The 55,459-nt window shown below is 72.3% G+C and carries 57 protein-coding genes and 1 tRNA gene (1 of these 58 cut by a window edge); 35 read left to right on the top strand and 23 right to left on the bottom strand.

Going from position 1 to position 55,459, the window contains the following annotated elements; all coding sequences use genetic code 11:
* The 3 genes in view from AC1DP1_RS19100 to AC1DP1_RS19090 are tightly spaced (at most 20 nt apart) and all read left to right on the top strand, a layout consistent with a single transcriptional unit that may run on beyond the window.
* Nucleotides 1-1,999: the 3' portion of a hydantoinase/oxoprolinase family protein gene (locus tag AC1DP1_RS19100; protein WP_477508181.1), read on the top strand. It extends 89 nt beyond the left edge of the window; only the last 1,999 of its 2,088 coding nucleotides appear in the window; the start codon falls outside the window, past its left edge; the stop codon is at nt 1,997-1,999.
* On the top strand, nt 1,996-3,993 hold the full coding sequence (locus AC1DP1_RS19095) for a hydantoinase B/oxoprolinase family protein (RefSeq protein ID WP_477508180.1): 1,998 nt from the start codon (nt 1,996-1,998) through the stop codon (nt 3,991-3,993). The genes AC1DP1_RS19100 and AC1DP1_RS19095 overlap by 4 nt, the downstream gene beginning before the upstream one ends.
* 20 nt (nt 3,994-4,013) lie before the next feature.
* Nucleotides 4,014-4,697, top strand: a complete 684-nt coding sequence (locus tag AC1DP1_RS19090) for an SDR family oxidoreductase (protein ID WP_477508179.1) — start codon at nt 4,014-4,016, stop codon at nt 4,695-4,697.
* 5 nt (nt 4,698-4,702) lie between these two features.
* Here the strand turns inward: AC1DP1_RS19090 and AC1DP1_RS19085 are convergent, their stop codons facing one another.
* A complete protein-coding gene (locus AC1DP1_RS19085; protein WP_477508178.1) occupies nt 4,703-5,170 on the bottom strand; it encodes a hypothetical protein in 468 nt (155 codons plus the stop codon).
* Nucleotides 5,170-5,904: a hypothetical protein gene (locus AC1DP1_RS19080; RefSeq protein WP_477508177.1), complete on the bottom strand. Its 735-nt coding sequence runs from the start codon at nt 5,902-5,904 to the stop codon at nt 5,170-5,172. Before AC1DP1_RS19080 ends, AC1DP1_RS19085 begins: the two co-directional genes overlap by 1 nt.
* Before the next feature lie 254 nt (nt 5,905-6,158).
* Here AC1DP1_RS19080 and AC1DP1_RS19075 point away from each other — a divergent pair, with 254 nt between their 5' ends.
* The 3 genes from AC1DP1_RS19075 to AC1DP1_RS19065 are packed head-to-tail and all read left to right on the top strand — an operon-like array spanning nt 6,159 to nt 8,742.
* Nucleotides 6,159-6,638: a group II truncated hemoglobin gene (locus AC1DP1_RS19075; RefSeq protein WP_477508176.1), complete on the top strand. Its 480-nt coding sequence runs from the start codon at nt 6,159-6,161 to the stop codon at nt 6,636-6,638.
* A 17-nt stretch (nt 6,639-6,655) separates the two neighbouring features.
* Nucleotides 6,656-7,978 (top strand): lanthionine synthetase LanC family protein, encoded by a 1,323-nt coding sequence (locus tag AC1DP1_RS19070; protein ID WP_477508175.1) that lies wholly within the window; start codon nt 6,656-6,658, stop codon nt 7,976-7,978.
* A complete protein-coding gene (locus AC1DP1_RS19065; protein ID WP_477508174.1) occupies nt 7,975-8,742 on the top strand; it encodes a class I SAM-dependent methyltransferase in 768 nt (255 codons plus the stop codon). The genes AC1DP1_RS19070 and AC1DP1_RS19065 overlap by 4 nt, the downstream gene beginning before the upstream one ends.
* Nucleotides 8,743-8,766: 24 nt before the next feature.
* Here AC1DP1_RS19065 and AC1DP1_RS19060 read toward each other — a convergent pair whose 3' ends face one another.
* Nucleotides 8,767-9,411 carry a response regulator gene (locus AC1DP1_RS19060; protein ID WP_477508173.1) on the bottom strand — a complete coding sequence of 215 codons (645 nt, stop codon included), beginning with the start codon at nt 9,409-9,411 and terminating at the stop codon, nt 8,767-8,769.
* On the bottom strand, nt 9,408-10,385 hold the full coding sequence (locus tag AC1DP1_RS19055) for a sensor histidine kinase (protein WP_477508172.1): 978 nt from the start codon (nt 10,383-10,385) through the stop codon (nt 9,408-9,410). Before AC1DP1_RS19055 ends, AC1DP1_RS19060 begins: the two co-directional genes overlap by 4 nt.
* 85 nt (nt 10,386-10,470) lie before the next feature.
* Here AC1DP1_RS19055 and AC1DP1_RS19050 point away from each other — a divergent pair, with 85 nt between their 5' ends.
* The 7 genes from AC1DP1_RS19050 to AC1DP1_RS19020 all read left to right on the top strand — a co-directional run bounded on the left by AC1DP1_RS19050 (nt 10,471) and on the right by AC1DP1_RS19020 (nt 21,494).
* The gene (locus AC1DP1_RS19050; RefSeq protein ID WP_457192078.1) at nt 10,471-11,019 is read left to right on the top strand and encodes an SPFH domain-containing protein; all 549 of its coding nucleotides are present in this window, start codon (nt 10,471-10,473) and stop codon (nt 11,017-11,019) included.
* Entirely contained in the window at nt 11,016-11,501 is a 486-nt protein-coding gene (locus tag AC1DP1_RS19045) for a TrkA C-terminal domain-containing protein (protein WP_457192080.1), read from the top strand. The genes AC1DP1_RS19050 and AC1DP1_RS19045 overlap by 4 nt, the downstream gene beginning before the upstream one ends.
* Nucleotides 11,498-12,790, top strand: coding sequence for an ArsB/NhaD family transporter (locus tag AC1DP1_RS19040; protein ID WP_477508171.1), 1,293 nt, complete (start codon nt 11,498-11,500; stop codon nt 12,788-12,790). Before AC1DP1_RS19045 ends, AC1DP1_RS19040 begins: the two co-directional genes overlap by 4 nt.
* Before the next feature lie 100 nt (nt 12,791-12,890).
* Nucleotides 12,891-13,826 (top strand): carbamate kinase, encoded by a 936-nt coding sequence (locus tag AC1DP1_RS19035; RefSeq protein ID WP_477508170.1) that lies wholly within the window; start codon nt 12,891-12,893, stop codon nt 13,824-13,826.
* A gap of 26 nt (nt 13,827-13,852) precedes the next feature.
* The gene (gene bar / locus AC1DP1_RS19030) at nt 13,853-14,959 is read left to right on the top strand and encodes a barbiturase (protein WP_457192088.1); all 1,107 of its coding nucleotides are present in this window, start codon (nt 13,853-13,855) and stop codon (nt 14,957-14,959) included.
* Nucleotides 14,960-15,024: 65 nt separating this feature from the next.
* Nucleotides 15,025-18,258 (top strand): ATP-dependent helicase, encoded by a 3,234-nt coding sequence (locus AC1DP1_RS19025; RefSeq protein WP_477508169.1) that lies wholly within the window; start codon nt 15,025-15,027, stop codon nt 18,256-18,258.
* Entirely contained in the window at nt 18,255-21,494 is a 3,240-nt protein-coding gene (locus AC1DP1_RS19020) for a UvrD-helicase domain-containing protein (protein WP_477508168.1), read from the top strand. The genes AC1DP1_RS19025 and AC1DP1_RS19020 overlap by 4 nt, the downstream gene beginning before the upstream one ends.
* Nucleotides 21,495-21,644: 150 nt before the next feature.
* Here the strand turns inward: AC1DP1_RS19020 and deoD are convergent, their stop codons facing one another.
* Together deoD and aztD are read right to left on the bottom strand one after the other, a co-directional pair.
* Nucleotides 21,645-22,352 carry a purine-nucleoside phosphorylase gene (gene deoD / locus AC1DP1_RS19015; RefSeq protein ID WP_477508167.1) on the bottom strand — a complete coding sequence of 236 codons (708 nt, stop codon included), beginning with the start codon at nt 22,350-22,352 and terminating at the stop codon, nt 21,645-21,647.
* A gap of 43 nt (nt 22,353-22,395) precedes the next feature.
* The gene (gene aztD, locus AC1DP1_RS19010) at nt 22,396-23,634 is read right to left on the bottom strand and encodes a zinc metallochaperone AztD (protein ID WP_477508166.1); all 1,239 of its coding nucleotides are present in this window, start codon (nt 23,632-23,634) and stop codon (nt 22,396-22,398) included.
* A 62-nt stretch (nt 23,635-23,696) separates the two neighbouring features.
* On the opposite strand from aztD, the gene nudC reads away from it, so the two are divergent.
* Entirely contained in the window at nt 23,697-24,620 is a 924-nt protein-coding gene (gene nudC, locus AC1DP1_RS19005) for an NAD(+) diphosphatase (RefSeq protein WP_477508165.1), read from the top strand.
* Nucleotides 24,621-24,632: 12 nt separating this feature from the next.
* On the opposite strand, the gene AC1DP1_RS19000 is transcribed toward nudC, so the two are convergent.
* Both AC1DP1_RS19000 and AC1DP1_RS18995 read right to left on the bottom strand, forming a co-directional pair.
* A complete protein-coding gene (locus AC1DP1_RS19000) occupies nt 24,633-25,085 on the bottom strand; it encodes a ScoMcrA-related endonuclease (RefSeq protein ID WP_457187863.1) in 453 nt (150 codons plus the stop codon).
* Nucleotides 25,086-25,128: 43 nt separating this feature from the next.
* A complete protein-coding gene (locus AC1DP1_RS18995) occupies nt 25,129-25,371 on the bottom strand; it encodes a mycoredoxin (protein ID WP_300050907.1) in 243 nt (80 codons plus the stop codon).
* Between the two features lie 93 nt (nt 25,372-25,464).
* Between AC1DP1_RS18995 and AC1DP1_RS18990 the strand changes: the two genes are divergently transcribed.
* From AC1DP1_RS18990 to AC1DP1_RS18975, 4 genes are all read left to right on the top strand, one after another.
* On the top strand, nt 25,465-27,504 hold the full coding sequence (locus AC1DP1_RS18990) for an ATP-dependent DNA helicase UvrD2 (protein ID WP_477508164.1): 2,040 nt from the start codon (nt 25,465-25,467) through the stop codon (nt 27,502-27,504).
* A gap of 480 nt (nt 27,505-27,984) precedes the next feature.
* Complete coding sequence (locus AC1DP1_RS18985) at nt 27,985-28,365, top strand: WhiB family transcriptional regulator (protein ID WP_457187858.1); 381 nt, start codon at nt 27,985-27,987, stop codon at nt 28,363-28,365.
* Between the two features lie 47 nt (nt 28,366-28,412).
* Nucleotides 28,413-28,607, top strand: coding sequence for a hypothetical protein (locus AC1DP1_RS18980; protein WP_191195012.1), 195 nt, complete (start codon nt 28,413-28,415; stop codon nt 28,605-28,607).
* A 164-nt stretch (nt 28,608-28,771) separates the two neighbouring features.
* Nucleotides 28,772-28,939 carry a hypothetical protein gene (locus AC1DP1_RS18975; RefSeq protein WP_477508163.1) on the top strand — a complete coding sequence of 56 codons (168 nt, stop codon included), beginning with the start codon at nt 28,772-28,774 and terminating at the stop codon, nt 28,937-28,939.
* A gap of 10 nt (nt 28,940-28,949) precedes the next feature.
* Here the strand turns inward: AC1DP1_RS18975 and AC1DP1_RS18970 are convergent, their stop codons facing one another.
* Nucleotides 28,950-29,477, bottom strand: a complete 528-nt coding sequence (locus AC1DP1_RS18970) for a hypothetical protein (protein WP_477508162.1) — start codon at nt 29,475-29,477, stop codon at nt 28,950-28,952.
* A 134-nt stretch (nt 29,478-29,611) separates the two neighbouring features.
* Nucleotides 29,612-29,770 (bottom strand): DUF5679 domain-containing protein, encoded by a 159-nt coding sequence (locus tag AC1DP1_RS18965; RefSeq protein ID WP_090969683.1) that lies wholly within the window; start codon nt 29,768-29,770, stop codon nt 29,612-29,614.
* A gap of 192 nt (nt 29,771-29,962) precedes the next feature.
* Here AC1DP1_RS18965 and AC1DP1_RS18960 point away from each other — a divergent pair, with 192 nt between their 5' ends.
* From AC1DP1_RS18960 to AC1DP1_RS18950, 3 genes are all read left to right on the top strand, one after another.
* The gene (locus AC1DP1_RS18960; RefSeq protein ID WP_457187852.1) at nt 29,963-30,769 is read left to right on the top strand and encodes an enoyl-CoA hydratase/isomerase family protein; all 807 of its coding nucleotides are present in this window, start codon (nt 29,963-29,965) and stop codon (nt 30,767-30,769) included.
* Nucleotides 30,770-31,036: 267 nt separating this feature from the next.
* A complete protein-coding gene (locus tag AC1DP1_RS18955) occupies nt 31,037-32,131 on the top strand; it encodes a PHP domain-containing protein (RefSeq protein ID WP_477508161.1) in 1,095 nt (364 codons plus the stop codon).
* Nucleotides 32,132-32,192: 61 nt separating this feature from the next.
* Nucleotides 32,193-32,732, top strand: a complete 540-nt coding sequence (locus AC1DP1_RS18950) for a M48 metallopeptidase family protein (protein WP_477508160.1) — start codon at nt 32,193-32,195, stop codon at nt 32,730-32,732.
* On the opposite strand, the gene AC1DP1_RS18945 is transcribed toward AC1DP1_RS18950, so the two are convergent.
* A complete protein-coding gene (locus tag AC1DP1_RS18945; RefSeq protein WP_477508159.1) occupies nt 32,681-33,283 on the bottom strand; it encodes an NUDIX hydrolase in 603 nt (200 codons plus the stop codon). The two genes, AC1DP1_RS18950 and AC1DP1_RS18945, sit on opposite strands and share 52 nt — an antisense overlap.
* Nucleotides 33,280-34,614, bottom strand: coding sequence for a zinc-dependent metalloprotease (locus AC1DP1_RS18940; protein ID WP_477508158.1), 1,335 nt, complete (start codon nt 34,612-34,614; stop codon nt 33,280-33,282). Before AC1DP1_RS18940 ends, AC1DP1_RS18945 begins: the two co-directional genes overlap by 4 nt.
* Before the next feature lie 52 nt (nt 34,615-34,666).
* On the opposite strand from AC1DP1_RS18940, the gene AC1DP1_RS18935 reads away from it, so the two are divergent.
* The 8 genes from AC1DP1_RS18935 (at nt 34,667) to AC1DP1_RS18900 (ending at nt 42,653) form a co-directional block, all read left to right on the top strand.
* On the top strand, nt 34,667-35,104 hold the full coding sequence (locus tag AC1DP1_RS18935; protein ID WP_477508157.1) for a molybdenum cofactor biosynthesis protein MoaE: 438 nt from the start codon (nt 34,667-34,669) through the stop codon (nt 35,102-35,104).
* A gap of 42 nt (nt 35,105-35,146) precedes the next feature.
* Entirely contained in the window at nt 35,147-35,407 is a 261-nt protein-coding gene (locus AC1DP1_RS18930) for a hypothetical protein (protein WP_477508156.1), read from the top strand.
* A 48-nt stretch (nt 35,408-35,455) separates the two neighbouring features.
* On the top strand, nt 35,456-36,508 hold the full coding sequence (locus AC1DP1_RS18925) for a YlbL family protein (RefSeq protein ID WP_457187840.1): 1,053 nt from the start codon (nt 35,456-35,458) through the stop codon (nt 36,506-36,508).
* Nucleotides 36,505-37,128 carry a PPA1309 family protein gene (locus tag AC1DP1_RS18920; RefSeq protein WP_477508155.1) on the top strand — a complete coding sequence of 208 codons (624 nt, stop codon included), beginning with the start codon at nt 36,505-36,507 and terminating at the stop codon, nt 37,126-37,128. Before AC1DP1_RS18925 ends, AC1DP1_RS18920 begins: the two co-directional genes overlap by 4 nt.
* 4 nt (nt 37,129-37,132) lie before the next feature.
* Entirely contained in the window at nt 37,133-40,135 is a 3,003-nt protein-coding gene (locus AC1DP1_RS18915; protein WP_477508154.1) for a UPF0182 family membrane protein, read from the top strand.
* Between the two features lie 48 nt (nt 40,136-40,183).
* A tRNA-Met gene (locus tag AC1DP1_RS18910) sits at nt 40,184-40,257 on the top strand.
* Nucleotides 40,258-40,459: 202 nt separating this feature from the next.
* On the top strand, nt 40,460-41,113 hold the full coding sequence (locus AC1DP1_RS18905) for a hypothetical protein (RefSeq protein ID WP_477508153.1): 654 nt from the start codon (nt 40,460-40,462) through the stop codon (nt 41,111-41,113).
* Nucleotides 41,114-41,228: 115 nt separating this feature from the next.
* Entirely contained in the window at nt 41,229-42,653 is a 1,425-nt protein-coding gene (locus AC1DP1_RS18900) for a PepSY-associated TM helix domain-containing protein (RefSeq protein ID WP_477508152.1), read from the top strand.
* Here AC1DP1_RS18900 and AC1DP1_RS18895 read toward each other — a convergent pair.
* From AC1DP1_RS18895 to AC1DP1_RS18885, 3 genes are read right to left on the bottom strand one after another with little or no spacing between them, the layout of a single operon-like run.
* Complete coding sequence (locus tag AC1DP1_RS18895) at nt 42,640-43,125, bottom strand: hypothetical protein (protein ID WP_477508151.1); 486 nt, start codon at nt 43,123-43,125, stop codon at nt 42,640-42,642. The two genes, AC1DP1_RS18900 and AC1DP1_RS18895, sit on opposite strands and share 14 nt — an antisense overlap.
* The gene (locus tag AC1DP1_RS18890) at nt 43,122-43,475 is read right to left on the bottom strand and encodes a GntR family transcriptional regulator (protein ID WP_477508150.1); all 354 of its coding nucleotides are present in this window, start codon (nt 43,473-43,475) and stop codon (nt 43,122-43,124) included. Before AC1DP1_RS18890 ends, AC1DP1_RS18895 begins: the two co-directional genes overlap by 4 nt.
* A gap of 33 nt (nt 43,476-43,508) precedes the next feature.
* Nucleotides 43,509-44,855, bottom strand: a complete 1,347-nt coding sequence (locus AC1DP1_RS18885; protein WP_477508149.1) for a chloride channel protein — start codon at nt 44,853-44,855, stop codon at nt 43,509-43,511.
* 222 nt (nt 44,856-45,077) lie between these two features.
* Between AC1DP1_RS18885 and AC1DP1_RS18880 the strand changes: the two genes are divergently transcribed.
* The gene (locus AC1DP1_RS18880) at nt 45,078-46,652 is read left to right on the top strand and encodes a M28 family metallopeptidase (RefSeq protein ID WP_477508148.1); all 1,575 of its coding nucleotides are present in this window, start codon (nt 45,078-45,080) and stop codon (nt 46,650-46,652) included.
* A gap of 78 nt (nt 46,653-46,730) precedes the next feature.
* Here the strand turns inward: AC1DP1_RS18880 and AC1DP1_RS18875 are convergent, their stop codons facing one another.
* Nucleotides 46,731-47,624 carry an EamA family transporter gene (locus AC1DP1_RS18875; protein WP_477508147.1) on the bottom strand — a complete coding sequence of 298 codons (894 nt, stop codon included), beginning with the start codon at nt 47,622-47,624 and terminating at the stop codon, nt 46,731-46,733.
* 83 nt (nt 47,625-47,707) lie between these two features.
* Here AC1DP1_RS18875 and AC1DP1_RS18870 point away from each other — a divergent pair, with 83 nt between their 5' ends.
* Entirely contained in the window at nt 47,708-48,571 is an 864-nt protein-coding gene (locus tag AC1DP1_RS18870; RefSeq protein WP_457187811.1) for a LysR family transcriptional regulator, read from the top strand.
* A 6-nt stretch (nt 48,572-48,577) separates the two neighbouring features.
* On the opposite strand, the gene AC1DP1_RS18865 is transcribed toward AC1DP1_RS18870, so the two are convergent.
* Both AC1DP1_RS18865 and AC1DP1_RS18860 read right to left on the bottom strand, forming a co-directional pair.
* The gene (locus AC1DP1_RS18865; RefSeq protein ID WP_457187809.1) at nt 48,578-48,919 is read right to left on the bottom strand and encodes a DUF2200 domain-containing protein; all 342 of its coding nucleotides are present in this window, start codon (nt 48,917-48,919) and stop codon (nt 48,578-48,580) included.
* A 49-nt stretch (nt 48,920-48,968) separates the two neighbouring features.
* Complete coding sequence (locus AC1DP1_RS18860; RefSeq protein WP_477508146.1) at nt 48,969-49,595, bottom strand: hypothetical protein; 627 nt, start codon at nt 49,593-49,595, stop codon at nt 48,969-48,971.
* Between the two features lie 146 nt (nt 49,596-49,741).
* On the opposite strand from AC1DP1_RS18860, the gene AC1DP1_RS18855 reads away from it, so the two are divergent.
* The gene (locus AC1DP1_RS18855; protein WP_477508145.1) at nt 49,742-50,197 is read left to right on the top strand and encodes a DUF4383 domain-containing protein; all 456 of its coding nucleotides are present in this window, start codon (nt 49,742-49,744) and stop codon (nt 50,195-50,197) included.
* A 106-nt stretch (nt 50,198-50,303) separates the two neighbouring features.
* Here AC1DP1_RS18855 and AC1DP1_RS18850 read toward each other — a convergent pair whose 3' ends face one another.
* From AC1DP1_RS18850 to AC1DP1_RS18835, 4 genes are read right to left on the bottom strand one after another with little or no spacing between them, the layout of a single operon-like run.
* Entirely contained in the window at nt 50,304-50,900 is a 597-nt protein-coding gene (locus AC1DP1_RS18850) for a DUF3618 domain-containing protein (protein WP_477508144.1), read from the bottom strand.
* The gene (locus tag AC1DP1_RS18845) at nt 50,876-51,352 is read right to left on the bottom strand and encodes a phage holin family protein (RefSeq protein WP_477508143.1); all 477 of its coding nucleotides are present in this window, start codon (nt 51,350-51,352) and stop codon (nt 50,876-50,878) included. Before AC1DP1_RS18845 ends, AC1DP1_RS18850 begins: the two co-directional genes overlap by 25 nt.
* A 14-nt stretch (nt 51,353-51,366) precedes the next feature.
* Nucleotides 51,367-52,137 (bottom strand): hypothetical protein, encoded by a 771-nt coding sequence (locus AC1DP1_RS18840; RefSeq protein ID WP_477508142.1) that lies wholly within the window; start codon nt 52,135-52,137, stop codon nt 51,367-51,369.
* The gene (locus tag AC1DP1_RS18835) at nt 52,134-52,295 is read right to left on the bottom strand and encodes a hypothetical protein (protein ID WP_477508141.1); all 162 of its coding nucleotides are present in this window, start codon (nt 52,293-52,295) and stop codon (nt 52,134-52,136) included. The genes AC1DP1_RS18840 and AC1DP1_RS18835 overlap by 4 nt, the downstream gene beginning before the upstream one ends.
* Before the next feature lie 94 nt (nt 52,296-52,389).
* Here AC1DP1_RS18835 and AC1DP1_RS18830 point away from each other — a divergent pair, with 94 nt between their 5' ends.
* Entirely contained in the window at nt 52,390-53,493 is a 1,104-nt protein-coding gene (locus tag AC1DP1_RS18830; RefSeq protein ID WP_477508140.1) for a fatty acid desaturase family protein, read from the top strand.
* 50 nt (nt 53,494-53,543) lie between these two features.
* The gene (locus tag AC1DP1_RS18825; RefSeq protein ID WP_477508139.1) at nt 53,544-54,656 is read left to right on the top strand and encodes a carboxylate-amine ligase; all 1,113 of its coding nucleotides are present in this window, start codon (nt 53,544-53,546) and stop codon (nt 54,654-54,656) included.
* Between the two features lie 32 nt (nt 54,657-54,688).
* Here the strand turns inward: AC1DP1_RS18825 and AC1DP1_RS18820 are convergent, their stop codons facing one another.
* Nucleotides 54,689-55,015 carry a PepSY domain-containing protein gene (locus tag AC1DP1_RS18820; RefSeq protein WP_477508138.1) on the bottom strand — a complete coding sequence of 109 codons (327 nt, stop codon included), beginning with the start codon at nt 55,013-55,015 and terminating at the stop codon, nt 54,689-54,691.
* A gap of 125 nt (nt 55,016-55,140) precedes the next feature.
* Between AC1DP1_RS18820 and AC1DP1_RS18815 the strand changes: the two genes are divergently transcribed.
* Nucleotides 55,141-55,459, top strand: a 319-nt coding sequence (locus AC1DP1_RS18815; RefSeq protein WP_477508137.1) for a response regulator, incomplete at its 3' end; no start/stop codon positions are given.

The following is a 55,459-nucleotide window of genomic DNA, read 5'->3' as shown; positions in this document are numbered from 1 at the left end:
CACCACGAAGACCCCCAGCACGCCGGGCAACCCGGCAGACGGCTTCATCGCCGGCATCGAGAAGATCCTCGACATCGTCGGTGCCGGGGGAAGCGACATCACGGCCGTCTCGCACGGCACGACGGTGGCGACCAACAAGCTGCTCGAGGGCAAGGTCGAGGCGCTCGGCTTCATCACCACCGAGGGCTACGAGTTCATGCTCGAGATCGCCCGCCAGTCGGTGCCCGACGGCTACGGGAACTCCTACTTCTGGGTCAAGCCCGACCGCATCGTCCCGGCGGACCGCGTGCGCACGGTGGGTGGTCGTCTCGACTTCACCGGTGCGGAGATCCGTCCCTTCGACGAGGAGGCGGCCGTCGCGGCGGCCCGCTGGTTCAAGGACCAGGGCATCACCACCATCGGCGTCTGCCTGATCCACGCCTACGCCAACGACGCCCACGAGCTGCGGATGCGCGACATCCTGCGCCGCGAGCACCCCGACGCGATCGTCTCCATCTCGAGCGAGGTGCTGCGCGAGTACCGCGAGTACGAGCGCTCGATGACCACGCTCGTCGACGCGGCCGTGAAGCCCAACGTCAGCCGCTACGTCACCAACATCTCCGACCGGCTGCTCGGGTTCACCGGCAACGAGATCCCGTTCTACGTGATGAAGTCCAACGGCGGCGTGCTGTCGGCCGACGAGGTCGTCCACCAACCGATCACCACGGTGCTGTCCGGCCCCGCGGCCGGCGCGCTGGGCGCCGCGCTGATCGCGAAGGTCGCCGGCTTCCCGAAGATCCTCACCTGCGACGGAGGCGGTACGTCGACCGACGTGTCCGTCGTCCTCGACGGCGAGCCGACCCTCACCACCGAGGGCACCGTCGGCGCCTACCCGAGCAAGATCCCGATGATCGACGTCGTGACCGTCGGCGCCGGTGGCGGCTCGATCGCCTGGCTGTCGCCCGAGGGCACTCTCAAGGTCGGCCCGCACTCGGCCGGCGCCGACCCGGGCCCGCTCTGCTACGCCAAGGGCGGCACCCAGCCGACCATCACCGACGCCCACGTCACCCTCGGCCGGATCCCTCCCCACCTGCTCGGCGGCGAGATCCCGCTCGACGTGGAGGCCGCCCGGAAGGGCATCGCCGACCTCGCCGAGCAGCTCGGCCTCGACTTCGAGCGCTGCGCCACCGGCATCCTGGAGATCTCGGCCTGGAACCAGGCCAACGCCCTGCGGCAGGTCAGCGTCAAGCGCGGCCTCGACGTCCGCGACTTCATGCTGACGACCTTCGGTGGCTCCGGGTCGCTGCTGGCCTGCCGGCTCGTGGACATCCTCGACCTCGCCGGCGTCGTCGTACCCCCCAACCCGGGCAACGTGAGCGCCTTCGGCCTGCTGACGGTCGACGTGAAGAACGACTACGTCCAGACCCACGTCGCCAAGGAGTCGGTGCTCGACCACGCGGCCGTCCAGTCGATCCTCGACGACCTCACCGACCGGGCCCGGGAGGCGCTCGCCAAGGAGGGCTTCACGGCCGACCAGCACCGCTTCCAGCGCACCATCGACGTGCGCTACGTCGGGCAGGCCTTCGAGGTGCGGGTGGCCGCGCCGGAGGGCAAGGTCGACGAGGCGTACGTCGAGCAGGTGGCCGAGACGTTCCACAGCGAGCACCACCAGCTCTACGGCTACGACTTCCGCGGCGACCGCGACCAGCAGGTCGAGTGGGTCAACCTGCGCGTGACCGGCATCGGCCCGATCACCCGCCCCGAGATCCCCACCCTCGACAAGGCCGAGGGCGACGTCCTCGAGCGCGCCGTCCGCAGCCGGCGCGAGGTCTGCTTCGACGCCGAGCAGGGCTACATCGACACCCCGGTCGTCTGGCGCGCCGACCTCGGCGCCGGCGACACCTTCAGCGGGCCGGCCATCGTCGAGGAGTTCGGCTCGACCATCCCCGTCCACCCCGGCTTCGAGGTCGTGGTCGACGACTGGGCCAACCTCGTGATCCGGAAGGAGTCGGCTCGATGACCGACGTCAGCACCCGCGCAGTGGACCCGGCCTACGTCACCGCGAAGCCGGTGAACCCGGCCGGCCTGCCGACCGCCTACGAGCACGGCGGCCGCCTGACGGCCGAGGGGTCGAGCGTCGACCCGATCCTGGTCGAGATCGTCCAGGGCACGCTCGCCAGCGTCGAGATGGAGGTGGAGACCGCGATCGGTCGCACCAGCCGCTCGCCGATGATCCGCGACGCCCACGACTTCCGCGCGGGCATCCACGACCGCCAGCTGCGCAAGCTGACCGGCCGCTCCTACAGCGCGCTCGTGCACCCGATCGTGCGCGACTACCCGATCGAGGAGATGCGCGAGGGCGACGTCTTCTTCCACAACGACGTCTACGAGTCCGAGGGCGGCATCGGCCACCTGCCCGACCTGTGCGTCACCGTGCCGGTCTTCCACGAGGGCGAGGTCGTCGCGTTTGTGCAGGCCTTCGGCCACCACGACGACATCGGCGGTGCCGTCCCGGGCTCGATGCCCAGCAACGCGACCACCGTCTACGAGGAGGGGCTGGCCGTCCCGCCGATCAAGCTGTGGGACGCCGGCGTGCCCAACAAGTCGGCGCTGCGGATCATGACCCGCAACTCGCGGATGCCCGACAGCCTCGCCGCCGACCTCGACGCCGAGTGCTCCGCCTGCCTGATGGGCGCGCGCCGGCTCGGCGAGCTGTTCGAGCGCTACGGCCGCGACGCGATCGAGACGTCGTTCGACGCGATCCTCGACACGACGACCGAGACCTACCGCCGAGAGATCCTCTCCAAGATCCCCGACGGCACCTACGTCTGGGAGGACTACGCCGAGCACGACGGCGTCGACGAGCCGCAGCTGCACACCCAGCGGATCACCCTGACCAAGGTCAGCGACGCCCCCGCCGACCCGGAGAACGGCCGGCCCGCCGGGCCGCGGCTGATCATCGACTTCACCGGCACCAGCGCCCAGGCGAAGGGCCCGATCAACCACTGCGGCGACTACGTCGGCGGCAACTTCCTCAAGAAGTGGCTCGCGCCGATCCTGCGCAACCTCGCGGACACCCCCGAGCGGATGGCCGAGCTCGACGTCAACGAGGGCATCGTGCCGCTGATCGAGATGCGCTTCCCCGAGAAGGGCACGCTGCTCACGCCGATCCACCCCGGCCCGACCAACGCCCGCACCTTCGTGATCCTGCGGCTGCTCGGCGTGCTCGCCGGCGTCGTGGCCAAGGCCGTCGACGGCAAGATGCCCGCCGACCAGGAGACGATCCGCTACACCGGCGTCTACGGCAAGGACCTCGACGGCAACGACTACCTCATGCGCGAGGTGCTCGGCGGCGGCTCCGGCGGTCGCTACTACGCCGACGGCGAGGACACCATCCACGTCGTGCCCGACTCCCGCAACCTGCCGACCGAGTTCACCGAGTCGCGCTTCCCGTTCATCGTCGAGCGCCTCGGCCTGGCCCAGGACTCCGGCGGCGCGGGGGAGTTCCGCGGCGGCCTCGGCTACGAGAAGCACATCCGGATGCTCAAGGACGCGCACTTCATGTCCATCGCCGACCGCTCGATCCTGGCCTGCTGGGGCGTGCGCGGCGGCAAGGCCGGCATGCCGTTCCAGGTCGTCATCGACCCGGGCGGCCCCGACGAGCGCGAGGTCGACGCCCTCGCCGACGCCGAGGAGATCAAGGCCGGCCAGCTCGTCCGGATCCGGACGACGGGTGGCGGCGGCTGGGGCGACCCGCTCGCCCGCGACCCGGAGTCCGTCGTCCGTGACGTGGTCTGGCGCAAGGTGTCGGCCGAGGCCGCGCTGCGCGACTACGGCGTGGTGCTGACCGGCTCCGCCGACGACGGGAGCCTGGGCTTCGACGACGCGGCCACCTCTGCCGAGCGCGCGGGTCGGGCCGCCTGGAGCAAGGACGACGACGCGTTCTTCGACCGTGGGCCGGGCTACGCCTCGCTGGCCGACGGCGCGGCCTTCGCCGAGGTCGACCGGGTCTGACGGGGCTGACGGGGCTGATGGTGGCGCGCGTCGCGGTCCTCGGCGGGCACGGCAAGACCGGGCGTGCGGTGTGCTCGGCGCTGGCCGACCGCGGCATCGACGCCCGCCCCCTGGGGCGTGCCGAATGGCCGGACCTCGCGTCGGCGGTGGCCGGCTGCGAGGCGGCGTACGTCATCGCGCCCAACCTGCACCCCGACGAGCCGGCCTACGTCGCCTCCGCGCTGGCCGCGCTGGCCGGCGCCGGGGTCGAGCGGGTGGTCTACCACTCGGTCGCCTCGCCCTACGCGCCCGCGATGCCGCACCACGTCGGCAAGGCGGTCAGCGAGGACCTGGTCCGGCGCAGCGGGCTCGGGTGGACGATCCTCCAGCCCGGCGCCTACCTGCAGAACCTCGACCTCACCGGTCCGGTCGACCTGCCCTACTCACCCGACGTGCGGTTCGGCTTCCTCGACCTCGCCGACCTCGGTCGCGCCGCGGCCGTCGTCCTGACCGAGCCCGGCCACGGGGGAGCGACCTACGAGCTCGCGACCCGCGTCGCGACCGTCCGTGAGCTCGGCGACGAGGCGGGTGTCCCGGTGCGTCGGGTCGACGACCCCGGCGCCCACCCCTGGCTGTCGGCGATGTTCGCCTACTACGACGACCACGGGCTGCCCGTGGGCACGCACGTGCTGGACATGCTGCTCGGACGAGCCTGGGCTGGGTGACCCGCCTACGTTTCGCGCTGGGCGAGCAGCCGCCGGTACTTCGTGTAACCGTCTCCGACGATCACGAAGAGCGCGGCCACGCCGAAGAGCTGGGCAGCGACGCCGTCGGCGAACCCGACCACGGCATCGGTGGTCTCGGGTCCCACCGTCGATCGAGCTCCGAAGTCCGTGGCGACCATCACAGTGACGATCATGGCGAGGCAGAGGATCAGCCAGCCCACGACAATCACCCGCATCGTCGCTGTCACGTCGTCGAAGTCGACGTCGCTGACACCGACGCGCACGAGGTGCGTCGCCATGGCCGCGCCGGCGAGACTGGTGGCGGCGCCGGTCAGGACGGAGAAGTAGGCCGACGATGGAACGTCCTCGCCCGACACGGCGAGCAGCACGAACACGACGTTCAGCGCGGCCGCCGCCCAGTAGGCGACGAGCCACCGGCGGCCGTACGACGTACCTCGTTGCCCTCGAGCCATCATGTGCCCGTCAACGGCCACCCGGTGTCCTGCGGGCTCGCAGACTCGACCTCGCAGTAGTCCGGGTATCCCATCCATGGCCAGTAGCCACTCTTGAGTCGCGTCACCCTTCCCTCGGGATCGGTGTCGAACGCGAGGTGCCGACTCGTGGCATCGGGCGCAGCGCCCGGGTTCTCGGTGTCGTCCACGATCGCCAGCGGACCACCCGAGTTCGAAAGGGCACCCTCCACGATCCCGATGGAATCCCCGTAGGCAGCGTCGAGCTCCTCCGTCGTGCTACCCACGCGGATGCCTTCGGGTGTCGTGACGTCGGGGTTGTCGATGACGAAACCCATCACCCCGTCGTACGGATCGGCCACGAGCGCGATGCCGAGGTCCTCGTTGGTGGCCAACGTGCACTCACCGGTCTGGGGCTTGGGCGAGAGCGCCTCACCCAGCCACGCCTCGACGTCCATGATGCTGAGCGACAGGGCGTCGCGCGACCCGAGGTCGAGCTCCCCGAGGCCGTCCTGAGTCAGCACGATCGCGTCGTCGGCTCCGGGGGAGTCCGGGGAGTCCGGGGAGTCCGGGGAGTCCGGGGAGTCCGGGGAGTCCGGGGAGTCCGGGGAGTCCGGGGAGTCCGGGGAGTCCGGCGACGTGTCGACCGGTGCCACGGGATCGGTGTCGCCACCCTGACCGCCACAGGCCGCGAGGGCGAGCGCCATCACACCGCCCGCGAGACCATGCCGAGTCATGTGGATCCTCCCGGACCGACGGTACGCCTCGGCGAGTCGGGACGTCCACGGCACTCCGTGTGTCCGCGCACGTGCGCCGGACGTTGCCCTTCGATCCGGGTGCCAGCGGCCATGACCGTCGCACGTGCGGGCGAGGGGTCCGCGGCCTGCCGAGGCAGAAGAGGGGGTCTGTGCGTGTTGTAGGAATCCACCGGGCCACGTGACCGCGCGCAATTGCAGGTGCGGCCGCGCGTCCCGTGCGGTGGAATGCCTGCATGGGTGGAGTGGACGAGCCGGGGCTGCCGACGCTGTACGAGTGGGCGGGCGGCCTCGACCCGCTGCGCCGGATGATCGACTCCTTCTACGACCGCGTCGAGGCAGACGACGCCCTGGCCGGCTTCTTCCCCGGAGGGGTCTCGCAACGGCACCGGGAGCACGTCACCGACTGGTGGGCCGAGGTGCTCGGCGGCCCGACGACCTACACCGATCGGCACGGCGGCTACGAGTCGATGCTCCGCCACCACGTGGGGCTCGACATCACCCCGGCACAGCGGCACCGCTTCGCCGCCACGATGAGCCTTGCCGCCGACGACGCGGACCTCCCGGCCGACCCGGAGTTCCGCGCGGCGATCATCGGCTACCTCGAGTGGGGCACCCGGCTGGCGATGGAGAACTCCCGGCCGGGAGCGCAGGTGGTCGAGCAGGCGCCCACGCCGCGGTGGGGCTGGGGCGTCGCGCCGCCCTACCGGGGATGAACGGGGAGGAGCGCCGGATGACCTCGCACGACACGTACGCCGACCTCGGTGAGGCGGCCTGGCGGTGGGTGCTGGACCAGGTGCGGTGGGACGACGGGCCCTGGATCCCCGAGACCGTGCCGCACGACGGCGGCCCGCCCGAGGAGCGCGACGGCATGCACAGCGGCATCGGCGGGCTCGCCCACGTGCTGGCGGAGGTGCGCGAGGCGCGTGCGTGGACCCACGAGGAGCAACGGCTCGCCGACGGGATCGCGACCCGGATCAGGGGCAACCTGGCGACGACGACGGCGTACTCCTACTTCGACGGCCTGGTCAGCGACCTCGGCGTGCTCAGCGCGCTGGGGGCCGAGGGGCACGGGGAGGCGATCGCCCGGCTGGCCGAGCTCGCCACCGACGACGGCTGGGAGCAGCCGTGGATGGCGCCCCCGCGGTTCCCCCCGCACACCCGCATCAACGACGTCACCCTGGGCACGGCCGGCAACCTCCTCGGCGCCGTGTGGGCGCACCGGCACGGCACCCCGGGCGCGGCCGAGCTGGCCCACCGCACGGCCGACCTCCTGCTGGCGGAGGCGGAGCCGACCGAGGCCGGGACCAACTGGCCCTTCGTGCCGTGGCGCTACACGGAGCAGGTGCGGGCCGAGCGCGGTGACCGGCAGATGCCCAACTGGTCGCACGGGCTGGCCGGGATCGCCGCCTCCCTCGCCGTCGCCGGCGTCGAGCTCGACCGGCCGGACCTGGTGGACGCGGCGCGCAGCGGTGCGGAGCACCTCGTCACCCTCGGTGACACGAGCGACGGCGGATTCGTGGCACCCCACGTGATCCCGCCGGAACCCGACATGGACGAGGTGACCTACAGCTGGTGCCACGGCCCGACCGGCACCTCGCTGCTGTTCACAGCGCTGGAGCACGCCGGAGTCGCTGCGGTCGCGGGGGAGACGCCGGCGCAGTGGCACCGCCGCTGCCTGCGCGCGATCCGCACCTCGGGCATCCCCGAGCGCCGCCACCCGGGCTTCTGGGACAACGACGGCCGCTGCTGCGGCACCGCCGGGGTGGGCGAGGTGTTCCTCGACGCCTGGCAGCGGCTCGGGGTCGACGACGACCTCGTCTTCGCGCAGGTGCTGGGCGACGCCCTCGTGGACCGCGCGGTCGTGGAGGGGGACCGCGCCTGCTGGCGCTTCACCGAGCACCGCAACGACGACCCCCTGCTCCCGCCCGGCATCGGCTGGATGCAGGGTGCGGCCGGCATCGCGGCGTACCTCCTGCGGCTCGCCCGCGTCCTGCGCGAGGGACGTACGACGCCCGCGGTCGCGCGCCTCGACACCTGGTGGAACCTGCCGTGAGTGGTCGCGCTCTCTCCTTCGGCTCCGTCGCAGAGGCGTACGAGCTCTATCGCCCGGACTACCCGGTGGAGGTGGTCGACACCGTGCTTGACTACGCCGGGCGTCGCGTCGCGTCTGCACTGGAGATAGGTGCAGGTACGGGGAAGGCCACCCGCGCGTTCGCCGCGCGCCACATCGCGGTGACGGCGACCGAGCCCGACGCTGCGATGCTCGCCGTGCTCGGAAGGCACGTCCCGGACTCGGTGCGCACCGTGTGCGCGACGTTCGAGGACCTGCCGATGACCACGCGGTACGACCTCGTCTACGCGGCGGCCGCCCTGCACTGGACCCGGCCCGAGGGCCGCTGGGAGCGCGTCGCCTCGCTGCTCGTGCCGGGCGGGGTGTTCGCCTCGTTCGGGGGACCGGTGCGCCTGGCCGATCCGGCCCTGGAGGAGGCTTTGTGCAGCGCACGCGAGCCGTACCTCCCCGACGACGAGGTGCCCTCACCGGACGGCACCCCCGCGGACAGTCCCCTGCAGTGGCCCGGATCCGAGCTGGAGGCGTCCGAGTGGTTCGACGACGTCCGTCAGGTCCTCGTCGAGCGCCGGAGCACAGTTCCTGCGGTCGACTTCGTGGGCCTGTTGTCGACGGTGTCGGCCTACCTCGAGCTCGACCCCGACGTCCGCGACACCGTGCTGCGGCGGATCCACGGCGTGCTGCCCGACCGGGTCGCGGTCGCGGCGGACATCACCCTCCACCTCGCGCGTCGGGTCAGCGACGCCTGACCGCCGCACGTGCGGCAGGTCGGGCTACGGCTCGATCAGGCCGGCCCGGATCGCGTAGCGCGTCAGCTCGACCCGGTCGCGCATCCCGAGCTTGCCGAGGATGTTGGCGCGGTGCCCCTCGACGGTCTTGAGCGCGATGTGGAGGTCCTTGGCGATCTCGCGCGACGAGCGGCCCTCGGCGATCAGCTTGATCACCTGGTCCTCCCGCGCGGTGAGCACCGACGTCGGCACCCGCTCGCCGCGACGCATCCGGTCGAGGTAGTCGCGCACGAGCGTGCTCTCGGCGCCGGGGTAGAGGAAGGTCTCGCCGCGCATCGCCGCCCGGCAGGCGCCGACGAGGTCCTCGTCGGCGACGGACTTGAGGACGTACCCGCTCGCACCGGCCTTGAGGGCGCCGAAGAAGTACTGCTCGTTGTCGTGCATCGACAGCATGAGGATCTTGGGAGGGTTGCGGCGCTGCGCGATCTCGGCGGCCGCCTGCAGCCCGGTCATCCGGGGCATCGCGATGTCGAGCACGACGAGGTCGACCTCGGTGTCGCGCACCCGCTCGACGGCCTCGGCGCCGTCGGCCGCCTCGGCGACGACCGACAGGTCGGGCTCCTGCTCGAGGATGAGGCGTACGCCGCGGCGCACGAGCGTGTGGTCGTCCGCCAGCAGGATCCGGATCACGCGCTCGCCTCCGTGGTCGTGTCGACGGGCACCTTGAGCCGCACCGTGGTGCCGTGGCGCGGCTGGCTGATCACCGACAGCTCGGCGCGGACCAGTGCGGCGCGCTCACGCATCCCCATCAGCCCCGACCCCTCGGTGAGGCCGGTGAAGCCGCGGCCGTCGTCGCGCACCTCCAGCACGACGTGGGCGCCGAGGCGTTGCATCGAGATCTCGACGGAGCGGGCGTCGGCGTGCCGGGCGGCGTTGGTGAGCGCCTCCTGGGCCACCCGGTAGACCACCACCTCGGCCTCCGGGCTCAGCGCCGGCAGGCCGGGTGCGAAGGAGCGGCGCACCGACGCGGAGCTGTGGTCGGCGAACTCGGTCGCCAGCGCGGCCAGGGCGCTCGCCAGGCCGAGGTCCTCCAGGACTCCCGGCCGCAGCCGCCGCGCCACCCGGCGTACGTCGTCGAGGCCGGCGCGGGCGCTCTCGCGGACCGCCGCCAGCTCGGGCACCAGCGCGGGCGGCGACTGCGACTCCAGCTGCTTGAGGCCCAGCAGGACGACCGTCAGGCTCTGCCCGACCTCGTCGTGCAGCTCCTGGGCGATGCGGTGCCGCTCGGCCTCCTGTGCGGCAAGCGCCCGTGCGTCCCCGGTACGGCGCTCCTCGGCGAGGCGGGCGAGGAGCCCGTTGACGCTGCGCGCGATGCCGAGGACCGGGCCGGACCCCTCCTCGGGGAGCTCGGTCGGCTCCAGGTGCTCGATGCCCTCGAGCCGTGCGATGAGGCGGTGCAGCGGCGCGAGCGCCCAGCGGATGAGGAGAGCGTTGGTCAGGATCATCACCACCAGCCCGGCGCCGATCACGACGAACTCAGACGGCACGGCGTCGGCCGAGACGCGGGCGGGGGAGAGGAGCAGCAGCAGCGCCGCGACCACGAGCACGACGCCGTTGATCAGACAGATCGTCCAGAACAGCGGGAGGTGGCCGGGCAGACGCATGTCACCAACCCTCCCATCCCCAGCCGTTCCAGATGGGGTCAGGCACCCATGGTCGCGACCACCCGGTCCGCGAAGACTTCGTGGCATGCCGCCACCGGACGAGAACACCGCCGTCGACCCGACCGGCGCGGCGTGGGTGGTCTGGCTGGTGATCGTCGGGCCGGGCCTGCTGTTCGCCACGCTGACGTGCGTACGCCGTGTGGCTCCCGGCGAGCTCGTGCTCGTGGTCCGGCAGGGCGAGGTCGTGCGCGTCCGGCGCAACGGCTTCGTCGCCCGCTGGCCGGGCCTCGAGCGGTTCGAGACCGTGACGACCGACCCGCGGGTGGTGCCGCTGGTGATCCGCTCGCGGACCAGCGACGGCGTCGACGTCGTCGCCCTCGCCGACCTGACGGTGCAGGTGCGCGACGTCGAGCCGGGCACGGCGTACGTCCCGCCGGCGCAGGCCGCGCGGCTCGCCGAGGACACCGTCGCCCGCGCCGTCGAGCAGCTCGAGGTGGAGTCGCTCGTCGACGACCTCGAGGCCCTCGAGACGCGGTGGCCCGGCCAGCTCACCCGGCTGCTGCCGGTCGGCACCGCGGCCACCGCCCTGGCGGTCACCGAGGTCGAGGCCCGGCTCACCGGCGGCGCAGCATGAGCGACACCCCCTACCTCCTCGAGGTGGCGGTGTCCGTCGCCCTCATCGCCTCCGCGATCGGCTTCGCCGTCGGGCTCGCGATCGGGCGCGGACGCCAGCCGCGCTGGCAGGAGAAGGGCAGCTTCGTGCACAAGGTGTCGATCGGCTTCGCCACCCTCGACCGGCTCGACGCGGTCCTGCTGCGCTTCGAGGTCGAGCCCGCCTCGCGGCTGTCCGGCGTCGAGGTCGGCGAGCTGCGGCTGCCGCCCGGGTCGGGGGTCGCCATCCTCGCGCGCGGGAAGGAGGTGCTCGTCCCCGACGCCCGCACCGGCCTGCGCACCGGCGACCAGGTCCTCGTCGTCGCCGCCCTCGGCCAGGTCGCCCAGGTGGAGGAGCGGCTGCGGTCGGTCAGCCGCTACGGCCGGCTCGCCAGCTGGGCCGAGGACACGGACGACCCGGCGCGCTCGGCCCGCTCCTTCGGCGTGCCCAGGCGGGTCGCGTGATCCTGACCTCCGCCGCCCTGGCGGTCTTCATCGTCGCGTACGCCCTCATCGCGACCGAGCGCGTCCACCGCGTCGCTGCCGCCCTCGGCGGCGTGGCCGGCATGGTCGTCATCGGCCTCGTCGACGCCCAGACGGCCTTCTTCGAGGAGCACACGGGCGTCGACTGGAACGTCATCTTCCTGCTCTTCGGGATGATGATCATCGTCGGCGTGCTCAAGCAGACCGGGCTGTTCGAGTTCCTGGCGCTGTGGGCGGCGCAGCGCTCCGGTGGGGAGCCCTACAAGCTGCTCGTGCTGCTGGTGCTGATCACGGCCGCCGTCTCGCCGATCCTCGACAACGTGACGTGCGTGCTGCTCGTCGCGCCGGTCACGCTGTCGGTCTGCCGGAGGCTCGGCCTGCCGCCCGCGCCGTACCTCATCTCGCTGATCCTGGCCTCCAACATCGGCGGCATGTCCACCCTCATCGGCGACCCGCCCAACATCATCATCGGCAGCCGGGCCGGGCTGAGCTTCGTCGACTTCCTCGTGCACTCGCTGCCGCTGACGATCATCCTGCTGGCGCTGTTCGTCGTGATGGCGCGCTGGCTCTTCCGCAAGGACCTCGACCACGAGGTCGACGTCCACGGGCTCGACGACCTGCGCCCGGCCGAGGCGATCACCAACCTCCGGATGCTGCGCCGGTGCCTGGTGGTGCTGTTCCTGGTGATGATCGCGTTCGGCCTGCACACCGTGCTCCACCTCGACCCGTCGGTCGTGGCGATGATGGGCGCCGGCGCCATGGTGCTGGTCTCGCGGACCGAGCCCGAGGAGTTCCTCGAGGAGGTCGAGTGGGACACCCTCGCCTTCTTCATGGCGCTGTTCGTGCTGGTCGGCGCGCTGGTGCAGGTCGGCGTCATCGGCGCGATCGGCGAGTGGGCGGCGGAGGCGATGGGCGACCGCGAGCTGCTCGGCGCGACGGCTCTGCTCTTCGGCTCGGGCGTCATCGGCGCCTTCGTCGACAACATCCCCTACACGACCGCCACGGTGCCGATCGTCGAGGACATGGTCGCGACGACGGCGACGTCCGGTGCGGACAGCCCGCTGTGGTGGGCCTTCGTCTTCGGTGCAGACCTCGGCGGCAACGCCACCGCGGTCGCGGCCGGCGCCAACGTCGTCGTGCTGGGCATCGCGGCCAAGGCGGGGGAGCCGATCAGCTTCTGGGGCTTCACCAAGTACGGCGTCGTGGTGACCGTCGCGACGCTGCTGGTCGCCTGGGTCTACGTCTACCTCCGCTACTTCGCCTGGGCGTGAGGAGCGGCCACCGCTGATTGTCAACATCTGCTCAGCAACCCGCGCGCACCTGACATCTGTTGCCGGTGGTGAGGGTGCGCCAGATCACTACGGTTGCCGCATGAGGGTCCTGCTCGCACTCGGTGGCAACGCGATGACGAACGCCGACGGCCGGGCGCGCCCCGAGGACCAGATCGAGGCGGCCCAGGTCGCGATGGCCGCGGTCGCCGGTCTGCTCGAGCACGACCACGACGTGGTCATCACCCACGGCAACGGCCCCCAGGTCGGCAACCTGCTCGTCAAGAACGAGCTCGCCGCGAGCGTCGTGCCCCCGGTCCCGCTGGACTGGTGCGGCGCGCAGACGCAGGCCACGCTCGGCTTCGTGCTGATGGACGCGCTCGACCACGAGCTCGCCGCGCGGGGGATCGACCGACGCAGCGCCGCCCTCGTCACCCGCACGTTGGTGGACGCCGCCGACGAGGGCTTCACCCGTCCGACCAAGCCGATCGGGCGCCACCTGCCCGAGGCCGAGGCCCGGGTGCTCGTCGACCACGGCGAGACGTGGGAGGACCGTGGCGAGAAGGGGTGGCGCCGCGTCGTCGCCTCGCCCGAGCCGCAGGAGATCCTCGACGCCCCGGCCGCGGTCGCCCTCATCGAGGCCGGCTACGTCGTCGTCGCCAACGGTGGCGGCGGCATCCCGCACGTACGCCGTCCCGACGGCTCGCTCGCCGGCGTCGAGGCCGTCATCGACAAGGACCTCGGCGCAGCCCTGCTCGCCCGCACCACCGATGCCGACGTGCTCGTCATCGCCACCGACGTGCCCAACGCGGTGATCCGCTGGGGCGAGCCCGACGCCGAGCCCCTGGGCCGGATCACCGTCGAGCAGCTGCGCGCCCACGCCGCCGACGGCCACTTCGCGTCCGGCTCGATGGGGCCCAAGGTCGACGCGGTCTGCCGCTTCGTCGAGACCACCGGCGGCACCGGCGTCATCACCAGCCTCGACCAGATCACCGCGGCGGTCGCCGGCGACGCCGGCACCGTCGTCGTACCCCGATAACTCCCACCGAGAAGGAAGCAGCTGACATGCCCAGCGCCATCGAAGTCCGCAAGGTCCCCATCCACTCCGTGGCCGACGCCTCCGAGCTGACGAAGCTCGTCGACGACGGCGTCATCGCCGCCGACCGGGTCTTCGCGATCATCGGCAAGACCGAGGGCAACGGCGGCGTCAACGACTACACCCGGATCATCGCCGACCGCGCGTTCCGCGAGGCGCTGGTCGCCAAGGGCGCCGACCCGGAGCAGGTCAAGGGCATCCCGATCGTCTGGTCCGGCGGCACCGACGGTGTGATCAGCCCGCACGCCACGATCTTCGCCACGACCGACGTCCCCGAGGACGACCCGTCGCGCGAGGAGATGCGGCTGACCGCGGGCTTCGCGATGAGCGAGGCGATCCTGCCCGAGGAGATCGGCTACACCGCGATGATCGAGAAGGTCGCGGCAGGCGTGAAGGTCGCCATGGAGCGTGCCGGGATCACCGACCCCGCCGACGTGCACTACGTGCAGACCAAGACCCCGCTGCTGACCATCCACACCATCCGCGACGCCAAGGCGCGCGGCAAGAAGGTGTGGACCGAGCACACCCACGAGTCGATGGACCTCTCCAACGGCGTCACCGGCCTCGGCATCGCCGTCGCCCTCGGCGAGATCGAGATGCCCACCGACGCCGACGTGATGCACAGCCGCGAGCTCTACTCCTCGGTCGCCTCCTGCTCCTCGGGCGTCGAGCTCGACCAGGCGCAGATCGTCGTCGTCGGCAACGCCAAGGGCGTCGGCGGCCGCTACCGCATCGGTCACTCGGTGATGAAGGACGCCCTGGACGCCGATGGCATCTGGGACGCGATCCGGACCGCCGGCCTCGACCTGCCCGAGCGCCCGCGCACCAGCGACCTCGACGGCAAGCTGGTCAACGTCTTCCTCAAGTGCGAGGCCAGCCAGGACGGCATGGTCCGCGGGCGCCGCAACGCGATGCTCGACGACTCCGACGTGCACTGGCACCGCCAGATCAAGGCGTGCGTCGGCGGCGTCACCGCCGCCGTCACCGGCGACCCGGCGGTCTTCGTGTCGGTCTCCGCCGCCCACCAGGGCCCCGAGGGTGGCGGCCCGGTCGCCGCGATCGTCGACCTGGGCTGAGGTTTCGTCCACACCCTCCGCGGGGCCGGCAGGACACTGTCGGTCCCGCGTGATGGGGTGTACTCGTGAGCGACCCGACCACCCGCTACCGGCTCGTCCGGCCCGACCGCGAGGTCGTGGTGCCCGAGCTCGACGAGCACCAGCAGCGCGTGGTCGACCACGAGGGTGGCCCGCTCCTCGTCCTCGCCGGTCCCGGCACCGGCAAGACCACGACCCTCGTCGAGGCGATCGTCGACCGGATCGAGCACCGGGGCGCCACGCCCGACTCCGTCCTCGCCCTCACCTTCTCCCGCAAGGCCGCCGAGCAGCTGCGTGACCGGGTCACCGCTCGCGTGGCGCGCACGACRTCGGCCGCCGCGTGCTCGACGTTCCACTCCTTCGCCTACGCACTGGTCCGCAAGTACGCCCCGGCCGAGCTCTACGAGGGAGCCATCCGGCTGCTCTCGGCTCCCGAGGCCGACGTGGTGCTGCGCGAGCTGCTCCGCGACAACCCCGAGTCGGTCGTGTGGCCCGAGCAGCTGCGCCGGGCGGCCGGCACCCGCGGCTTCGTGCGCGAGGTGCAGGCGGTGCTCGCCCGGGCGCGCGAGAAGGGGCTCGACCCCGCCGGCCTGCGCGCGCTCGGCATCGAGCACGACCTGCCCGAGCTGATCGCGGCCGGGCTGTTCCTCGAGCAGTACCTGACGGTGCTCGACAACCTCGGCGCCACCGACTACGCCGACCTGATCCGGCGCGCGGTCATCGAGGCCGAGGCGCACCGCGACGAGCTCCGGGCACGCTACGCCCACGTCTTCGTGGACGAGTACCAGGACACCGACCCGGGCCAGGTCGCACTGCTGCGCGCCATCGCCGGTGACGGTCGCAACCTCACCGTGGTGGGGGATCCGCACCAGTCGATCTACGGGTTCCGCGGCGCCGACGTGCGCGGCATCCTCGACTTCCCGGGCAGCTTCCCGACCTCGAGCGGCTCGCCCGCCCCGGTCGTCGTGCTCCGGCGCACCCGCCGGTTCGGGCCGCGCATCCTGCTCGGCGCCGGCCGCGTCGCCGGCCGGCTGACCCTCACCGGCAGCATCTCCGCCGAGGCGCGCGAGGCCTTCCTGTCACCCGAGGCCGTGCCGGGGCCGCAGGGCGACGGCCGGGTCGAGGTCGTCACCTACGACACCGAGCGGGCCGAGGCCGAGCGGCTGGCCGACCTGCTGCGCCGGGCGCACCTCGAGGACGGCATCGCCTGGGACCGGATGGCGGTGCTGGTCCGCTCCGGCCGCACCAGCATCCCCCCGCTGAGGCGGGCGCTGGCCGGTGCCGGCGTGCCCGTCGAGGTGGCGTCCGACGACCTGCCACTCGTCCACGACCCGGCCGTGCTGCCGCTCCTCGGCGCGCTGCGCGCGGTGGTCAACCTCGACAACGACGACCCCGACTCGCCCGACTTCCTCGACCCCGGGCGCATCGAGTCGCTCCTCCTCTCGCCGCTCGGCGGGCTCGACGCCTCCGACCTCCGCGCGCTCGTCCGCCGGCTCCGCACCCGCGAGAAGGAGCTGGCAGACGCCACGGCCCGGCGCACGAGCCGCGAGCTCCTGCGGCTCGCCGTGGTCGAGGAGGGCTTCCTCGAGGGCCTCGACGGTCACGACGTCGAGCGCGCCGCTGCCCTGGCCGCGCTGCTGCACGCGGGGGCCCGGATGCTCGCCGACAGGTCGAGCGTCGAGGACGTGCTGTGGCACTTCTGGTCGGAGACGTCCTGGCCACAGCGGTTGCGTCGCCAGGTCGACCTCGGCGGAGCGGGTGCCCGCCGGGCGCACCGCGACCTCGACGCGATCGTCGCGCTCTTCGAGCTCGCCTCACGCGTGGTCGACCAGCGTGAGCACATCGGCGTCAAGGCGTTCTTCGCCAACCTGGTCGAGCAGCAGCTGCCCGCCGACACGCTCGCGGAGCAGGGCGCCCGCGGCAAGGCGGTCCGGCTGCTCACCGCCCACCGCTCCAAGGGCCTCGAGTGGGACCTCGTCGTCGTCGCCCACGTCCAGCAGGAGGGCTGGCCCGACCTGCGCCGCCGCACCACGCTGCTCGGCGCCGACCGGATCGGCGTCGACGCGTCCGGCCACCCCGACCTCGTCCCGCCGGTCACCGCACGCGCGCTCCTGATGGAGGAGCGCCGCCTGTTCTACGTCGCGTGCACCCGGGCCCGCCGACGACTGGTGGTGAGCGCAGTGAAGTCGCCCGACGACGACGGCGAGCAGCCCTCGCGCTTCCTGGAGGAGCTCGGCGTGACCATCGAGCACCATGACGGCCGCCCGGCGCGTCCGTTGTCGCTCGGCGGGCTCGTGGCCGAGCTGCGTCGCCACGCCGCCGACCCCTCCGTGTCGCCTGCGCTCCGCGAGGCCGCCGCCCGCCGCCTGGCGGCGCTCGCGGCCGAGGAGGTCGACGGTCGCCAGCTCGTGCCGACCGCCGACCCGTCGACCTGGTGGGGCACCCGCAGCGCGACCCGCTCGATCGAGCCGATCCGCGACCCCGAGCGGCCGGTCCCGGTCTCCGCCAGCATGCTCGACTCGATCCTGCTCTGCCCCGCGCAGTGGTTCTTCGAGCGCGAGGCCGGGGGCGTCTCGGCCGTGCACCAGTCCGCCAACCTCGGCCAGATCCTGCACGCCCTCGCCGAGCGCGTGGCCGTCGGCGAGCTGCCGGCCGAGGTCGACCCGATGATGGCCGAGGTCGAGGCGGTCTGGGACCGGCTCGCCTTCCGCACGCCGTGGTCGCGCCAGCGCGAGCTGGCCCGGATCCGCAAGGCCGTGGGCCGCTTCGTCCAGTGGCACCTCGACAACCCCCGCGAGGTCGTCGGCGCCGAGCAGCGCTTCCAGAGCGTCGTCGACGTCGACGGCCGCCCCGTCATGCTCACCGGCTTCGCCGACCGGCTCGAGATCGACGACTCCGGCCGGGTGGTCGTCGTCGACTTCAAGAGCGCCAGGGCCGCGCCGTCCGGGCCGTCCGTCGCGGGCAACCTCCAGCTCGCGCTCTACCAGTACGCCGTCGACGCGGGCGCCCTCGACGAAGCGGCCGGTCGCGCCATGGCGTCCGGCGGCGCCGAGCTCGTGCAGCTCGGCATCGACGACGACTCCCCGAGCGCCAAGGTCCAGGGCCAGCCGGCCCACGACCCGGACGGTGCCGAGCGCACGGTCCTCCGCCAGGGGCTCGCCCGCGCGGCCGCCCTCGTGCGAGCCGAGAACTTCCCCGCGACGGCCGGCCCGCACTGCCGCGACTGCCCGTTCGTCGCCATCTGCCCGGCCAAGGGCGCAGGGAGCGTGACCGTCCAGTGAGCGAGCAGACGCAGACCGAGCTGGCGTTCACGCCGATCCGTCTCGACACCGCCGAGGACCTCCGGGTCCTGATGAAGGCCGAGCACGCCGCGAGCGACGAGCAGTGGGCCGCGATCACCGCACCGCTGCGACCGACCGTCGTCGTCGCCGGCGCCGGCAGCGGCAAGACCACCCTCATGGCGCAGCGCGTGGTGTGGCTGGTCGCGACCGGCAAGGTCCGTCCCGAGGAGGTGCTCGGCCTGACCTTCACCACCAAGGCCGCCGCCGAGCTGCGCCAGCGCGTCACCGCCGCCCTCGGCGCCGCCGGGCTCCTCGACCGCTCGGTCGTCGTCGAGGGGGAGGACGTCCTCGAGCCGACCGTCGCGACCTACCACGCCTACGCCGCCAACCTCCTCACCGACCACGGCCTCCGCATCGGTCACGAGCCCGACACCCGGGTCGTCTCCGACGCCTCGCGCTACCAGCTCGGCGCCCGCGTCATCGAGCGGTTCACGGGCCACATCGAGCTGCTGACCGACCATCCCGCGACCGCCATCCAGAACCTCCTCGCCCTCGACGGCGCGATGAGCGAGCACCTCGTCGACGAGGACGACGTACGCCGCACGGACGAGGAGGCCCGCCGTGGCTTCGAGCGGGCGATCGCGGAGGAGCAGGCGGGCAAGGCCCGCAAGACCTACCTCGAGCCGCCCGCCAAGGCGGTCAACGCCATCGACCGGCGGGCCGAGCTGCTCCAGCTGGTCCGCGGCTACCGCACCCTCAAGGCCGACCTCGGCCTGATGGACTTCGGCGACCAGATCGCCCTCGCGGCACGACTGGTCGACGACCAGCCCGAGGTGGGCGAGATCGAGCGTGCGCGGTTCAAGGTGGTGCTGCTCGACGAGTACCAGGACACCTCCGTCGCGCAGGCCACGATGCTGGCCCGGCTGTTCTCCGGCCCCGACGACGACCACGGGCTCGGCCACCCGGTCATGGCCGTCGGCGACCCCAACCAGGCGATCTACGGCTGGCGCGGCGCCTCGGTGTCCAACATCCTCAACTTCGCCGACACCTTCCCCGCCACCGACGGCGAGCCCGGCCGGCTCCCGCTGACCGTCAACCGTCGCTCCGACCGGAGGATCCTCGAGGTCGCCAACCGGCTCGCCGCACCGCTGCTCGAGGCCTACGGCGACAAGGTCGCCCGGCTGCGCGCGTCCGCGATCGCGGGGGAGGGACTCGTCGAGACCCACGTCCACGAACGAGCGCTCGACGAGCTCGACTGGCTGGCCGGCGCCGTCAAGCAGGCCCACGGCACCGGGAAGGCCTGGTCCGACATCGGCGTGCTCAGCCGTGACAACGCCCAGGCAGAGGAGGTCTACGACACCCTCACCTCTGCGGGCATCCCGGTCGAGGTCGTCGGCCTCTCGGGCCTGGTCCGGCTCCCGGAGGTCGCGGAAGTCGTGGCGACGCTGACCCTGCTGCACGACGTCACCGCCAACACGTCGATGCTGACCCTGCTCACCGGGCCTCGCTGGGCGATCGGCCCGCGCGACCTGCGGCTGCTCGCCCTGCGGGCCGCGGAGATCGCCGGCGTCCGCGGTCGCAAGGAGGCCGCGACGGTCGCCGACCAGCTGCTCCAGATCGCCGACGGCATCGACGCCTCCGAGCTGCCCGCGCTCAGCGACGCCGTCGAGGCGCCCGGCGAGGCGTCGTACTCGTCCGAGGCGCTCGACCGGTTCGCGCTGCTCGCCACCGAGCTGCGCCGGCTGCGCGCCCACGTCGGCGACCCACTGCTCGACGTGGTGCGCCGGATCATCGACACGACCGGCGTCGACGTCGAGCTCGCCTCGGCCACCTCGCCAGCGGCCTCCGCGCGTCGCGACAACCTCGACCTGTTCGTGAAGGCCGTGGCCGAGTTCYAGTCCGTCGACGGCGACGTGACGTTGCCGGCGCTGCTGGCCTACCTCACCGCGGAGGACGACCAGGGCAACGGCCTCGACGTCGCCACCCCGACCGCGGCCGACTCGGTCAAGCTGCTGACGGTCCACCGCGCCAAGGGCCTCGAGTGGTCGTCGGTCTTCTGCGTCGGGGTGGGGGAGACCCGTTTCCCGAGCAACCGTTCCCGCACCCTCTGGACGTCCTCTCCAGCCGTGCTCCCCGCGCCGCTGCGGGGCGACCGCGCTGACCAGCCGCAGCTCGCCGGGCACGACAAGGCCGCGCTCGACGCCTACCGCGCGGCGACCAAGGCCCACGACGCCGAGGAGGAGCTGCGCCTGGGCTACGTCGCCTACACCCGCGCGGCCCACCACCTCGCCGTCACGTCCTACGTCTGGGGCCAGCGCGCGACGCCCTTCGGGCCCTCCGACTACCAGCGCGTGGTCCGCGACCAGCTCGAGGAGTGGGGCGAGCGCGTCGAGCACTGGATCGAGAAGCCCGCCCCCAAGTCGCCCAACCCCAACGACGACGTCGACCCGTCCCGCCCCTGGCCGGTGCCGGGCCCGGGGGAGGAGGCGGCCCGCCGGATCGCGGCCGCCGAGCTGGTCCGCACGATCGATCGCACCGCTCCCGACGAGGGCCTCGACATGGTCGAGGCCGCCCGGGTCGCCGAGTGGGACGACGACCTCGTCCAGCTGATCAGGGAGGCACGTGCGGAGCGGTCGACGTCGATCGACCTCCCGCTGCCGAGCAGCCTGTCCGCCACCTCGATGGTGCGGCTGCGCGACGACCCCGAGACGTTCGCCCGCGAGCTCGCCCGGCCGATGCCGCGACCGCCGGCGCCCGCGGCGCGGTTCGGCACCGCCTTCCACGCGTGGGTCGAGGACCGGTTCGGCCAGCAGGCCCTCATCGAGCCCGACGAGCTGCCCGGCCGCGCAGACGCCGGCATCGACGACGAGGCCGACCTCGGCGAGGTGGTCAAGCGCTTCGAGGACGGTCCCTTCGGCGACCGCGCCCCCCACGCCGTCGAGGCGCCGTTCGCCCTCGTCCTCGCAGGCCAGGTCGTCCGCGGCCGGATCGACGCGGTCTACGCCGAGCCGTCCGACTCGGCCGCCGACTTCCTCGTCGTCGACTGGAAGACCAACCGCAACGAGACCGCCGACCCCCTCCAGCTCGCCCTCTACCGCCTCGCCTGGTCCGAGCTCACGGGCACGCCCCTCGAGCGCGTTCGGGCGGTGTTCCACTACGTCCGCTCCGGTCGCACCATCGAGCCGACCGACCTCCCCGACCGGGGCGCCCTCGAGAAGCTGCTCGCTGAGGTCTGACCCGCCCGAGCGGTGCCCAGGGCGGGTTTCGCGCGCCGAGAACCATCCTCACCCACCGCCGCCCGGCGCGTCGTACGCCGACACGCGAACCAGCGGTGTCCCACCCACATTCCAGCCCGGAGGAAGGTGGCTCACGCACCGCCCAGGACGTCACCCAAGCGCGGCGTTCAGTGCGATCTCGACCATCTCGCCGAAGGTCTGCTCGCGCTCCTGGGAGGTGGTCTCCTCGCCGGTGACGATGTGGTCGGAGACGGTGCAGATCGCGAGCGCGCGGCGGCCGTGCTTGGCGGCGAGGGTGTAGAGCGCGCTGGCCTCCATCTCGACGGCGAGCACGCCGTACGTCACCATCTCGCCGAGCAGCTCGGGACGGGCCGGGTAGAAGGAGTCGCTCGAGAAGATCAGGCCGACGTGGAAGGGCGAGCCGTCGCGTGCCTCGGCTGCCTCGACCGCGCCGCGCAGCAGGCCGAAGTCCGCGACGGGGGCGTAGTCGATGCCGTGGAAGGCGATCCGGTTCATGGAGGAGTCGGTGCACGCGCCGGAGGCGATGATGACGTCGCGCACCCCGACGCGGTCGGTGACCGCGCCGCACGAGCCGACGCGCACGATGGACTGGACGTCGTAGTCGGTGAAGAGCTCGTTGACGTAGATGGCCATCGACGGCTGGCCCATTCCGGATCCCTGCACGGAGACCGGGTGGCCGTTCCAGCTGCCGGTGAAGCCGTACATCCCGCGCACCTCGCTGTAGCAGCGCGCGTCGTCGAGGAACGTCTCGGCGATCCACTTGGCCCGCAGGGGGTCGCCGGGCAGCAGGACGGTGGGGGCGATGTCGCCGGGCTGGGCGCCGATGTGGGTGCTCACGGCGCCCAGCCTAGGGAGTCCCGGGGACAGGGGCGGTGGCGACTCAGCCGGCGTTGGCGACGATCTCGTTCGGCGTGTGCGGCAGGTCGAGGCTCGACACGACCCGGCCGCGGTCGAGGTCGACGACGTGCACGCGGTCGTGGTCCGGGTCGGTGACGTACGCCGTCGCGCCGACGACGTGCAGCGCCGGACGGGGCTGCTGCCAGTCGAGGGGCTCGCGCCAGCGTCCGACGACGTCGATCGCGTCCACCCGGTCGCCGGTCTCGGGGTCGAGGACGTGGATCGCACCGTCGGTCCCCAGGACGAGCGCCTCACCCTCCGGCCCGCGACCGAGCGAGCGGAAGCTGTAGCTCGTGCCGAGGTCCACCAGGCGCAGGGAGGCGTCGCGGGCGTCGACGAGTGCGACCCGCGTCGGGCGCTCCAGCTCGGCGTCGGGGTCGGTCTTGTAGTCGCCGAGCAGCACCGGGGAGACCTCCGAGCCCGCCTGGTTGCCGATGCGCCCGTACGCGTCCGGGCTGGCCACCTTGGTCATCTGGCGACCGTCCACCACGACCGCCCCGTCCTCGCACCCGAAGACGGCGACGTCCTCGGCGAAGGCCTCGCCGTGCACGCCGGGGCACTCGTCGGTCTCGGTGAGCACCGCGCCGGACGGGCTGACCAGCCGGACGCCCGATCGCGACTCCTCGTCGCCGACGGTCAGCAGCAGGTTGCGGTCCACGAGGCGTACGGCGACGCCGTGGTGGGCCTCGTCGGCGGCGGCCGTCGACACCTGCGGTGCCCCGTCCGCCAGGTCGTCGGGGTCGAGCACGGTGACCGTGCCGGTGCCGTCGTCGAAGAGCGTGGTGATGCCGTCGTGGGCCACGACGTGCCCGGCCTCGGCCGCCTCGAGCAGCACGCCGGTCAGGCCGGGGTCGCCTGTGTAGTGGTGCGCGTGGTCGCCGTGCTCGTGCCCCCACGACCCGAGGTCGAGGACGTGCCAGCCCAGGTTGCCGCTGACGAGCGCGTGGCGGCCGTCGCCGGCGGGCGAGACGCGGACGAAGCCCTCCATCGCCTCGTCGGYGACGACCTCACCGCTGGCGACGTCGACGACCATCACGCCGCCGTCGTGGGTGAGGGCCAGGCGCGGCGTCGCGGCCGCGACCTCGGTGCCCGCCGGCTCCCCCGCGGAGTCGGTGGCAGGTTCGGTGTCGGTCGAGCCGCCGGGCTCGCTGGCGGTGCCGCAGGCGGAGGCTCCCGTCACGACGAGGGTGGCGAGCAGGACAGGGAGACGAGTCGGCTTCATGAGAACGATTCTCAACACAGATGAGAACCATTGTCAAAGAGGTACGGCGCTAGCCTGACGCTGTGAGCCCCGAACGCCTTCTCCCGCACGTCGCCCTCTCCGCCCACGCGCACAACCGGATGGGGCTCCGGCGGACCGACGACGCCTGGCTCGCCGAGCAGATGGCCGACCCCGCCACCCGCGTCCTCGTCGTGGCGGGCAACCGGGTCCGCCCGGTCGACGGTGCCGTCAGGTGGGTCGGTCCGGAGGAGGCGCCCGAGGGCACTCTTGTGCTGCTCGGTGACAGCGACGGCGTGGTGCACCTGGCCGTCATCGTGGCACCGGGCGAGGCGCCCGGCGAGGCCGAGGAGTGGGTGCCGCTCCGCTCGGTGCTGACCCTGCTCGCAGAGGGCAGCCCGCAGCATGCGCCGCTCGTCATGCACGCCATCGGTCTGGCCGAGTGGCACCACGCCACGCGGTTCTGCCCACGCTGCGGCGGCCCCCTCGCCAGCCGGTCGGCCGGGCACGAGCTGCGGTGCACGCAGTGCGACCGTGCCCAGTTCCCGCGCACCGACCCGGCCGTGATCATGGCCATCACCCACGGCGAGGGGGAGGACGAGGCGATCCTGCTCGGTCGCAACACCGCCTGGCCGGCCGGTCGCTGGTCCACCCTCGCGGGATTCTGCGAGCCGGGGGAGACCCTCGAGGACGCCGTGCGCCGCGAGGTGATGGAAGAGGTCGGCGTGCAGGTCGGCGAGGTCGCCTACTTCGGCAGCCAACCCTGGCCGCTGCCGGCAAGCCTGATGCTCGGCTTCACCGGACGCGCCGTGACCACCGACATCGACGTCGACGGCGCGGAGATCGAGGAGGCGCGGTGGTGGACACGCGCCGCCTTCGAGGCCGCCGGCCGGTCGGGCGAGCTCGTGGTGCCCCGCGGCATCTCGATCTCGTCCTCGCTCATCGAGAGCTGGTTCGGCCGCCCGCTCGACGGCCCCGGTTGGGACTGAGGTCGACGCCGCTCAGGCGCAGTTGTCGCAGATGCCCGTGGCGGGCAGCGCGAGGAAGCAGGTCGGGCACAGCTTGTCGACCCGGTCGCTGGCCGCGACACGCGGGCGCGACGTCGTCGCACGCGTCGTGGTCGCTCGCGGCGTACGAGGCGTGGTCGAGCGCGTGCCCGGCACCCGCTGGGGAGCCGGCGGGGAGTCGTCGCGGATGTCGAAGCCGAGCCGCACGAGGTGCTTGCTCGCTCCGGCACCGCCACCGGGGATGTCGGCGGGGGTGAGGGTGCGCCCGGTCGCGAGACCGTGCGCGATGCCGGCGATCGCCGCGGCGTCGTACTCCTTGCCGTGGTGCATCAGCACGTGCGTCGACACTCCGCCGCGCACGAGCATGTAGTTGGCCCCACCCGCGGCGTCCCAGGTCTCCATCGCGGTGAGGACGTGGTCGCGGTCGATCGAGTTCAGCAGTGACACGACGTCAGGCTAACCCCGGCGTGGTGCGAGCTCCACGCCAGCGTCACGAGATCGCGGCCAGCTTCTCCTTGACCTGCGCCACCGACGGGTTCGTCAGCGTGCTGCCGTCGGAGAAGAGCAGGGTGGGCACGGTCTGGTTGCCGCCGTTGGCCTGCTCGACGGTGAGCGCGGCCTCGGGCTGCTGCTCGATGTCGACCATCGAGAACTCGATGCCCTCGCGGTCGAGCTGGCTCTTGAGGCGGTGGCAGTAACCGCACCACGGGGTGCTGAACATCGTGAAGGTCATGGATCGAGTGTCCCCTCCGGCGTCTAGGGTTGAGGAGGAGGGTGGTCGCCACCCTCCACCAGCCCCAACCACGACGTCGCAGGAGTTGTTCCGTTGCTCGAAGCGCTCGACCCCGAGCAGCGACAGGTCGCCGAGGCGCTGCGCGGACCGGTGCGGGTCCTGGCCGGCGCCGGCACCGGCAAGACCCGCGCGGTCACCCACCGGATCGCCCACGGCGTCAGCCAGGGCGTCTACGCGCCCACCGAGGTGCTGGCGCTGTCGTTCACGACCCGCGCGGCGGGTGAGATGCGGGAGCGGCTGCGCGCCCTCGGGGCGCCGGGGGTGCAGGCGCGGACCTTCCACTCCGCCGCGCTGCGCCAGCTGCGGTTCTTCTGGCCGCGGGTCCACCAGCGCGAGCTGCCCGAGCTCGTCCAGTCCAAGCTGGCGATGCTCGCACTCGCCGCGCGACGACAGCGGCTCGGCGTCGACCAGGCCACGCTGCGTGACCTCGCCAGCGAGATCGAGTGGGCCAAGGTCTCCAACGTCGGCCCCGACAGCTACGCCGCGATCGCCCGCGCCCGCGGCCGTGCGGTGTCCAACCTCGACCCCGAGGTCGTGGCCCGCGCCTTCGACGCCTACGAGGAGGTCAAGCGCGGCCAGGGCCGGATGGACATGGAGGACGTGCTGCTGTTCGGCGCCGGGCTCCTCGCCGACAACGAGGCGGTGGCCGCCCAGGTCCGCCGCCAGTACAAGTGGTTCGTCGTCGACGAGTTCCAGGACGTCTCACCGCTCCAGCACGCCCTGCTCGACCTGTGGCTCGGCGGGCGCGACGAGCTGTGCGTCGTGGGTGACCCCGCCCAGACGATCTACTCCTTCGCCGGTGCCGACGCGCGCTACCTGCGTGAGTTCACCCAGCGCTTCCCCTCCGCCACGAGCGTCGACCTGGTCCGCAACTACCGCTCGACCCCCGAGGTCGTCGCCGCGGCCAACCAGCTGCTCGCCGGCACGCCCAGCAAGGGTGTCGACCTCGTCGCCCAGCGTCCCGCCGGCGCTCGCATCACGTGGCGCGAGGCCACCGACGAGGTTGCCGAGGCCGAGGCCGTCGCCGACCGGGTGACCGCCCTGCGCGCCTCCGGCACCCCGGCCAGCCGGATGGCCGTGCTGCTGCGCATCAACGCCCAGTCCGAGCGCTTCGAGGAGGCCCTCGCGGCTCGCGGGATCCCCTACGTCGTACGCGGCGCCGCGCGGTTCTTCGACCGTCCCGAGGTGCGGCAGGCGATCACCCTCGTCCGGGGCGCGGCCCGCTCGGGCGAGGCGTCCGGCCCGGTGTCCGAGGCTGTGGTGGCCGTGCTCTCGCAGATGGGCCACTCCACCGAGCCGCCCGAGGGCAGGGGAGAGGTCCGCAACCGGTGGGAGTCCCTGCAGGCGCTCGTCGACCTGTCGGCCGACTTCGGCCGCGAGCGTCCCGAGGCGGGCGTCGGCGACTTCGTCGACGACCTCGACCGTCGCGCCAGCGAGCAGCACGCGCCGGTGGCGGACGCCGTCACCCTCGCGACGATCCACTCCGCCAAGGGCCTGGAGTGGGACGCCGTCTTCGTGGCCGGCATGCACGAGAAGATGATGCCGATCTCGCAGGCGCAGACGCCCGCCGAGATCGAGGAGGAACGCCGCCTCCTCTACGTCGCGATGACCCGCGCCCGCGACGAGCTCACCGTGTCGTGGGCCACCGCCCGGGAACCGGGCGGCCGCTCGACGCGCGGCAGCTCGCCGTTCCTCGCGCCCCTGCTCGACGGCGTGCCCGGCGTGTCCGCGCAGCGGCGCGAGCGCACCAAGCGCAACCGCGCCGCGATGCACTGCCGCGAGTGCGGCAAGGCGCTGTCGACGGCGTCGGAGAAGAAGATCGGCCGCTGCGCCGACTGCCCCGCTTCTTACGACGAGGCGCTCTTCGAGCGGCTCCGGGAGTGGCGCCTGGCGCGATCCGCGGAGGACAGCGTGCCGGCGTTCGTGGTGTTCACCGACGCGACCCTGCAGCTGATCGCGGAGCACGTCCCCACTGACGAGACGGGCCTGCGCAAGATCAGCGGCGTCGGCCCGAGCAAGATCGCCAAGTACGGCGACGAGGTGCTCGCGCTGGTCGCCGCAGCCGGCGACTGACGGTGCGCACGGGCGCCGAAGGGCGCTCGGGAAAAGAAATCTCGGTAATACCCATTAAATGGTTTGCCCCTGACGATGTGAGGGGTCTAACGTTCCTTTTCACAACAACCCGCGCATGGGATCGCTGACAACGATCCGCGCCCGACGCCCCGAAGGAGGTGGCCCCCATGGAGAACTACACGAAGACCATGACGGCTTGGACGCCGTCCTTCGGCATGCCCGCTGCAGGCCACCGCTGCGCCACTGATGTGCGCGTCCTCGGTGTCGATGTTGCAGCTGCGCTCCAGGGGACCGCTGTGTCCATCGAGCGCGTCAAGGGCGTCTTCCCGGGTCTTCCCGCCTGGAGTCCACCGACGAGTTGAGACAACTCGCATCGGCAGCCTCCAGGCCGCGGAACCCGAAACCCGGGATCCGCGGCCTTTCTGTTTGTCCCAGTGAGTCACACACCGCGATCAGGTCAACGAGAAGGAGGTGAACAACATGACCATCAGCGTTCTCGACCGCAACCGAGCTGCCGACAAGACCGAGGTGGAGCCCCAGGCCCCGCTCGGAGCCCTGCACGACGCAGCTGCCGGAGTGAATGAGGAGCTGCTGCCCTGCCGCGTCAACGACGCAGAGCTGTGGTTTGCCGAGTCCCCCGCGGACGTGGAGCAGGCCAAGGCCCTCTGCATCGACTGCCCCGTGCAGGCGCTGTGCCTCGACGGAGCCCTCGAGCGGCGTGAGCCGTGGGGCGTCTGGGGAGGCGAGCTCTTCCTCCAGGGCGTGGTGATCCCGCGCAAGCGGCCGCGAGGCCGGCCCCGCAAGTCCGAGCAGGTCGCCGCTCAGGCCGGCCAGAACCAGAAGGACGGGGCCGCCGCGTAGGCGCCACCGCTCCACCACCTCCGGAGAAGTACAGGAACACATCAGCCATGAAGACCTACCGAAATGGACGAAACGACATGAATCTCATGCATGAAGAACTCGCACGCGCGCAAATGACCGCGCGCCTGGGAGAGGCGCACGAACTGCGGCGAGGCCACCAGCTGGCCCTGGCCCGTCGTATGAGCCGCAAGGCCGAGCAGGCCGCGCAGCAGGCGCGTCTCGCCCTCGCTCGCGCGATCTGACGTGTTCCGAGGCCGACCTGGCCTCGGGACGGCTCTCGCCCTGATCGCGGGTGAGCACACACAGCGAGCCGGTACGTCGTCACCGTGACGACGTACCGGCTCGCTGCCATTTCCCGGAGGTCCGGCCCCCTCGCGGCCGCGTCGCTCGGGGGTAGCCTCGAGGCGTGAGCGACCTCGTGACGTGCGACTTCTGCGGCACCCAGGCACCCGAGGGGGAGACCCTCACGTGGACGACCTCGGTCGAGAACGGCCGGCGGCGCGCCTACTGCGACACCTGCTCGCGCACCCACCTGAGGGCGATGGAGAGCAAGCTCGACAGCGAGTGGTGGTGACCCGACCCGGTCAGCCGGCGTCGAACCCCGCGTCGAACCAGGCGCACCCGCAGTAGGGGTGGCGCTGCCAGCGTCGCGCGGCCGGCACCGGGTCGTGGTCGACGCGCCACGACGTGAGCCACGTGTGCGGCAGCTCGCTCCGCGACCATGAGGCGAGGTCGCGGGCGACCGCTCCGGCGGCGAGCGCGAGCAACGGCCTCGGGACCGCTCCCGGTGCAGCGCGATCGCCCTCGTCGAGCACCGCGGCGGCCACGCACCGTGCGCACGGTCCGACGCCGGGCGCGATCCACGGGCCGACGTCGACGGCGTAGGGCTGCACGCCCACCAGCACGTGGGGCAGCGAGTCGACGCACCACGCGTCGACCGTGGCCGAGACCAGGCGTGCGGGGGTCACCGCGATCCCGACGGGGGCGCTGCGGTCGAGGACGACCCCGGCCGCTGTGAGCGCGGCGACGACGGTCCCGGTCCAGGCGTCAGGGCAGTCGAGCTGCGCGCGTGTGCCGCCGGCGTACGACGGGGGGACGGGGCGGGTGGGCACCCTCCGACGGTGCCACGACGGCGACGGGCGCGGGCCGTCGTCCACAGGGCGCACCACCACCAGAAGCAGCAGCAGACGCAGCAGCGGCGCCACCCGAGGGGTGACGCCGCTGCCATGAGCTCAAGAGCTGAGGCTCACGCCTTGCCGAGGATGCGGTTCAAGTTGGTGCCGCAGACCGGGCAGACGCCCTTGGCCATCTTGGTGCCCTTGTCGTTGACCTTGATCTCGCCCTCCGCCTCGCGCTTCTCCTTGCACTTGACGCAGTAGAACTCACCGCTCCAGGTCTCCGCCATGACGGCCTCCTTGCTTGTTTTTCTTGGTCGTCGCGACGGGGAAGTCTCTCGGGGAAGCCCGCCGGGGAGAGCCGACGGTTGCCAGCACTCCGCCGACGACCCTACGCCACGCGTGAGCCACGCTCACGCACCACACGCGCTGAGCGTGAATCCGGGTCATTTCACGCTCAGCGGGATCAGTACCCTCGGGCCATGCCAGAGACCTCTGCAGACCTCGCCCACCTCCGCCTCGAGCGCCCCTCCGAGGGGGTCGTCCTGCTGACCCTCGACAACCCCGGGATGCGCAACGCGATGAGCGACGAGATGACCTCGTCGTGGGTCGCGGCCATCGATCAGGTAGCCGCCGACCCGTCCGTGCGCGCGGTCGTGGTGACGGGGGAGGGGAGCGCCTTCTGCTCCGGTGGCAACACCTCGTGGATCGCCAGCGAGCCCGACGCGAGCGTGGACCGGCTGCGGTCCCGCATGCTGCCGTTCTACCGGGCCTGGCTGTCGATCCGGCGCCTCGAGGTGCCCACCATCGCTGCCGTCAACGGAGCCGCCATCGGGGCCGGCCTGTGCCTCGCCCTCGCCTGCGACATCCGCTACGCCGCGGACGGCGCCAAGCTCGGCGTGCCCTTCAACAAGCTCGGCATGCACGCCGGCATGGCCGGCACCTGGCTGCTGCCCGACGTGGTCGGCCCCGCCCACGCTCGCGACCTGCTCCTCACCGGCCGCGTCGTGGAGGCCGAGGAGGCGCTGCGGCTCGGGCTGGTCTCGCGCGTCATCGACAAGGGGTCCTTCCTCGACGAGGTGCTCGAGACGGCGGCCGGCATCGCGGCGACCGCCCCGATCGCGGCGCGCCTGACCAAGATCGCGCTCGCCGACGGTGGCCACGCCGACTTCGAGGCCGCGCTCCAGTGGGAGGCGCTCGCCCAGCCGATGACGCTCGCGACCGCCGACCTGCAGGAGGGCATCGCGGCCGCGAAGGAGAAGCGGTCCCCGGAGTTCCGCGGGCGCTGACCGGCGCGAGGCCCCCGGCGGGGGAACGAAGAAGGGGCCCCGCAGCCCTCCGACGCCTGCCTTCCCCAGCTGGCGTCGAGGAGCCGTGGGGCCCTTCTGGGCGCAAACCTAGGGCCGGCCACCCGCGCGGTCAACGGGTGGGTGTCCACCCCTGTGGACAGGCCTGTGGAGACGGTGTGCACCGCGGTCCCTCGGGCGTGGACGAAGCCGTCGCGCGTGGGGAGGACCCTGTGCGCGACACGCCCGGCGCGAGCGCCGTACTGTGCGGTGACCAGCGGTTTCACCCGCGACGGGGCTGTGGAGGAGAAGAAGTTGGGCGAGGAGTCGACGGCGGGCACCCACCGCGGTCCCGTGGCGACCCTGCGACGCATCGCGTTCCTGATGGAGCGCCAGCGCGAGGAGACCCGCCGGATCGAGGCCTTCCGCAAGGCGGCGCGCACGATCCTGCCGCTGCCCGAGGACGAGGTACGCCGACGCGCGGCCGACGGGACGCTCACCGAGCTGACCGGCATCGGCCCCAGCACCGCTGCCGCCATCACCGACGCGTGCAACGGGGTCGTCCCTGAGCGCCTCGTCAAGCTCGAGGCGACCGCCGGGCCCCTGGCGCGTGGCGGGGAGGAGCTGCGGGCCAGGCTGCGGGGCGACCTGCACTCCCACTCCGACTGGTCCGACGGCGGCTCGCCGCTGGAGGAGATGGCGATGACGGCCATGGAGCTGGGCCACGACTACCTCGTGCTCACCGACCACAGCCCACGGCTGCGGGTGGCCAACGGGCTGAGCGCCGAGCGGCTGACGCGCCAGCTCGGGGTCGTGGACGCCGTCAACGAGCACCTCGGCGGGTCGTTCACCTTGCTGAAGGGGATCGAGGTGGACATCCTCGACGACGGGTCGCTCGACCAGACCCCGGAGATGCTGGGCCGGCTCGACGTCCGCGTCGCCTCGGTGCACTCCAAGCTCAAGATGGACGCCGCACCGATGACGAAGCGGATGGTCGCCGCGGTCCGCAACCCGCACACCAACGTCCTCGGCCACTGCACCGGCCGCCTGGTGACCGGCAACCGGGGCGTGCGTCCGCAGAGCCAGTTCGACGCGAAGGCGGTGTTCACCGCCTGCGCGGAGGAGGGCGTGGCCGTGGAGATCAACTCGCGGCCCGAGCGCCGCGACCCGCCCACCAGGCTGCTCGAGCTCGCCCGCGACCTCGGGTGCCTGTTCTCCATCGACTCCGACGCCCACGCGCCCGGCCAGCTCGACATGCTCGACTACGGCGCCGCCCGCGCCACCGAGGCCGGGATCGACCCCGACCGGATCGTCACCACCTGGGAGCGCGACCGGCTGCTCGAGTGGGCCGCGGCCCGGCTCTGAGCGTGGTTCCGCCCCCGCGAGTCCACCCCCGAGTGTGGGTGCCGGGGGCTAGGTTCGGCACATGAGCACCCCGGCCAGCCCGCCCGACGTGGAGGTGCGCCGCTCGCGCCGCCGCCGCCGGACGGTCTCGGCCTACCGCGACGGCGACCGCATCGTCGTGCTCATCCCGGCCGCCATGAGCAAGCGCGACGAGGCGACGTGGGTCGCCGACATGGTCGCGCGGATCGAGCGGCAGGAGAAGCGCCGGCTGCGCTCCGACGACGACCTCGTGGCTCGCGCCGCCAAGCTCAACGACCTCTACCTCGGGGGCCTCGCGGTCCCTGCCTCGGTGCGCTGGGTGACCAACCAGAACGCCCGCTGGGGCTCGTGCACCCCCGGCGACCGCACCATCCGGCTCAGCGACCGGCTGCAGAAGGTCCCCGGCTGGGTCGTGGACTACGTGCTCGTCCACGAGCTGGCCCACCTGCTCGAGTCGGGCCACACGCCGGCGTTCTGGGCGTGGGTCGACCGCTACCCCCGTGCGGACAAGGCCAAGGGCTACCTCGAGGGCTACTCCGCGGCCGCCCGGCTCGAGCCGCCCCCGGGCGTCGACGAGGACTGAGCCGAGGACTGACGCACCCGCGCGACTGCGGCCTCGATGAGGACGTACATGTCGTCGAACGTCGCCGGCAACGCGTCGACCGGCCACCAGCGCACGTCGAGCGACTCCTCGCTCGTGGCGTGGGCGGCGTCCGGCTCGGCGGTGGCCAGGAACCGCACGTCGAGGTGGTGGACGGTGCCGCGGTCGGAGCAGAACTCGACCGCGTGCTCGTCGAGCGACAGCGGCGCCTCGTCGAAGTCGAACGACGTCAGCCCGGACTCCTCCACCAGCTCGCGCCGGGCGCCGCCGGCCAGCGAGGCGTCGCCGGGCTCGAGGTGGCCGCCGAAGGCCAGCCACGCGTCGGCCTTGCGGTGGTGGTTGAGGAGCACCGCGCCTGCGTCGGGGGAGACGACGATCGCGCCGGCGGTGAGGTGGTCGGGGAAGCATGCCTTGGCCAGGCCGTCGGGGTGCGCGGCCAGGTGCGCGAGGTAGCGGTCGCGGAGGGCGCCCTGCTCAGGCGTCGGCGCGACCCAGCGCGACAGCGTGGCGACGGCGCTCGCGTGGAGCGTCACTCGGCGGGGCGGGTGCCGCTGTCGCCGCCGTCGAGCAGGTCGCGCAGGCCGGCGTCGAACTCCTCCTCGGACAGCTCGCCGGGCGTCACCGAGTCCTCCCGGAAGCCCAGGGGGTCGTCGAGGTCGGCGGCGGTGGGCAGCAGGTGTGGCGACATCCAGACCCCGTCGCGAGCCTCGGCACCCTGGCGCGTGCGGAGCGAGCCCCAGAGGACCGACGCGTCCCGGAGTCGGCGGGGCCGCAGCTCGAGGCCGACGAGGGTGGCGAAGGTCTGCTCGGCCGGTCCGCCCGCGGCGCGCCGGCGGCGTACGGTCTCCTGCAGCTTGGCCGCGGCGGGCATCCGCTCGGCCGTGGCCTGGCTGACGACCTCGTCGACCCAGCCCTCCACGAGCGCGAGGGTCACCTCGAGCTTCTCCAGCGCGGCCTTCTGCGCGACCGACGGCTCGGGGTCGAAGAGCCCGCCCGCGAGGGCGTCCTGCATGGCCTCGGGGTTGGTCATGTCGACCTCGCGCAGCTTGGTCTCCATCCCGGAGGTGTCGAAGTCCATGCCTGCGCCGTACTCCGAGACCGCCCCGATGAGGTGGTCGCGCAGCCAGGGCACGCCGGCGAACAGCCGCTGGTGGGCTGCCTCGCGGAGCGCGAGGTAGAGCAGCACGTCGTCGGCGGAGACGTCGGGCAGCTCGTCGGCGAACGCCGCGACGTTGGTGGGGAGCAGGGCGGCCTTGCCGATCGGGCCGAGGGGCAGGCCGATGTCGGAGGCGCTGAGCACGTCACCGGCGAGCGCGCCCAGGCCGCTGCCGACCTGGGAGGCGACCATCGCGCCGCTCGCCTTGCCGAGCATCGCCATGAGGGGGCCGGCGAGCTGCTTCATCTCCTCGGGCATCGCCTGGCCCAGGGCCTGGGTGGCGGAGCCGGCGATCGGCTCCACGAGCACCTTCCAGACCGGGATCGTCTCGACGATCCACTCGGCCCGCGACCACGCGGCGGTGGTGGTCACGCCCGAGGGGAACTCGGTAGTGGTGTCGAGCCAGTGGTCGGCGAGGCGCACGGCGTCGGCGACCGCGCCCGACTGCGCGGGGCTGACGGTCGGGTCGGGCTCCTGGGCCGCGGCCCGGCGGGCCAGGTCGGTGACCGTCTCCCAGTTGACCGGGCCGTCGTGCGGCGCGAAGAAGGACTGCATCTGCGCCATCAGCGAGTTGAGGTCGGGCAGCCCGCCTCCCGGGCCGAACCCGCCCATCTGGGAGAAGATCTGCTCGAAGGGCGTGCCCTTGAAGGGGTTGTTGTCGTCGGGACCCTGACCGGACGATCCGGGACCACCGGGGGTGTCACTCATGACGTCCACGGTACCCACCGCGCCCAGCAGCGGCACCCCTAGACTCGGCCGGGTGAGCCACCCCTCGTCCGATGCCGTGCGCCTCGTCGCCATCCGCGACACCCCGCTCGACGTGACCGAGGTCCTCGACGCGCTCGGCGACGACGGTGCCGGCGGCCTGACGCTGTTCGTGGGCCAGGTCCGCGACCACGACGGCGGGAAGGGCGTCACGGCGCTCGACTACTCCGCGCACCCGACCGCTCTGGCCCGGCTCGAGGACGTCTGCCGGCAGGTGGCCGCCGACCACGACGTCCGGGGCGTCGCGGCCGTGCACCGGGTGGGCGAGCTGCGGATCGGGGACCTCGCGGTCGTCGTCGCCACGACCGCGGCCCACCGCGGCGACGCCTTCGCGGCCTCGCGCGACCTCATCGACACGTTGAAGGCCGAGGTGCCGATCTGGAAGCACCAGGTCTTCGACGACAAGACAGAGGAGTGGGTCGGCACGCCGTAGGGCCTCCCGGTCCGGACCCTTCGCGGCCCCTACCCTCGACCTGTGGAGATCCTGCTGTGGCTCGTGCCGTCGGCCGCCGTGGCCGTCGCGGCGATGGCGTGGGTGTCGTGGGCCGGGCGGGACGGCCGCGGCGAGGTCGACCGCGACGTCGCCGTCGAGCGCCTCGGCCGGGCCCTCACCAAGGAGCCGCCGGCGGGCACACGTCGTACGTCGGCACGGGTGCGCGACCGCAGCACCGGCATCGCCGTGCGGCCCAGCCACGGGGCCGGCCCGGGCGACGGCGCCACCCGACGCGCCTCCTGAGCGACGCGCGTTGCCGCGGAGTTGCCGCCGTTTGAGAGAGTTGCGCCCATGACTCAGCGGACCAGGGCGGGATTGCTCGCGCTGTGCCTGCTGGCAGTGCTCTGGGCGACGGCTGCGTTCGTGCCCCTGCCATACGTCACCTACTACCCAGGACCGACCGTCGACATACTCGCCAAGAACGCCGGCAACGAGATCGTCGAGGTCGCCGGCCACAAGGCCTACTACGACGACGGCGAGCTGCGGATGACGACCGTCTACGTCAGCACGCCGCAGGAGGACGTGAGCCTCCCCGAGCTCCTGCGCGCCTACTTCGACCCCGACGCCGCGGTCTGGCCGCGCTCCTCGATCTATGCCCCCGAGGAGACCGACGAGTCGAGCGACCGCCAGTCCGAGGCCGCGATGGTGTCCTCCCAGGACACCGCGGTCGCAGCGGCGCTGACCCAGCTCGGCGAGAAGGTCGACCCGCTCGTGGAGGTCCTCGACGTGACCCCGGGCCTGCCGGCCGACGGCAAGCTCGAGGTGCGCGACGTGCTGCTGCGGGTGGGTGGCACCAAGGTCACCGGCCCCGAGGACGTCGTCGACGCCGTCGACGCCGCGTCGCCCGGGGAGCCGGTCGCGTTCGTCGTACGCCGTGGGAAGAAGGAGGTGGCCGTCGACGTGACCCCTGAGAAGGTCGACGGTGACCTCCGCATCGGCATCACGCCGGGCGTCGGCTTCGACTTCCCCTTCCAGGTCAGCGTCGACATCGCCGACAACATCGGCGGGCCCAGCGCCGGGCTGATGATGTCGCTGGCCATCTACGACACCCTCACCCCGGGCTCGCTGACCGGTGGCGCCGACATCGCCGGCACCGGCACCATCACGCCGGCCGGCAAGGTCGGACCGATCGGCGGCATCCAGCAGAAGATCGCCGCCGCCCGCGACGCCGGCGCGGAGCTGTTCCTCGTCCCGGCCGACAACTGCGACGCCATCGGGGGAGTGGATCCCGGCGACATGCGCCTGGCGAAGGCCACCACGATGGACGGTGCCGTGAAGACCCTGGACGACTGGGTCGCCGACCCCGACGCCGTCCTCCCCAGCTGCGAGGAGACCGCCTCATGACGAGCCCCACCGACCCGACCCCCGACGCCGTCCCCGACCCCGGCGCTCCCGACGCGCTCCCCGAGGACCCGGCCCTGGCGGCGGCGGTCCTCGAGATCGAGGCGCACGTCGCCCAGGAGGGGTGGGACCAGCCGGCCCGGCTGTACGCCCTCGTCGACACCGCGACGCTCGTGGCCCAGGAGCCGGCGCTCGCTGCGGCGATGGCGATCGACGGCCCGGGCGCCGACGGGTCGTTCACGCCCATCGAGCAGGACGGGCTGCCGCCCGGCCAGGTGCTCGAGGACGCGCTGCACACCATTGCCTGGCCCGAGAGCGTCGCCGGGTGCGCCGCCGTCATCGAGCGGCTCGTGCTCCCGCCCGCCATCGACGACGAGATCCCCGACGAGCCCACCGCGGCGGAGCTGTTCGCACGCGAGCACCCCGATCGCCAGGAGGTGCGGATGGTCGCCGGCGTGACCCGCGCCGGTGCGTCGTACTGCGCCCTGCGCCTGCGCGCTCACGACGACGAGCAGTCGGTGGTCAACGGCACCGAGCTGGTCCCCGGTCTCCTCGACCTCCTCCACGCGACGTTGCACGACCCGTCCCACGACACCCAGCCCCGCCCCGACGAGAACCCCTGAGGCCATGAGCAATCCCTTCGACCGACCCAGCGGACCCACCGGACCCGACGGCCCCCAGCGGCCCGGGGGCAACGGAGGATCGGGCGGCGCGCGTCCGGCGACCGCGTCACGCCGCCCCGGCGCGCTCGTCATCACGGCCATCGTGCTCGTCCTCGGCTTCATGCTGCTCAGCGCCTTCGCGTCCTTCTGGACCGAGCGGTTGTGGTTCGGTTCCGTCGGCTACCAGGAGGTCTTCACGACGCTCCTGCTCACCCGCATCGGGCTGTTCTTCGTCTTCGCCGGGCTGATGGCCGCCGTCGTCGCGGTGGCGATGGCGATGGCCTACCGCTACCGGCCCGTCCTGTGGCCCGGTATGCCGGGGATGCCCGACGACGGGATGGACCGCTACCGCCAGCTCCTCGCGCCGCGCATGGGCTGGGTCATCGGTGTGGCTGCCGCCGTGATGGGCCTCTTCGCCGGTGCGTCGGCGTCGGGTCAGTGGCGCAGCTACTCCCTGTGGCGGCACAGCAAGGAGTTCGGCACGAGCGACCCCTACTTCAACAAGGACGTCGGCTTCTACGTCTTCGACCTGCCGTTCTGGCACTACATCGTCGACTTCGTGATGGCCCTCGCCGTCGTCGGCCTCATTGCCTCGCTGCTGATGAACTACCTCTTCGGCGGCATCCGGCTCTCCGCCCGTCCCGGCGAGCGGCTCACCAGCGCCGCGCAGATCCAGGTCTCCGCGCTGCTGGCGCTCTTCGTGCTGGCCAAGGCCGTGGACTACTGGCTCGACCGCTTCGACCTGGTCACCAACTCCGGCTCGATCTTCACCGGCATGGGCTACACCGACGACAAGGCCGTGCTGCCCGCCAAGGAGATCCTCGCCGGCATCGCGATCGTCTGCGCCCTGCTGTTCCTCGCCAACATCTGGCGTCGCACCTGGCTGCTGCCGTCGGTCGGCGTCGCCCTGTTCGCGCTCTCCGCGATCATCCTCGGCCTCATCGTCCCGACGCTCGTCCAGGCGATCCGGGTCAACCCCAACGTGCCGGACCGCGAGGGCCCCTACATCAAGGCCAACATCGACGCGACCCGCGCGGCCTACCAGCTCGACCAGATCGATGTCCGCGACGTGGGCGGCACGGCCGTCACCGGTGACGACGAGCTCGAGGTGCTCGACGACACGACGGACGGCATCCCCCTGGTCGACCCGCAGATCGTGAGCGAGATCTTCGAGCAGCAGCAGCAGGTCCGGGCGTACTACTCGGTGCCCAACGTGCTGGACGTGGACCGCTACGAGTTCGACGGCAAGGACCGTGCCGTGGTGCTGGGCGTGCGCGAGCTCGACCAGAGCGGCCTCGCCGAGGGCGACCAGAACTGGTCGAACCTCCACACCGCCTACACCCACGGCAACGGTGTGATCGCGGCCTACGCCAACCAGCGACCCGAGGACGACTCGGTCCAGCAGACCGGTATCCAGTGGGCCGAGGGCCAGGAGGCCGACGAGGACGCGCTGACCCGCCTCGCGGGCGAGGACGGCTACGAGACGCGCGTCTACTTCGGCGAGCAGAGCCCCAGCTACAGCATCGTCGGCCAACGTCCTGGCGGGGCGCCGGTCGAGTTCGACCTGCCGCGCGGCGACCGCAGCGAGGACGAGGTCGCGACGACGTACGACGGCAAGGCCGGCGTCCCGATCGGCAACATCTTCAGCCAGCTGCTCTACGCGGTGCGCTTCAGCGAGCCCAACCTGCTGCTGTCGAGCCGCGTGCACGAGAACTCGAAGATCCTCTACGACCGCAACCCGCGCCAGATGGTCGAGAAGGTCGCCCCGTGGCTGACCGTCGACTCCGACCCCTACCCGGCCGTGGTTGACGGGCGGATCCAGTGGATCCTCGACGGCTACACGGTCACCGACAAGTACCCGCTCTCCCAGCGCGAGTCGCTGGAGGAGATGACCGAYGACTCCCTGCAGGAGAACACCGGCTTCCAGACGCTGCCGACCGACGAGATCAACTACCTCCGCAACTCGGTGAAGGCCACGGTCGACGCCTACGACGGCACGGTGACGCTCTACGAGTGGGACGAGGAGGACCCGATCCTCCAGGCGTGGGAGGAGGTCTTCCCCGACGTCGTCCAGCCGAAGGAGGACATCCCCGACGCGCTGACCGAGCACCTGCGCTACCCCGAGGACTTCTTCAAGGCCCAGCGCTTCCAGTTCCAGCGCTACCACGAGACCTCGGCGTCGGCGTGGTTCGAGGGCTCGAGCCGCTGGGAGGTCCCGAGCGACCCGCAGCGCACCACCCGCCTGCAGCCGCCGTACCGCCTCTTCACCGACACCGGCGACGGCGAGACGTGGTCGCTGACGTCCGTCTACGTGCCGCGGCGCAAGGAGAACAACCTCGCGGCCTACATGGCGGTCAACAGCGACGCGACCAGCTCCGACTACGGCAAGGTCTCGGTGCTGCAGCTGCCCAACGAGCCGTCGGGTGGTCCGCTGCAGATCGCCAACACGTTCGCCACCAACGAGGACGTCAGCCAGGCGCTCCTGCCCTACACGACCGGCGACGCCGACCGCGTGCCCGGCAACCTGCTGACGCTGCCGATCGGCGACACGTTCATGTACGTGCAACCGGTCTACACGCGCCGGGCCGGCGAGTCGAACTTCCCGATCCTGCGCTTCGTGCTGGTCTCCTACGAGGGCAACGTCGGCATCGGCGAGACCCTGCGCGGAGCAATTGCCGACTCGCTGATCTTCGCCGACGACGGCGGACGGGACCAGAACCAGTCCCCGCAACCCACGGACGAGCCCAGCCCGACCGACGGGCCCAGCGCCGAGCCGTCGCAGTCGCCGGGCTCGCAGCCGACACAGCAGCCTGGGGAAGAGGCCACTGTCGCGGAGCTGCTGCAGCAGGCAAAGGACAAGTTCGCCCAGGCTGACGAGGCCCAGCGCCAGGGGGACACGGTGCGGTGGGCCCGGCTGATGGAGCAGGGACGCCGGCTCGTCGACCAAGCCGTGCGCCAGATCGGCTGACCCCGATTTGGGCGCGGCCGCCCACCCCTGTAATGTTCTGTTCACCGACGCGGGGTGGAGCAGCTCGGTAGCTCGCTGGGCTCATAACCCAGAGGTCGCAGGTTCAAATCCTGCCCCCGCTACAAAGTAGGAACAGCAGTCAGAGGCGGTTTCCGGAGAGATCCGGGAAGCCGCCTCTGATTGCATTTGGCCCGCGACGGGAGCTCGCCGACAGTCCATGTGTGCACCTGCCTCCGAGGATCTGCGGCGTGATGGACGCTTCGGCACCGTCCTGACGGGCTTCGTGCTCGCCGGTGAGCCGGCAGGTCGTGGGAGACTCCCGGAATGGAGACCGCGGCACCCTGGCTGCGCTGGACCCGCGCCGGGACGGTCGCGACGGTCGCGACCCTCCTGGCTGTCGGGGCACACGTCCAGGCGGGAGGTCCCGCCCCCTCGCTTCCGGTGCTGGCGTTCCTCGTCCTAGGCCTCACCGCGGCCAGCGCGACGTTCCTGGCCGGGCCGGCGTCCACCTTGCGCGTCGTGCTGCTGACGGCTGGCGGTCAGCTCGTCGCGCACCACGTCCTCACCGCAGTGTCTGCGCCCGCAGTGGCCGGCTCGGCCACCGGAGGCATGGCGGGCATGGCGGGCATGGCGGGCATGGCGGGACATCATGCCGGCCACGTGCTCGAGCGCGGAGCGCCCGGCGCGGTGCCGGGAGTCGCCCCGCTGTTCCCGCCTCTGCTGCCCGCTGATGCACGGATGATGGCCGCCCACCTCGCCGCGGCTGTCGTCGTCGGCCTGTGGCTCGCCGCAGGGGAGCGGGCTCTGTGGACCCTGCTCACGCACATCTGGCGCTCGCTCCGCCTCCCCGTCTCGACGGCACCGTCGACGCCGGTGCCCGGCCGCGCCCCGGCCCCGCAGCTGGCAGGGACCACGCTGGCCCGCATCGCGGCCGGCAGCGTCGTCCGACGCGGGCCACCGGCCCTCCTCGCCATCTGACAAGTCCCACCCGCCACCCGGCTGGAGCGATGCCCCGCGCGCCGCCCCCGGGGCATCGGCGCGTTCCGTCCTGCCCGGCCCCACCGAGGGTGACCCGGGCTCATCGAGGAGACCCATGACCCAGCTCGACGCCCGTCCACCGACCGACCCCGACGACCCCCGGCCCGCCCGCCGTACGACACCACGAACAGGGTCCCGGCCGGGTTCCGGCGGATGGTTCCGCGCGGTGTGGCGATGGCACTTCTTCGCCAGCATCGTCATCGTCCCGGTGCTGCTGGTGCTGGCCACCACCGGCCTCATCTACCTCTTCCGGTTCCAGCTCGAACCGCTGCTCCACCCCGACCTGCTGAAGGTCGAACAACCCGCCGGGATGGACTTCCAGCAGCCGTACAGCGCCCAGCTCGACGCGGCGCAGCGCGCCTACCCCGACGCCACCCTCACCTCGGTGGCCGAACCCCGCTCCGCCGAGCGGCCGACCGTCATCAACGCCGAGATGCCCGACGGGACGGTCCGTGAGATCTACGTCAACCCGTGGGGCGCCGAGGTGCTGGGCTCGATGAACCCGGACACCACCCTCAGCGGCTACGCCGTTCGGCTGCACGCAGACCTGATGTCCGGCGTCTGGGGCGACCGGCTCATGGAGCTCGGTGCGTGCTGGGCACTGGTCAGCGCCCTCATGGGCTACTACCTGTTCTGGCGCGGACGACGCGCCCGCGCCCGGAAGCCCACGTCCCTGCGCTCCTGGCACGCCCGCATCGGCGCAGTGGCCGGCGTCGGCCTGCTCACCCTCCTCGTCTCCGGCCTCCCGTGGACCGGCTTCTGGGGAGCGCAGGTCCAGGAGCTCGCCACCAAGCAGGGCACCTCGATGTGGAGCCTCGACCACGGCGCCGAGTCAGACCCCGCATCCACGCTGGACGAGTCCCTCCCGCACAGCCACGCCGTGCCCTGGGGCGCCGGCAAGACCGAGGTCCCGCGCTCCGACGCAGAAGGGCACGAAGGAGCGGTCGCCAACGTCGACACCGCCATCGACGTCGCCGCCGGCGAAGGACTCAGGCACCCGATGACGGTCGCGCTCCCCGACGGCGAGGATGGCGTGTACTCCGCCATCGGCTATGCCTTCGATGCCCCGTCGGACGAGCGGACCGTGCACGTCGACCGGTTCGGCGGACAGGTCGTCTCCACCTACGGGTACGACGACTACCCGCTCCTGGCGAAGGTCGTCTCCCAGGGAATCGGGTGGCACGAAGGCCGCTCGCTCGGCCTCGTCTCGTTCTGGGCAGCTGCCGCCATGTGCGCCCTCGTCATTGCTTCCTGCGTCACCGGGCCACTGATGTGGTGGCGACGGCGTCGCCGTGGCGCCGGCCTGGGAGCCCCGCGCGGACGGATGCCGATCGCGGCGTCTCCGTGGCTGCTGGTGGGGCTGATCGCCCTCGGCGTCCTCCTGCCCTTCTTCGGCGTCACCCTGCTCGTCGTGCTCCTGCTCGACCAGCTCGTCGTACGTCGTGTCCCGTTCCTCGGCAGGTGGTTCAGCGCTCAGTAGCGGGACCGCGGGAGGCGGTGCCGGCGATGCGGAGGGCAGCCAACGCCGTGTGCGGGTCGGGAACCGTGACGGTGACCGTGCGGCCGTTGACCAGGTGGAGGCGCAGGGCCGGGCCTGTCCGCACGGTGCAGACGGTCCGTCCGGGGGTCCACCAGAAGCCGTAGCTCACGGCCCACCACGGAACGTCGACGACCGAGGCGTTCGCGATGGCGGCGAGGGGGTACTTCGCCCGTGGCCAGCCGAGGACCCCCCAGTGGATGCTGACGCCATGGGGGCCGCAGGAGGCGCGGACGGCGGAGGCGGTCACCACCTCGCCCAGGAGCCCCACGAGCGCGATCACGGTGAAGGCGACGACGGTCTCGGGCACCGATCCGCTGCTGGCGGCCAGGCCGATCAGGGGGACCAGCAGGAGTCCGCTGACGATCACGCTCGGCCAGTTGGTCGCGCGTCCGGTGTAGGCAGTCGTGCTCATGACAGCTCCTTGACGAGGGTGATGACGTCGGACGAGTCCAGTCCGTAGCGCCTGGCGAGGTCGATGGCTTCCTGGACGGCATGCCGGACCGGGGCGAGGTCGCCTGTCTCGGCGGTGGCTGCGATGCGCGCCCCGCGGCCGCGGCGGAACTCGAGGATCCCGGCCTCGCGGAGCTGACGGTAGGCAGCCAGCACGGTGTTGCGGTCCACGGACAGCGCTTCTGCCAGCTCGGCCGCGGGGGGCAGCTGCTCGCCGACCGACAGCTCCCCGCCGTGCAGGCCGCGGACGACGCAGGCGGCCACCTGGTCCTGCAGCCGCTGCGTCGAGGAATGGTCCAACGTCCAGTGCATGGTGCTAATCGTACTAGCACTATTCAGGACTGGCTACCCCATGCCCGGCGCAGGGACCTGCTCGGGCCCTCCTGCCTCCGCACGGGGAGCAGGAAGCATGGTGGTCACCAGGAAGGCGGCGACCACGGCCACCACGACCTGCGGGGTCACCGAGACGCCGTCGGCGCCGAGCAGCAGCGTCGCCAGCAGCGTCGAGGTGAGGGGCAGTCGCAGCATGGCGGTGCACATCGCGCCGATCCCCATGCCGATCGCCGGCGCCAGGGCCATCCCGGGCAGCTCGGAGACGGCGATGCCGACGACGGCACCGATGAACATCGCTGGGAAGACAGGCCCGCCACGGAAGGCACTCAACGACAGTCCGTAGGCCAGGGTCTTGCAGGCAGCTAGGAGGACCAGGACCCCGGTCGAGTACGCGGTGGCGTGCTCGACCAGCGCGGGCATGGCGTCCTGACCGGAGAACAGGACCTGCGTGAAGCTGTGGTCGGAGACGAGCTGGTAGACCATCGCGGTCGCGCCGATGGCCAGGCCGAGCACCGTCGTCACCAGCACCCGGTTGAGGTGCACCAGCGGTCGCAGCGACAGGCCGATCCAGCGGATGAGCCAGCCGAGCAGCGCGCAGGCGACGCCGATCGGCAGCGCCCACAGCATGGTGGCGACGGTCGGGTCCGTGGCCGGCGGCACGGACGTCAGTGCCAGTGAGAAGCTCCCGAGCCCGGTCCAGCTGTTCATGCCGACGAAGACCAGTGCGCCGACGCCGGACGCCAGCAGCCCCGGAAGTGCCACCAGGGTCAGCGTCGCGCCGCCGATGCCGGCCGCCTCCATGATCAGGAACGCGGCGAGCAGCGGTGACCCGAGCAGCGTGCTGATCGCGGCGAAGCTGCCGGCCGACGCCATGATCGTGAGCGCCATCGGGGGCGCGTCCTTCTTCGTGAGGTGCACGGTCAGCGCCGCGAGCCCGCCACCGATGGCGATCAGCGGTGCCTCCGGTCCGAGGACGGCGCCGAGGCTCAAGGTGGTGAAGGCGGCCAGGATGACGCCGGGGAGCTCCTTGGGTGTGGGCGGACCTCCACCTGCGTGGAAGCCGAAGGCGGGGGAGTGTCCGCCCGTGCCGGGCAGGTACCGGATGGTCAGCCCGGTCAGCAACCCACACACGGCCAACCAGGGCACCGGCCACCAGGCGGGCGCCCCGCCGTCGAGCACCGCGTCGGGCAGGTCGACGAACACGAGCTCCTGGACCTGGGCGACGAGCGCCAGGAAGCCGTAGGCGACGGCGGAGATGGGCACGCCCAGGGCCGCCGACAGCAGCAGGGCCGACAGGTACGGTCGCGAACGAACGACCGCCGCCGGGTCCATGGTTGCTGTGTCACCCTCGGTGGCCATCGCCTCACTCCCTGCTGCTCGTGCTCGGGCGTCGTCAGCAGCCCGACGAGCAGGCTCGAGGCACAGGGCCCAAGGCTGGGGAAGAGCCCGCCGACCACGTACGTGGTGTGCCAGTAGGTCACGAACCCGGGCACGGCGGCCTCCTCCGCAACGGGTGACTCGACGCACCCCCGTTCGTCCTAGGGTCCGAAAATCCTTTCCCCCCGCGCGTAGGAGCTCCCCATGCCCAGACGGTTCCACCTGGCCGTGTCCGCGGCCGCGACAGCAGCCCTGATCGGTGCCATGACCAGCCCACCGGCGCACGCCGATCCGAACAACAACACGGTCCGCAAGCTCACGAAGGCCGTGACGGTGGACGGGGTGGTCGACCACCTGGAGGCGCTCCAGGACATTGCCGACGAGAACGGAGACCGGGCCGCGGGCCGCCCCGGCTACAAGGCGTCCGTCGACTACGTCGTCGAGCAGCTCGAGGCCGCGGGCTATGACCCGACGGTCCAGGAGTTCCCGTTCACCTACGCCGAGGAGTTCTCCGAGCTCGCGCGTATCACGCCGAGCCCCCGCGTGTTCGTGCAGGGGAGCGAGTTCCTGCGCAACGCCTTCGACTCCGGGACCCCCGAGGGGACCGCGACCGGCACCCTCTTCGTCATCCCCGCCGCCGACGCGACCGACGGCTGCGAGGCCGGTGACTACGCCGGCATGGCGGCCGGCCAGATCGCGCTGATCCAGCGCGGAGGGTGCGGGTTCGCCATCAAGGCGCTCGCCGCCCAGAACGCGGGTGCGGCCGGCGCCATCATCTACAACAACACCGCCGGCATGATCAACATGATCGGCGACGCCACCGGGTTGACGATCCCGGTGGTCTTCGCCAGCCAGGTGGCCGGGGAGAACCTCGTGACCACGCCCGGCGCGACCGTGAGGGTGAAGGTGGACTTCACGTCCGAGCAGCGCACGGCGTACAACGTGCTGGCCGAGACCAGTGCCGGCAACGACGACAACACCGTCATGGCCGGCGCCCACCTCGACAGCGTCCAGGACGGTGCGGGCATCAACGACAACGGATCCGGCAGCGCCGCACTCCTCGAGACCGCCATCCAGATGGCCAAGGTCAAGCCCACCAACACGGTGCGGTTCGCCTGGTGGGGTGCTGAGGAGGAAGGCCTTCTCGGCTCGGAGTACTACGTCGGCCAGCTGACCGACGCGCAGGCCGAGGACATCGCCCTCTACCTCAACTTCGACATGGTCGCCTCGCCCAACTACATGTTCGGCGTCTACGACGGGGACAACTCCGGCGGGACCGCGGCACCCGGCTTCATCCCGGAGGGCAGCGCCCAGATCGAGGACGTCTTCGAGAAGTTCTACGCCGACCGCGGGGAGCCTTCGCAGGACAGCGAGTTCTCCGGTCGATCCGACTACGGGCCGTTCATCGCGGTGGGCATCCCTGCCGGCGGCCTGTTCACCGGCGCGGAGGTGGCCAAGACGGCGGCCGAGGCGACGCTGTACGGCGGCGTGGCGGGCGCGTCGTACGACCCGTGCTACCACCAGCCGTGCGACAACCTGACCGGAGCCGGGCAGAACGCGGCCCTCTACGACCAGCTGCGCGCGGACTACACCCTCATCGGCAACATCAACGTGCACGCGCTGGACGTCAACTCCGACGCCATCGCCACCGCGGTGCTGACGTTCGCCTACGACACGTCGACGGTCAACGACGTGCCGGGACACCCGGGTCGGGGCCAGGTCAAGACCAGTGCGTCCGAGCGGACCCTCGCCACGATCAGGGACCAGCGCACCCGCTGACGAACGACGACAGACAGTGAGGGCGGGCCGCCCCGGGCGGCCCGCCCTCGCCAAGCCCGGGCARCATCGCCCGGGCGGTCACGCCGAGACCAGGCCCGACCCGTCCACCGGGGCGGGCGCGTCGGCCCGGGCCCCGGTGCGCTCGGCGCCGATGCCGGCCGCCACGACGAGCAGGATGCCGACGACCGCGATGCCGTTGGGCACCTGGCTCAGCACGAGGAAGCCGATCACCAGGGCGAAGGCGGGCTCGAGGGCCATCAGCGTCCCGAAAGCGCCGGTGGTGAGCCGTCGCAGTGCGAGCAGCTCCAGGGCGAACGGCACGACGGGCAGCAGGATCGCCAGGCCCAGGCCGTACAGCAGGAGCTGGGGCGTGAGCTGTCCGACGACACCCGGACCGGCGACCAGGGTGGCGACGAGTGCAGCGACGGGCATCGAGATCGCCAGGCCGCCCAGCCCGCTCACGGCGTCGCCGACGCGCTGGGTCAGCAGGATGTACGCCGCCCAGCACACGGCGGCGCCCAGCGCACAGGCTACCCCGACCGGATCGGCCGCGCCGGTCCACGGCTGGGTCAGGAGGAGCACGCCGACGGCAGCCAGCGCCGCCCACGACCGACCCACGCCGCGGCTGCGCCACACGGCGATCGTCAGGGGCCCGAGGAACTCGAGCGCGCTGGCGGTGCCGAGGGGGAGGCGCGCGACAGCCGCCATGAAGAGCAGGGTGACCCCTGCCGTGACCACGCCGAGCGCAGCACCCGACCACAGCGCCTCGCGCGAGTAGAGCGACAGCCGGGGGCGGACGATGACCAGCAGGAGGATCCCCGCCCAGAAGAGCCGGATCCAGGCCGCGCCGGACGCACCCAGGTCGTCGATGAACCCGACGGAGGCGGCCAGGCCGAGCTGCACACAGAGCATCGACGCCACAGCCATGGAGGCGCCTGCGCGAGCCCGGGAGGGGAGGGTGGTGGAAGCCATGTCCCCAGTAGACGGCGCTCGGATCGTTCGTGTCCACGTGACTTTGCTGGACGGTCCGTTCGCCTAGGCGACACAATGGCGGCATGGACGTCCGCCGCCTCCGCATGCTGCTCGAGCTCTCCCGCCTCGGGTCGATGCACGAGGTCGCCGACGCGCTCGGGACGACGACGTCGAGCGTGTCGCAGGGGATCGCCGCGCTGGCCCGCGACGTGGGCAGCCCGCTGCTCGAGCCAGACGGCCGGCGGGTGCGGCTGACGCCGGCCGGGCGGCGGCTGGCCGACCACGCCGTCACGATCCTCGCCGCGGTGGAGGCCGCGCGCCTCGACCTCGACCCGACCGCGGAGCCGGCCGGTGTGGTGCGTGTCGCCGGGTTCGCCTCCGCGATCCGGCGGTCGCTGCTGCCGGCGATCGACGACCTGCGCTCGACCCACCCCCGCATCGAGGTGCGCATCCACGAGTACGAGCCGCTCGAGTCGCTCGACCTGCTGGCCCGCGACGACGTCGACCTCGCTCTCGTCTACGACTACGACCTCGCCCCGGCGGAGTGGCGCGACGACCACGTGGTCTCGCCGCTGTGGGACCTGGAGTGGGGGATCGGGGTGCCGACGGCCGACCGGCACCTGGAGCTCGCCGACCTCGCCGACCGCGACTGGATCGTGAACTCGCGCCACACCGCCGACGAGGACGCGTTGCGCACGCTGGCCTCGCGGGCCGGCTTCGTGCCGCACGTCGTGCACCGGATCGACTCGCTCGAGCTCGTCGACGACCTCGTGGTGGCCGGACGCGGGGTCGCCCTCCTGCCGCGGGGGCGGTCGTCGCGGCGCGGCGTGAGCGTCGTACGCCTGCGGGACCCGGAGGTGCGCCTGCGCGCCTACGCGGTGACCCGGCGCGGGCGGGGAGGCTGGCCGCCGCTGCAGGCGGTCACCGACCGGCTGGTCACCGGCTGAGCACGCTCAGCCCCGGAGCACCTTCGCCATGGGGCGACCCTTGGCGAGCTCGTCGACCAGCTTGTCGAGGTAGCGGATCTGCCGCATGAGCGGGTCCTCCACCTCCTGCACCTTGACGCCGCACACCGAGCCGGTGATCTGGTCGGAGCGCGGGTTGAGGTGCGCCGCGGCGAAGAACTCCTCGAACGTGGTGCCGTCGTCGAGGTGGGCCTGGAGCTGCGCGTCGTCGAAGCCGGTCAGCCACTCGATGACCTCGTCGACCTCCTCGCGGGTGCGCCCCTTGCGCTCCGCCTTGGCGACGTAGTGGGGATAGACCGAGGCCACGCTCGTGGTGAAGATCCGGTGCACGTTCCGAGGATAGGACGGACCGCCGACATCCGTCCCGGCGTGCGCCGGCTCAGCCCTTGTCGGTGTCGGCCGCCCGGCGCAGCGTCGCGGACTCGCTGGCCACGGCCGTGACCGTGGCCGGGTCCATCAGCGGCTCGGTGCCCGGCTGGTGCAGGTCGGTCTCGGTGGTGTCGGGGTTGATCCCCTCTCCAGCGGCGGGGATGCCCGACGGCGTGGTGATGTCGTCGGTGCCCGCTGCGTCGAGCTGCTCCACCTCGGCCTCGCTGAGCCCGAGGGCCGGAGCGAGGACGGCAGCCTGCTTGGACGGCGCCTTCTTCGCGGCGGCCTTCCTGGCGGGCGCCTTCCGGGCCGCAGTCTTCTTGGCGGGCGCCTTCTTTGCCGCCGGCCTCGTCGCGGCTGGCTTCGTCACAGTCGCGGTCGGGGCAGTGGACGGAGCGTCCGTGGTGGACCGCTGCGCGCCCAGCACCGGGTCGACCTCGGTGGGGACGGGACGGTCGGTGGGCCACGGCGCCGACGGTGCCGGACCCGCACCCGACACCTGCTCGATGACCCGCGCGACGACGCGGGCCGTCGTGCGCACCCCGGTCGTCGCGATGCCGACGGACGTCCCGATGACGGCTGCGGCGGCGTGGGCGGGGAGCGTGACGGCTCCGGAGACCAGGCGGATGGGGTTCACCAGCGATCCTCTCGTCGAAGTTCTAGAGCGGGTCAGTACCCCGTTCGGCGCCATCCCAGACCGTGACCTGCGCCACGAGCTGCGGCACCCCCCACCCCGGGGTGGGCTCGACGTGTGCGGCAACAGTCGCGGGGTACGGAGCGGCCATGTCTGAGAACACCCGTCTCCGGTCCCGGTCCACCGCGTCCGGGACGCCCGTCCAGGCAGCGGCCACCCTCGTCGGTGTCGTGTTCCTGCTCGTCGGCGTGCTGGGGTTCATCCCCGGCATCACCAGCGACCGCGGCAGCCTCGAGGCAGCCGGGCACGAGTCCCACGCCGAGCTGCTCGGCATCTTCCAGGTGTCGGTGCTGCACAACGTCGTGCACCTGATCCTCGGCGCCGCCGGGCTCGCGCTCGCGCGGAGGCCGTCGAGCGGCCGGGCGTTCCTCGTCGGCGGTGGGGCGATCTACCTCCTGCTGTTCCTCTACGGGCTGGTCGTCGACAAGGACTCGCAAGCCAACTTCGTGCCGCTCAACAGGGCCGACGACTGGCTGCACCTCGTGCTGGGTGCGGGCATGATCGCCCTCGGCGTCGTGCTGGCCAAGCGGCCCGGAACCGTCTGACGGACCCGGTCCCGCCGCGCCACTGGCGTCCGCCCCCCGCCCCCGTGCAGCCAGACCGGCCCGCCCCGATGGGGGCGGGCCGGCTGTGCTGCGGGGTGGAACGGGTTCAGGACTGGGTCTGCGAGCGGACCTCGTCCACTCCCGACTGACCCTCGGACTTCACCTTGCCGGCACTGTCGGAGGCCGTGTCCTTGACCTCCTGCGCGGCCTCGGCAGCCGTCTCCTTGACGCCGTCGACGACGTCCTGCGCCACCGACTTGGCCTGGTCCACGACCGGCTGGCCGTGCTCCTTGGCGGCGTCGACGACGTGGCCGGCCGCGACAGCCTCCTTCTCGGAGGCGGGGATCAGGGCCGCGACGATGACGCCGGCACCGAAGGCGACCAGGCCGGCCGCGAGCGGAGCGCCCTGCACCTTGTCCTGGGCGCCGCTGACGGCGCCAGAGGCCGTGTCCTTGACGGAGTCGACGGCCCCGCCGGCGGAACCCTTGGCAGATCCTGCGGTGCCGGATGCCGACGACTTCACGTCGTGGGCGGTGCCCATCACCTTGTCACGGACGCCGAGCACGCGGCTGCGGGCCGCCTGCTTGCGCCGCTCGACGATGGCGGTCGGGCTCACCCGGTCCTGCAGGGCGTCGACGTCGGCCGTCATCGACTGGCGCGTCTGCTCGATCTCAGACTTCAGTTCTTCTGTGCTTTGACCCATGCTGCGTCCTCCTTGAGTGTCTGCTGCGTCTCCGGTAGCTGCGGGTTTGCGTTCTTGAGCTCCTTGCGGCCCCTCGCCGCGAGGACGGCGCCGACGATCGCCCACAGGACGGTGACGATCAGGAACGCCAGCTCGACGGGCATCCAGTTGTCGAGCAGGTACGCCAGGGCGAACGAGCCCAGGATGAGGGCGAGCAGGCCGGCGACGCCGGCACCGCCCAGCATTCCGGCACCCTTGCCGGCCTTGGCCGCCTCCTCCTTGAGCTCGGTGCGTGCCAGCTCGAGCTCCTTCTTGACCAGCGTCGTCAGGTCGGTGCTCAGGTCGCCCACGATCTCGCCGAGGCTGCGCTCGTCCTGCACGCCGGCCACGTGCGAGCCCACCGGGCTCGTGGCGGTCGTCGCGGTCGTGGCGGTCGTCGCGGTCGTCGCGGTCGTCGTGGGAAGGGGATCCACGCCCGGAGCCCCTGTCACGGGGTGTCCTGGGTGCGCGCGCCCGCGAGCCCGGACGAGGTGGAGTCGAAGCCGGACGGCATCGTCTGCGTCGCCGGGGTGTCGTACCCCGTCGTGCCCGGGCTGTCGGTGCTCGACTGGCCCGCGAGGGGCGCTGCGCGGCTGGCCGTGCCCATCGGACCCGACTCGGCGAGCGACGCGGCGGCCGCACCGTCGGCGGTCGCGCGGAACATCCGCCCGGCCACGACGCCTGCGGCGAGCGCGCCCACGAGGAACGTCCCGGGGCGGCGTCGCGCGAAGTCGCGGGCGTCGTCGAGGAGCTGTCCGGGGTCGCGGTTCTCGAGGTGGCTCCCGAAGGCCCGGACCCGGTCCGAGACCTCCTGGGCCAGGTCGGTCGCCAGGCCCTGCGACGGGCCCTGTCCCTGGGCCATCTGCTGCAGGTCGTCGCCCAGGGTCCGCAAGGTCTGCGACAGCTTGTCCCGGCCGGTGGTGGCCTGGTCGCTCAGCTGGCTGCTGACCTGCTGCTTCGCCTCGCCGACGACGTTGCGGGCCTGCTCGGCCGCAGTGCCGGCGACGTTGAGCGCCTCGTCCTTCGCGGTGCCGGCCACCTGCTTGCCCTGGTCGGCGGCGGTGGACGCGGTGTCCTTGGCCTTGTCGGTGGTGCTGGTGCCGTTGCTGCCCGAGTCGTAGCCGGTCGAGTCGTAGCCGCCGGTGCCGGTGGGGCCGGTACCCGTGTCGGTGGGGCTCGTGCCGGTGCTGCTCAACGGGTCATTTCCGTAGGTCGTCATGCGTCCTCCTCGGAGTTGGTGGGGGTGGTGCCTGCATCGGGATCGGGGTCGGGGTCGCTGGCCGGCTCGGAGTCCTTCTGCAGCTGTCCCTGGTCCGGCTCCTCCCCGGTGGGCGTCGGCGGATCCGCATCCTGGTCGTGGTGGGATTGCTCGGTCATGCGCACTCCGTACCCACCCGATCTCGTTGCACTCCACCCCTGAGGGGGCATTGCGCAGATGCATGCGAGCACCGGCGCCGGGGCACTGGGAGCGATGGCCGCCTTTCTCCAGCACTCCCCGCGCGAGCGGTCCTACGACGACCTGACCGACGCCGAGGTCGAGGACATCGGTCGCACCCTGGACGCCCTGCGCGAGGAGGTCCTCGCCGACCGCGGCGCCCGCGACGCCGCGTACATCCGACGCGTGATCGCCGTCCAGCGCTGCCTGGAGGTGGCGGGCCGGGTGGTCCTCCTCGGCAGCCGCAGCCGCACCGCGTGGTGGCTGGGAACGGCGTCGCTGACCCTGTCGAAGGTGCTCGACAACATGGAGATCGGGCACAACGTGCTCCACGGGCAGTGGGACTGGATGCGCGACCCGCGCATCCACTCCTCGACGTGGGAGTGGGACCACGCGTCGGCCCCCGAGCAGTGGCGGCGCGCCCACAACGACCGCCACCACGTCAACACCAACGTCCTGGGCAAGGACAACGACCTCGGCTACGGAATCCTGCGCGTCGACGAGGCTCAGGAATGGCAGCCGCGTTACCTGGCCCAGCCGCTGTGGAACCTCGTCAACGCGTGCATCTTCGAGTACGGCATCGCGATGTACGACCTCGACCTCGGGGAGTCGCTCCGCTCCGGCGACGGCTTCTCCCCGGAGCAGAAGGCGGAGATGCGTACGACGGCGCGACGGGCCGCACGCAGCGCGCTGCGCGACTACGTCCTGCACCCGCTGCTCTCGGCGCCCACCGGGTCGGCCCGCACCACCCTGACCGCCAACCTCGCCGCCAACCTGGCCCGCAACGTGTGGAGCCACTCGGTGATCATGTGCGGGCACTTCCCCGAGGGCGTCGAGACGTTCGAGGTGGCCGAGCTCGACGAGAACGAGACGCGCGGCAGGTGGTACGTCCGCCAGATGCTCGGCTCCGCCGATGTCTCGGGCCCGCCGCTGCTCCACGTGCTGTGCGGCAACCTCTCGCACCAGATCGAGCACCACCTCTTCCCGGACCTGCCCAGCAACCGCTACCGCGAGATCGCGGGACCCGTCCGTGAGCTCTTCGAGCGCCACGGACTGTCCTACAACACCGCGCCGCTGTGGCGGCAGGTCGCCAGCGCCTGGAAGAAGGTCGTCCGGCTGTCGGTGCCGCCCCGGCGCTGACCCGACACCGGCCTGCGCATGAGGCGGTGCCCGGAGGGGCACCTGTGCGCATGACGAGCGGGATGCCGGCGGTGCCGTCGCACGTGCCGGGCGGTGAGTTCTCCGTGGGCGTGGAGGAGGAGCTCCTGCTCGTCGACGACCGCGACGAGCTGATGGGCGCCGCGGCCGCCCCGCTCGTCGAGGCGATGTCGCAGACCGTGCCCGACGCCGGCGTCGTGACCGGCGAGATCTACGTCGACCAGGTCGAGCTCAACACCCCGGTGTGCAGGAGTGCCGAGGACGCCTGGCGATCACTGCGCGACCTCCGGGCCCTCGTCGACAAGGAGGGCGGACGGATCCTCGCCGCGGGGGTGCACCCGACCGGTTCCATGGGGGTCCCGCACATCGCCACGTCGCCGCGCTACGACCGCATCATCGACGAGTACGCCGGCCTGCTGCGCACGCCGACCGCGGCCCTGCAGGTCCACGTCGGGCTGCCCGACGAGCGCACGACGATGCTGGCCTACCGCGGGCTGCGCAACCGGCTGCCGCTCCTGCGTGCCCTTGCCGCGGGATCGCCGTACTGGCATGGGCTGGACTCGGGCCAGGCCACGTCCCGGGCAGCCATCATCCGCTCCTACCCCCGCACCACGATGCCGCCGCTGCTGCGGTCGTGGGACGACTACGTCGAGCGCACGGAGGCACTGATGGAGGCGGCCGAGGCGTCCGACCACACCTACGTGTGGTGGGAGATGCGTCCGCGACCACTGCTCGGCACCCTCGAGGTGCGGGTGATGGACGCCGTGCCGTCGCTGTCGACGGTCGCCGCGCTGACCGCCCTGGTGCAGGGCATCGCCCGCCGCGCCGTCGAGTCGCCCGACGAGGTCGACCTCGAGGACGACGTGCTGGCCGTCAACGACCACCGCGCGGCTCGCTACGGCCTCGACACGCGGGTCGTGGACGTCGACCGGTCGCTGCGGCCCCTGCGCGAGATCGCCGCCCGGGTCGTCGCGGAGGCGCGGACCGTGCTGGTCGCCGACCGGATGGAGGCGCCGCTCGACCCGCTCGACGCCGCGCTCGCCCGGGAGACCGAGCCGAACCGTCAGCGACGCGTCGTCGCAGCCGGTGGCATGCCGGCCCTCCTCGCCGACCTCGTCGCCCGCACCACGGACCTCGACGGCTGAGCGGACGTGCGGACGATCAGCGCCGAGCTGGCTCACTCGGAGCCGGAGTCCTCGGAGTCGTCCTCGATGACGACGACGCCGTAGTTCTCGTCGAGGCGTACGTCGACCGTGGTTCCGTCGGGCTTGGTCACCTCGACCTCGTAGGTCGCGCCGTTCTCGTTGTCGGTCTCGACGCTGTTGGCGGTGCCTCCGCCCGTGGCCTCGAGGGCCGCCTTGGTGGCGGCGTCGGCCTGCTCCTGCGTGTAGTGGTGGCTGGCGGGGCCGTCGTCACCGCCGTCTCCGGCCACTGCCACGCCGGCGACGACGGCGGCTCCTGCTGTCCCCAGCGCCAGGCCCGCTGCCCAGATCCGCTTGCGCATCTCGACTCCTCCATCACTCGTGTGCTCGTGCCTCCACTGTGCGCCAGAGGTGCTGAAGCGGCGCTGAACGGGCCCTTCAGCCCGCCTTCAGCCGGCGTACAGGTGGGGTGTGGGACTCTCGCACGGTGCGGGTCCTGGTGGTCGAAGACGACAAGCAGCTGGCCGCAGCCCTGCGTCGCGGACTGGAGGCGGAGGGGTACGCCGTCGACACCGCCCTCGACGGGCGAGAGGGTGCCTGGCTCGCCGGCGAGAACTCCTACGACACGATCGTGCTCGACGTGATGCTGCCGCACGTGTCGGGTGACGAGATCTGTGCGCGTCGTCGCGAGCAGGGCGACTGGACGCCGATCCTCATGCTGACCGCGCGTGCCGGTCCGGACCAGGAGGTGCGGGCCCTGGACGCGGGGGCGGACGACTTCCTCGCCAAGCCGTTCTCCCTGGCGG

The sequence above is a fragment of the Nocardioides sp. P4_G10 genome (genome assembly GCF_056401175.1).
The sequence above is the reverse complement of the archived record's forward strand: the minus strand, read 5'-3'. Positions and strand labels throughout refer to the sequence as shown.

Bases quoted from the DNA above. Each gene is read 5' to 3' on its own strand.
- AC1DP1_RS18855 (WP_477508145.1), top strand. From the start codon at position 49,742: ATGTCTGAGAACACCCGTCTCCGGTCCCGGTCCACCGCGTCCGGGACG.
- AC1DP1_RS18920 (WP_477508155.1), top strand. From the start codon at position 36,505: ATGACGAGCCCCACCGACCCGACCCCCGACGCCGTCCCCGACCCCGGC.
- AC1DP1_RS18895 (WP_477508151.1), bottom strand. From the start codon at position 43,125: ATGAGCACGACTGCCTACACCGGACGCGCGACCAACTGGCCGAGCGTG.
- AC1DP1_RS18995 (WP_300050907.1), bottom strand. From the start codon at position 25,371: ATGACCTTCACGATGTTCAGCACCCCGTGGTGCGGTTACTGCCACCGC.
- AC1DP1_RS19035 (WP_477508170.1), top strand. From the start codon at position 12,891: ATGAGGGTCCTGCTCGCACTCGGTGGCAACGCGATGACGAACGCCGAC.
- AC1DP1_RS18835 (WP_477508141.1), bottom strand. From the start codon at position 52,295: ATGACCGAGCAATCCCACCACGACCAGGATGCGGATCCGCCGACGCCC.
- AC1DP1_RS18825 (WP_477508139.1), top strand. From the start codon at position 53,544: ATGACGAGCGGGATGCCGGCGGTGCCGTCGCACGTGCCGGGCGGTGAG.
- AC1DP1_RS19070 (WP_477508175.1), top strand. From the start codon at position 6,656: ATGACCTCGCACGACACGTACGCCGACCTCGGTGAGGCGGCCTGGCGG.
- AC1DP1_RS18985 (WP_457187858.1), top strand. From the start codon at position 27,985: ATGACCATCAGCGTTCTCGACCGCAACCGAGCTGCCGACAAGACCGAG.
- AC1DP1_RS18870 (WP_457187811.1), top strand. From the start codon at position 47,708: ATGGACGTCCGCCGCCTCCGCATGCTGCTCGAGCTCTCCCGCCTCGGG.
- AC1DP1_RS18980 (WP_191195012.1), top strand. From the start codon at position 28,413: ATGAAGACCTACCGAAATGGACGAAACGACATGAATCTCATGCATGAA.
- AC1DP1_RS19085 (WP_477508178.1), bottom strand. From the start codon at position 5,170: ATGGCTCGAGGGCAACGAGGTACGTCGTACGGCCGCCGGTGGCTCGTC.
- AC1DP1_RS19050 (WP_457192078.1), top strand. From the start codon at position 10,471: ATGCCGCCACCGGACGAGAACACCGCCGTCGACCCGACCGGCGCGGCG.
- AC1DP1_RS18960 (WP_457187852.1), top strand. From the start codon at position 29,963: ATGCCAGAGACCTCTGCAGACCTCGCCCACCTCCGCCTCGAGCGCCCC.
- AC1DP1_RS18840 (WP_477508142.1), bottom strand. From the start codon at position 52,137: ATGACGACCTACGGAAATGACCCGTTGAGCAGCACCGGCACGAGCCCC.
- AC1DP1_RS18830 (WP_477508140.1), top strand. From the start codon at position 52,390: ATGGCCGCCTTTCTCCAGCACTCCCCGCGCGAGCGGTCCTACGACGAC.
- AC1DP1_RS18820 (WP_477508138.1), bottom strand. From the start codon at position 55,015: ATGCGCAAGCGGATCTGGGCAGCGGGCCTGGCGCTGGGGACAGCAGGA.
- AC1DP1_RS18875 (WP_477508147.1), bottom strand. From the start codon at position 47,624: ATGGCTTCCACCACCCTCCCCTCCCGGGCTCGCGCAGGCGCCTCCATG.
- AC1DP1_RS19055 (WP_477508172.1), bottom strand. From the start codon at position 10,385: ATGCGTCTGCCCGGCCACCTCCCGCTGTTCTGGACGATCTGTCTGATC.
- AC1DP1_RS18850 (WP_477508144.1), bottom strand. From the start codon at position 50,900: ATGGGTCAAAGCACAGAAGAACTGAAGTCTGAGATCGAGCAGACGCGC.
- AC1DP1_RS19095 (WP_477508180.1), top strand. From the start codon at position 1,996: ATGACCGACGTCAGCACCCGCGCAGTGGACCCGGCCTACGTCACCGCG.
- AC1DP1_RS18885 (WP_477508149.1), bottom strand. From the start codon at position 44,855: ATGGCCACCGAGGGTGACACAGCAACCATGGACCCGGCGGCGGTCGTT.
- AC1DP1_RS18880 (WP_477508148.1), top strand. From the start codon at position 45,078: ATGCCCAGACGGTTCCACCTGGCCGTGTCCGCGGCCGCGACAGCAGCC.
- AC1DP1_RS18940 (WP_477508158.1), bottom strand. From the start codon at position 34,614: ATGAGTGACACCCCCGGTGGTCCCGGATCGTCCGGTCAGGGTCCCGAC.
- AC1DP1_RS18925 (WP_457187840.1), top strand. From the start codon at position 35,456: ATGACTCAGCGGACCAGGGCGGGATTGCTCGCGCTGTGCCTGCTGGCA.
- AC1DP1_RS18905 (WP_477508153.1), top strand. From the start codon at position 40,460: ATGGAGACCGCGGCACCCTGGCTGCGCTGGACCCGCGCCGGGACGGTC.
- AC1DP1_RS19080 (WP_477508177.1), bottom strand. From the start codon at position 5,904: ATGACTCGGCATGGTCTCGCGGGCGGTGTGATGGCGCTCGCCCTCGCG.
- AC1DP1_RS18950 (WP_477508160.1), top strand. From the start codon at position 32,193: ATGAGCACCCCGGCCAGCCCGCCCGACGTGGAGGTGCGCCGCTCGCGC.
- AC1DP1_RS19075 (WP_477508176.1), top strand. From the start codon at position 6,159: ATGGGTGGAGTGGACGAGCCGGGGCTGCCGACGCTGTACGAGTGGGCG.
- AC1DP1_RS18890 (WP_477508150.1), bottom strand. From the start codon at position 43,475: ATGCACTGGACGTTGGACCATTCCTCGACGCAGCGGCTGCAGGACCAG.
- AC1DP1_RS18965 (WP_090969683.1), bottom strand. From the start codon at position 29,770: ATGGCGGAGACCTGGAGCGGTGAGTTCTACTGCGTCAAGTGCAAGGAG.
- AC1DP1_RS19045 (WP_457192080.1), top strand. From the start codon at position 11,016: ATGAGCGACACCCCCTACCTCCTCGAGGTGGCGGTGTCCGTCGCCCTC.
- AC1DP1_RS18900 (WP_477508152.1), top strand. From the start codon at position 41,229: ATGACCCAGCTCGACGCCCGTCCACCGACCGACCCCGACGACCCCCGG.
- bar (WP_457192088.1), top strand. From the start codon at position 13,853: ATGCCCAGCGCCATCGAAGTCCGCAAGGTCCCCATCCACTCCGTGGCC.